Below are 56,353 nucleotides of genomic sequence, written 5' to 3' on the forward strand. Positions count from 1 at the left end.
GCGCGCATCCATTCGAAGTCGAGCCGGCTCTGGAAGCCGCGGCGGTTGGCAAGCCCCGACAGCATGTCGATCGAGGCCATTACCGTCAGCCGGTCGTTGGTCGCGATCAGCTCGCGCTCGCGCTGGCTGAGCTGGGCCGCCATGGCGTTGAAGGCGCGCGCCAGCGGCACGAATTCGGCCGGCAGCCGGTTGCGCGCCGCGCGGGCCGACAGATCGCCCTCGCCGAGACGCTTGGCCATGTCGGCGAGCATTTCGATTGGCTTGATCACGAGCTTCTCGGCGGCGATCAGCGCGCCGAGCAGCACGAACATGACGACAAAGGCGAGCTGGAGATAGGCGGTGCGGATGTCGCGGTTCACCGCCGCGGAAACCTTGTCTTCGTCGATGCTGGTGATCAGGCGGGAATTGGTGCCCGCGATGCGGATGAAGCTGACGGCGCGACGTGATCCGTCAGCGGCGAGAAAGGACAGGGAGCCTTCGTCCTGGTTCGAGCGCAGGGCCATGTCGGCGATCGCCGACATCAGCGGCATATTGTCGAGGGGACGACCGACCGCGCTGTGCTGGTCGGCGGGCGCGGCCAGCACGGTGCCGGCGCTGTCGACCAGCACCGCCGTAATACCGGCGCGGTCGCCCAGATTGTTCATCACCTTCGACATCCAGTCGAGGTTGACTGTTGCCAGCACCACGGCGTCAGTGACGCCGCTGAACGCTGAGACCGGATAGACCGCCATGACGGTCGGCGATTGCACCGGTCGCGACAGGATGAAGTCGGACAGCACGAATCGCCCGGTCTCCTGCGCCTGCTGGAAATAAGGCCGATCGGAAAGGTCGAGGCCGACATACATGTTGTTGGTGGCGCACTGGATGCGGCCATCCTGACCGGCGATCAGGAGCGTGCGGATCCAGGGAAGGTTCGTCGGCAGGCTCGCGCGCAGCACATCGCAGCTCTTGCTGACGCCACCGGCCGAGGCGCGAATGAAGGCTTCCGATTTCAGGATGGTCTCGACCGACGATATCAACTCGCGCTGCGCATCGGCGCTGTGTCTTGCGACGGTGGTGAATTCGGCGGTGGCCTGTGCGATCTGCTTGGTGCGGGTGTCTTCGAGCGAGCGGATGCGCTCGAGCATCAGCGGGGTGACCAGAATCACCGCGAGCAACGCAAGCCGGGCCCTGATACCGAGGACCTGCTTGAGTTTTGCTCGTTTGCGGTTGAAACTGACGTTTGCCATTTTCGTTACCCACCCCGCGGGCAAGGTAAAGCGAAGGGTTCAAAAACTCTTTCTTGAACTTGGTAAAATTGGAACTACCTCCGGTACTCGCATAGCCCGACCCACATCATGACAGACAACAATGCCGCGCCGGTAACCGGCGATTCACCAAGCGCGCTTGCCGCGGTCGAAGCGGAGATTGCACGTGCCTGCAAGGATGCGCGGCGCGATCGCGCCTCCGTGACGTTGATCGCGGTGTCCAAGACGTTCGCTGCGGATGCAATTATCCCGGTTATCGGCGCCGGGCAGCGCGTATTCGGCGAGAATCGGGTGCAGGAGGCCAAAAGCAAGTGGCCGGCGTTAACAGCCGATTACCCTGACATCGCGCTACATCTGATCGGGCCGCTGCAATCCAACAAGGCGAAAGAGGCGGTCGCGCTGTTCGATGCCATCCATTCGGTAGACCGCCCGAGCATTTGCCAGGCGTTAGCCAAAGAAATCAAATCCCAGAACAAGCATCCGCAGCTCTTCGTCCAGATCAACACCGGCGAGGAGCCGCAGAAGGCCGGCGTCGCGCCCGGTGAGGCCGATGCCTTCCTCGCGAGCTGCCGCGACACCTATGGCCTGACGATATCGGGCCTGATGTGCATTCCGCCGGTGGACGAGCCGCCCGCCGCGCATTTCGCGCTGACCGCCAAGATCGCCGCGCGAAACGGATTGCAGAATCTCTCGATGGGCATGAGCGCGGATTATGCGACCGCCATCATGTTGGGCGCCACCCATGTGCGCGTGGGAAGCGCGATCTTCGGACACAGGTGAGAGCCGTCGGCGAAGGCCGAGATCCAGAAAGGGCCTGCGAATTCGTCATTGTGAGCGCAGCGAAGCTATCCAGAGTCCCTCCGCGGAAAGATTCTGGATTGCTTCGCAATGACGGCGGACGCGCCTACGCGAACCTCACCGACACCTTCCCCAACACGCCAAAGTCCGCCGCGAAATGATCGCCGGCCTGGATCGGCAGCGGCGGATGACAGGTGCCCGTCGTCACCACCTCCCCTGCCAGCAAGGTGATGCCCAACCCGCGCAGCTCATTGGCAAGCCAGGTCAGTGCCATCAGGGGATCGCCGAGCACGTTCTTGCCGTGACCGACATAGCGCTCGCCGCGCAGCGTGATCTGCGGGCGTTCCTCGATGAGATCCATCGTGCGCCAGTTGGCTGATGTTGCCGCTCCAAGCACGAACAGATGGGCGCAGGCGTTGTCGGCGATCAGCTGAGCCTCGCCCGCGCCGGCGAAATCGGCGAAGCGCGAATCCGGGATCTCGATGGCGGGATGCAAGGTGTCGACGGCCGCAAGTACCTCGTCGACGCCATAAGGCGTCGGTCGCGGCGCAAGGTCGCGCCCCATGCGGAAGCAGAATTCGGGTTCGGCGACGCGCATTGCATTGCCCTTCATCGACGCGATGCCGCCGCCGGCGATCACTGTGTCGCTCATGATGCGACCGGCCAGCGGTCCCGAGACATTGATGTGTTTCTGGCCGGCCTCGCTCGTCGCCGCGATCTTCCAGCCAAACAGCTTTCCAAACGACTGCTCTTCGAGCATGGCCTGCACGGCGTAACCATCGGCGCGGCTCTGCGGCCGCAGCCGCGCCTCCAGCGCATCGAGCTTGCGGCCGTCGCGCCAATGTTGAACGAGGACCTGCGAAGCAGCTTTGGTCTGATCCTTGTCGAGCATCTGTCTTCATCCGATGATGATTCTTGTTCTTGGTCCTATCCGCCGCAGCAATTGCAGCATCGCCGCCTTGGTCATGGAGACGCAGCCCGCGGTCGGACCGAAATTGTCGCGCGCCAGATGCAGGAAGACGGCGCTACCGCGGCCGGCGATGCGCGGCCTGGTGTTGTGGTCGATCTCGATGATGAAGTCATAGAGATGGTCGGCGCGCTTGAGCCGGTCGCCGCCCTCGCCCTGCCCGCGCCGAATCCACGTGTTGTAGTGACGATCGCCGGGGTCCTCGCACCATGCGTCCGTCTCGCCTATGGTCCGCGCCGGAAGAAAGGTCTGGGGCCGGCTATGCCGGTCGCCCCGCCACCACAATTGCCTGGGACGAAAGCAGCCTCTCGGGGTACCGCCGTCGCCCTCGCGCTTGTTGGCCAGAATGCCGCCGCGCCCGAGCGCGACGGGAATCGTCAGGTGGCCTGCCGTCAGCCAGCCCCGGCGCGGATTGCCGGCCGCAGCCTTAACGTGGATCGCGGACAGCGGTCCCGGACCTCGATTCCCGCCATAAGTAACTGACACAGCTTTATTTTTCATGTGAATGCGCGATGTCGAATTCATTACAGGACATTCATCAATGCGCCCTGCTATTCTGGGTTAGAGTAATTCCGGCTTGTGAATCGGTAACAGCCCACTACTTCAACACGAACAACAATAAAAACAGCGACCCCTAAACTTCCCATCACGGCTGGGTGCGGCATGCCTGCGCGCCCGTCGACCCCAAAAGGATGATCCCCCATGGCCAATGCCCGCAAGATCCTGATCGTGGATGACGATACCGATCTGCGCGATACGTTGGTGGAGCAATTATCGCTGCACGAAGAATTTGAAGCCTCCGCTGTCGATACTGGCGCCAAGGGTGCGAGCGCCGCAAAGGCCAATGCCCCCGATCTGGTGCTGATGGATGTCGGCCTTCCCGACACCGATGGCCGCGAGGTGGTCCGCTCCTTGCGCAAAGGCGGCTTCAAGGCGCCGATCATCATGCTGACGGGCCACGACACCGACTCCGACACGATTCTGGGCCTGGAATCCGGGGCCAACGACTATGTCGCAAAGCCGTTCCGCTTTGCCGTGCTGCTGGCCCGCATCCGCGCCCAGCTCCGCCAGCACGAGGCCAGCGAGGACGCGGTGTTCTCGGTCGGCCCCTACTCCTTCCGTCCGGGCTCCAAGATGCTGACCGCGGCCAATGCCCGCAAGGTGCGCCTCACCGAGAAGGAAACGGCGATCCTGCGTTTCCTCTACCGGGCCGGCCAGATGCCGGTGTCGCGCGAGACCCTGCTCCAGGAGGTCTGGGGTTATAATTCCGGCGTCACCACCCACACGCTGGAAACCCACATCTACCGCCTTCGCCAGAAGATCGAGAAGGATGCCGCCAACCCGGAAATCCTGGTGACGGAAGCCGGTGGCTACAAGCTGGTGCCGTGATACGTTCCAGGAACGCGCGATTCGTCGTAAATTGGCGCGTTCCTCGAGCCTCGGACCGGAATGTCAATCGACGATGACGTAGCGCTGCTTGAGCGTGTCCCGACACTGCGCCTGTTGGGAGACGCCTCGTTGCGCATGCTCGCGATCGGCTCCGAGCAGCGGGACTTCGTTCGCGGCGATATCCTGTTCAATCTCGGTGACGATGCCGACGCCGGCTTCGTGGTCCAGCGCGGCGCCTTTCGCGTCGATGACGGCGCCGGCGCCGAGATGATCGCGGGTCCCGGCACGCTGATTGGCGAGCTCGCGCTGGTCGTGCCGATGAAGCGGCCGTCGAGCGCGGTCGCGCTGGAGCATTCCTCCGTCATCCGCGTCGCGCGCAGCCTGTTTCAGCGCGTGCTCGAAAGCGATCCTGCCGCCGCGGTCCGCCTGCGCGACGAATTCGCAGTCCGCTCCAGCCAGATCGCCAGCGATATCCTGATGGCCGGCGCGAAGCTGAATACCTGAATTGCAGTCGCCCTGGCGAAAGCCGGACCCATTACCCCGAATGTTCGTGGCTTGGCGCGGACACCGACACATCGCGTGTAACGACAAAAGCTGGTGGTCATGGGCGCTGGCCTTCGCCAGGGCGACGTCAGATGTCCAGCGTCACCGTGACGGGCACGTGATCCGAGGGCCGCTCCCAACTGCGGGCATCGCGCAGGATCCTGAAATCCTGCACGGCATCCTTCAGCGCGCGCGAGACCCAGATGTGGTCGAGCCTGCGGCCGCGGTCGCCGACGGTCCAGTCGGCGGAGCGGTAGCTCCACCAGGTGTAGACCTTTTCCGACATCGGAATGCGGTCGCGCGCGACGTCGACCCATTCGCCGGCTTCGAGCGCCGCCTTCAGCTTCTCGGTTTCCACAGGCGTGTGCGAGACGACTTTCAGCAGCTGCTTGTGCGACCACACATCGTTCTCGTGCGGCGCGACGTTGAGATCGCCGACCAGAATGTGACGGTCCTCACCGCGCGGATGCAGCGGCTCGCAGGCCTTCATCTCATCGAGGAAGCGCAGCTTGTGGTCGAACTTTTCGTTCAGTGCGGGATCGGGAATGTCGCCGCCGGCAGGCACGTAGAAATTATGCAGCACCAGCGGCCTTGCGATGTTCGCCTTCGCGCCGAACGACACCGAGATGTGGCGCGAATCCACCTTGTCGCAGAAGGTGCGGATGTCGGTGGACTCGAACGGAATCTTCGAAACGACGGCGACGCCGTGATAGCCCTTCTGCCCGTTCAGCGCGACGTGCTCGTAGCCGAGCCGCCTGAAGCGCTTCAGCGGAAAGGCATCATCGATGCACTTGGTTTCCTGGAGGCACAGCACGTCCGGCCGCGCGTTCTTGAGAAACTTCGCGACCAGGTCGATGCGCAGCCGCACCGAATTGATGTTCCAGGTTGTGAGGGAAAGACGCATGGGAACGATCTAACAAACTCCCTCCGTCATGGCCGGGCTTGACCCGGCCATCCACGTCTTTTTGTGCGGGCCAAAAACGTGGATGCCCGGGACAAGCCCGGGCATGACGATCATCGGCGCGGACATCAACGCTATCCCGGCGCCGGGCCGTAATTGGTGAAATCGATCTTGAACATGCTGGGATCGAGCTTCTTGCCCGCATCGAGATTGTAGACCGCGACCGTGGTGTCGTAGCCCTGCGGGTCCGTGACGGTCCATTGCTTCAGCTGGCCGTCCTTGGCGCCGATCATCAGCAGGAGGCGGCTGGTGCCGACCAGTGCCTGCTTCTCCTCGATGGTGACGCTGATGAAGAGATCGTCGGAGGTGACGTTGACGACGTTGGTGTCCTTCATCAGGTCGATGCGGTCCGACAGCAGGAAGCGCAGCGGCGTCTGCGACAGCGGGTAGACGTCCTGCGTCGCGAGCTTGCGGTCGCGCACCACAACCGACGATCCGTCGGCGATGATGTCAATCGGGCTCGGCGGATCATATTCGAAGCGGAGCTTGCCCGGCTTCTGGATGTAGAAATCTCCCTGCGTCTTGCTGCCGTCGGGGCCGACCTGGACGAAATTTCCGACCAGCGTCGACAGCGACGACAGATAGGCGCTGACCTTGGCCGCTTGCGCCTTCTGCTTGTCGTCGAAAGTCTGGAAGATGCTGCTCGGCACGTTGCGGCGCGGATCGGGAATCACCGGATTCGGCGGCGCCTGTGTTGCACCGGTGACCGCCGGCCCGCCCGAAGGCTGAGCACTGTCGCGGCCTTTCGGTGCCGGCTTCGGCACGGGTACGTTCTGCGCAAAAGACCCTGCGGTGGTCACCATCGCCGCGGTGACGAGAAGCATGCCAGCCACGCGCGCGCCGCGCGCCGCGAATGAGGCTGCGAATCGAATGTCCGGATGTCTGGTCAACGCGTCGTCCTGTGTGGCTGGGCGTCGTTTTAGCGTGATTTCGGGCAAAAGCAGAGATCGATTTTGCGTGAAAATGTCATTTGAGGCGCGGTGCCTCACATATGGCTGTCTTCTTCCTCGACCAGAATCTCGCGTTTGCCGGCGTGATTGGCGGGTCCGACGATGCCTTCCAGTTCCATGCGCTCCATCAGTGATGCGGCGCGGTTATAGCCGATTTGCAGGCGGCGCTGGATGTAGCTGGTCGAGGCCTTGCGGTCGCGCTTGACGATCGCAACAGCCTGCTGGAAGAGGTCGCCGCCGCCATCCGCGCCCATTCCACTGGCGTCGAACACGGCGCCGCCGTCTTCGTCCTCGTTCGGCTCTTCGGCGGTGACCGCTTCCAGATATTCCGGCTGACCCTGCGTCTTGAGATGGCGTACCACCTTCTCGACTTCTTCGTCGGAAGCAAAAGGTCCGTGCACGCGGCTGATGCGGCCGCCGCCCGCCATGTACAGCATGTCGCCCTGGCCAAGCAGCTGCTCGGCGCCCATCTCGCCGAGGATGGTGCGGCTATCGATCTTCGATGTGACCTGGAAGGCGATGCGGGTCGGGAAGTTCGCCTTGATGGTGCCGGTGATGACGTCCACCGACGGACGCTGTGTCGCCAGGATCACATGCAGGCCGGCGGCGCGCGCCATCTGCGCGAGGCGCTGCACCGCGCCTTCGATGTCCTTGCCGGCGACCATCATCAGGTCGGCCATTTCGTCGACGATAATGACGATGTAGGGCAGCGGATCGAGCGAGAGTTTTTCCTCCTCGTAGATCGCCTTGCCGGTTTCCTTGTCGAAGCCGGTGTGCACCGTGCGCGTCGGCTCCTCACCCTTGGCTTTCAGCTCGAGCAGGCGCGTGTTGTAGCCGTCGATGTTGCGCACACCGAGCTTGGCCATGTTCTTGTAGCGCTCTTCCATCTCGCGCACCGCCCATTTCAGCGCGACCACCGCCTTCTTGGGGTCGGTCACGACCGGCGTGAGCAGATGGGGAATGCCGTCATAAACGGAGAGTTCGAGCATCTTCGGATCGACCATGATCAGACGGCACTGATCGGGCCGCAGCCGGTAGACCAGGCTGAGGATCATGGTGTTGATCGCAACCGACTTACCGGAGCCGGTGGTACCGGCAATCAGCATGTGCGGCGTACGTGCGAGGTCGATGATGACAGGGTCGCCGCCGATGGTCTTGCCGAGGCAGAGCGGCAGTTTCGCAACCGTGTCGGTGGCTTCCTTCGCTACCAGCAATTCGCGTAAATAGACTTTCTCGCGATGCGCGTTCGGCAGCTCGATGCCGATGGCGTTGCGGCCGGGCACGACGGCGACGCGCGCCGACAACGCGCTCATCGAGCGCGCGATATCGTCGGCCAGACCAATCACGCGGGACGATTTGATGCCGGGCGCCGGCTCCAGCTCGTACAGCGTGACGACGGGGCCCGGATTGGCCTTCACGATCTCGCCGCGGACGCCGAAATCCTGCAGCACGCCTTCGAGCGAGCGCGAATTGGTTTCAAGCTCAGCCTTGCTGAGCGGCTGGCGGTCGCCGGCCTTCGGCGCGGCCAGCATGGAGACGGAGGGAAGATCGAATTTGTCGGAGCCCTTCTTGGCCGCCGCCTTCGGTGCAGCCTTCTTGCGCGATGCGCGCGCGGGCGCCTCTTGCTCTTCTTCCTCCTCTTCCTCTTCTTCCTCTTCGTGCTCGTCCTCGTAGTCTTCGTCCCTGGACTGCGGTGAGATCGAGGGTGCGGCGCGTCCGCCGCCGAGATTGGGCTCCTGTCGGCTGAACGAAACGGCCTTGGCCTTCGGTCCGCTCGAGACCAGCGACCGATAGGCCGCGCCAAACAGCCAGATCAGCCGGGCCTTCGTGCTCATCAGCGCGTGGAACAGCCAGCCCAGCGACACCGAGCCGCGGTCGCTCTCCTCGTCGTCATCGAGCGACTTGTCATCGTCCTCGATCTCGCTGAGCGCGTCCTCATGCTCTCGTGCGCCCAGACCGCAGGCGATCAGGAACGTCGCGGCCAGCGCGACGAACAGGATGGCGCCGAGCACCAGGCGATAGATCACGCCGGGCGGCCCGAAGATCACCGCAGGCGCGCGCACCAGCGCATCGCCGACCACGCCGCCGAGCCCGGTCGGCAGCGGCCAGGCGCCGCCATGCGGCCAGCAGCTGACAAAGCCCGCCGCGATCACGGTGCAGAGAATCCAGCAACCGAGCCGCAGCGCCTCGCGGTCGAACGGGCGGTGGGTCATCATGCGCCAGCCCCACACCGCGACGGTGAGGATCAGCATGATCGCGCCGAGCCCGAGGATCTGCATGGCGAGGTCGGCGCCAATCGCACCGGCATAGCCGAGAACGTTGCGGATCGGCCGCGAGGTGGCATGGCTGAGGCTCGGGTCCTGCACCGACCAGGTCATCAGCGCGGCGGAGGCGAGGCCCGCCAGCGTGATCAGGCCGAGGCCGGTGAGCTCGCGCATACGCCGCGCCAGACCCTCGCGGATCGAGGGCGGCAGATGGCCGACCAGGGGAAAGACACGTTCGATTGCCGACATGCTCATGGGCCCCGCCTAACCCAGAGTTTCAACCAGCCGGTGCAGCGCTTGCGCCGTGGTCTCGCTATCCTGCACCAGCGCCAGCCTGATATAGCCGGCACCGGGATTGAATCCGTCGGGCTGTTGCCGCGCCAAGAAGCTGCCGGGCACCACGCGCACGCCCGCTTCCTTGAAGAGTTTCAGCGTCACCGACACGTCGTCGCCGATCTCGGACGCGTTGAGCCAGACGCAGAAGCCGGCATCGGGCCGGCGATAGCCGTAACGATTGCCGATGATCTGGTCGGCGAGATCGAACTTGATCCGGTAGAGCCGGCGATTCTCCTCGACATGCGCCTCGTCGCCGTAGGCAACGGTCGCGACATGCTGGAGCGGCACCGGCACCTGGGGCGCTGCGATGTTGCGCAGCTCCAGGAACATGCCGATGAATCTCTTGTCGCCGGCAGCGAAGCCGACGCGCAGGCCCGGCAGGTTGGAACGCTTCGACAGCGACTGAAACGCAGCCACGCGGGTGAAATCGGGACCGGCGCATTCGAGCGCGCTGCCTGGCGCCTGGCGGGTGTAGATCTCGGAGTAGCACTCGTCGCTGAGGATCATGAAGCCGTGGCGATCGGCCAGCTGCTTCAACCGCGTGAAGTAATCGCGCGAAGCGACCGAGCCCTGCGGATTGGCGGGCGAGGCCAGATAGAACGCGACAGTGCGCGCCAGCGTCGTCTCGTCGATCGCATCGAGATCAGGCAGGAAGCCGTTTTCGAGCGTGGTCGGCAGGTGGACCGGTTCGCAGGCTGCTGCGAGGGCGCCGGCACCATAGACTGGATAGAACGGGTTCGGCATCAGAATGGCGGGCTTGCCGGGACGCGGGCCGACATAGCGCGCTGCCGCCATTGCGGCGAGGAACAGCCCTTCGCGGCTGCCATTGAGGACAAGGATCTCGGTCTTGGGATCGAGCGCGCGCGGTAGCTTGAAGCGCGACGACAACCAGGCGCCCGCTGCGTTCCGGAACGGCTCGGTGCCCTGATTCATCGGGTACCGGCCGAAATCGGCGATGTGCTTGGCCAGCACCGGGCCGACGAAATCAGGCACCGGATGCTGCGGTTCGCCGACCGCGAGCGAAATCAAGGGCTTGCCGGGCTGATGCGGCGCCAACAGCTCGTTCAGCCGGACGAAGGGCGAGCGTTCGTTGTTGGAGCTTCCACTGGCCTGCGGCGCACGGGATGAAGCGGTCATGACCATTCTGGGCGCCAGTACTCTCGGAACGGCCGGTCGCGCGCGGGGCGCCGGCGGGAAAGCGGTTCAGTTCACCATAGATAGGGCGAGGTTAAGACGCGATTAACCATCGGCCGGCCCGCCCGTCCAGAGCGGGAATAATGAGCCCGGATAACAACGGGATGGTGTGCCCCGGGTGCCCGTCATGGCCGGGCTTGTCCCGGCCATCCACGGCCTTTCCTGCCGTCCGAAAGAACGTGGATGCCCGGGCCTTCGCCCCGCCGAAGCGGCTTCGGCCGCGCAGGCGGGACAAGCCGGGCATGACGAACCCGGCCATGGGGCCTTCATCGCCCCGGCAGCTTCTCGAATGTCTTCAGACCTGCGGGGATCGTGTGGAATTCCTGCATGTCGCAGGTGTAGATCGCCATCTGCGGCTGGAACTGTTCCGGCTCGTCCAGCGTGCCGACCTTCACCACAGTGGCCGGCAACCCCGGAACCTTGGTCACCAGATGCGTGCCGCACTCCGCGCAGAATTCGCGCGTGACGGGGCGTTCGAGGTCCTTGCGGGTGAACTGCTTGGGCTGTCCGGTGATGTAGGTGAAGCCGGTCGCCGGCATCGCGATGAAGGTGTTGGGCGCACCGCCCGAGATGTACTGGCACTCGCGGCAGTGACATTGCGCCTGCATCATCGGATCGCCCTCGGCGACGTAGCGCACTTCGCCGCAATAGCATCCGCCTTCCAAACGCATGACGACCTCCCATGTTGTTGTTCGTTGTGGCCGCTATTTCTGCGCCGGCAATCCGGAATGGCAATCCCCTATCTGCGGAGCGCGGGCCAAAAAGAAAGGGGCTCCAACTTGCGCTGGAGCCCCTTAACGGTCGGGGCATTGCCGGGTATGTGCCCCAAACCGTAGGAGTGGACGCGATCCCCGAAAGAAGATCGCGCCCGGGAGGAGAGGTTACATGTTGTAGGCGCGTTCCGTGTGGTCGGTGATGTCCAGACCTTCACGCTCGCTCTCGACATTGGCGCGGAGGCCAACGATCACGTCGACGACCTTGTAGAGGATCGCCGAACCGACGCCCGACCACACCAGCGTGGTGCAGACGGCTTCGATCTGCGAGAGCATCTGCGCCGCGAAGTCGTAATCGGCAACCTTGGGCGGGATCGCGGTGTAGTCGATGATGCCAGCACCACCGAGAGCCGGATTGACCAGGATGCCGGTGCCGAGGGCGCCGACGATGCCGCCGATGCAGTGCACGCCGAACACGTCGAGCGAGTCGTCGTAGCCGAGCGCGTTCTTCACGACGGTGCAGAAGAACAGGCAGACCACGCCAACCACGAGACCGAGGACGATCGCGCCCATCACGCCGGAGAAGCCTGCAGCAGGCGTGACGGCCACGAGGCCCGCGACAGCGCCGGAGATGACGCCGAGCACCGACGGATGACCCTTCACGATCCACTCCGCGAACATCCACGACAGCGCAGCGGCCGCGGTGGCGACGAAGGAGTTGGTCATGGCGAGCGCAGCGCCGCCGTTGGCTTCGAGGTTGGAGCCGGCGTTGAAGCCGAACCAGCCGACCCAGAGCAGCGAGGCGCCGATCATCGACATGGTCAGCGAGTGCGGAGCCATCAGCTCCTTGCCGTAGCCGACGCGCTTGCCGATCAGCAGGGCGCCGACGAGACCGGCAATGCCGGCGTTGATGTGCACCACGGTGCCGCCGGCGAAGTCGATCGCGCCCTTCTTGAAGATCCAGCCGGCGTCGGCGTTGATCTCGTCGAGCTTGGCCTGGGCCGCGGTCTTCGCCGCCGCATCAGTCGCGGCAGCCAGAGCCTTGGCCGCATCCTGGATCGCGTCCGGGCCCGGCCAGTACCAGACCATGTGCGCGATCGGGAAGTAGATCAGCGTGACCCAGAGCGGGATGAACAGGGCGATCGCCGAGAACTTCATGCGCTCGGCGAAGGCGCCGACGATGAGGGCGGGCGTGATCGCCGCGAAGGTCATCTGGAAGCACACATAGACGAGCTCCGAGATGTTGGCATCGACCGAGAAGGTCGCGGCCTTCGAGTCGGTGGTTACGCCCATCATGAAGGCCTTGGAGAAGCCGCCGATGAAGTCAGAGCCGCCGGTGAAGGCGAGGCTGTAGCCGTACACGGCCCAGATCACGGTGACGACGCAGACGGTGTAGAACACCTGCATCAGGACCGAGAGCATGTTCTTGGACCGAACGAGGCCGCCGTAGAACAGCGCAAGACCCGGGATCGTCATCAACAGCACGAGCACCGTCGATGTCAGCATCCAGGCGTTATCCCCCTTGTTGACCGTTGGCTCGGCATAGGCTGCGGTCGCAGCGAACAGGCCGACTGCGAGAGCTGCCAATCCCGCGCCATAGGGACGCTTAAACGTCATTTCATTTACTCCTGATTGAATTTTGGTTGAGCGCGAAATCAAAGGGCCGCGGCGTCGGCCTCACCGGTGCGGATGCGGACCGCATGGTCGAGATTGATGACGAAGATCTTGCCGTCGCCGATCTGCCCGGTTTTCGCGGCAGAGGTGATGGCGTCGATGGTCTTGTCGACCTGCTCGGAGGCGATAGCGACTTCGATCTTGATCTTGGGCAGGAAGCTCACGGCATACTCGGCGCCGCGGTAGATTTCCGTATGGCCTTTCTGACGGCCATATCCCTTGACTTCCGTCACCGTGAGACCGTGAACGCCAATGGCGGTCAGGGCGTCACGGACTTCTTCCAGCTTGAATGGCTTGATGATCGCCATAACAATTTTCATGGGTCCTATCCCCGCTTGGGCCCGGTCCGGACGTGGCCGGGCGTTTCTCGACTGGTTCGCCACGAGGGAGAAAGTTTCACTACGCGGGCACAGCCGGGCCCCTAGAATCAAATGCCGTGCCAGATCGGGAGGCTTGCCTAACGGACTATGAAAACGGGGGTTTTCGCGTTTGGCTTGTATTGCGCTGCAGTGCGCTATTACGTCGCGCTCAATACGTGGTCAGCCCTGATTAAAATCAGGGCAGCAACAGGCTGCCGACACAATGTTGCTCACGCACCGGGCAGCTCGATGGTATGTTATTACAGTCGTAGCCCTGAGATATCTCGAACCCTCGCGCCCCTGCTCACAGGATACGCGCAAGGCGGCGGGGCGGGCTCGCGCGGACGGGCCCTGCCAAAAGATATCCGGCCAGGGGCCGTTACCTCTCCGTCAGGCGGCGTCGCGCTCTGCGAAGACCCGATCGACCAGGCCCCACTCGACCCCCTCCTGCGCGGTCATGAAGTGGTCGCGGTCCAGCGTCCGTTCGACCTCCTCTTCGGTCCGTCCGCAATGCTGCGCATAGAGTCGGATGATGCGCCGCTTGGTTTCCTGCATCTCGTTGGCATGGATCAGGATATCGGAGGCCTGGCCCTGAAAGCCGCCGAGCGGCTGATGCACGTGAAGGCTCGCATTGGGCAGCGCGGCGCGGTGACCGGGCTCGCCCGCCATCAGCAGGAACGAGCCCATCGAGCGCGCGGTGCCCATGCACAGCGTATGCACCGGCGCCTTGATGAACTGCATGGTGTCGTACATCGCGAGGCCGGAGGTGATCACGCCGCCATAGGAATTGATGTAGAGATTGATCGGCCTGTTGGGGTTCTCTGCTTCCAGGAACAGGAGCTGCGCGCAGACGAGGCCCGACATCGCATCATTGACCTCGCCATTGAGGAAGATGATGCGCTCGCGCAGCAGCCGCGAGTAGATGTCGAAGGATCGTTCCCCGCGCGCGGATTGTTCGACGACCATAGGGACGAGCTGAAGCATGTCGCGCATCGGCGACCTCCATGTCTTTAAGGTGATGAAGTTTGGTGGTGTCAGGCCGCTGCGCGCATCAGGCAGCAATTGCTGTTGGCCGGCTGCGGCAGCTTGGTTCTGATATCGCAGGCCTGCTGGATGATGCGAAACCGCGTGCCGCCTGACACGTTCGGCTCGAGCCTGAAGATGACGTGGCTTTCGCGAAAGGGCGGTTCGGACTCGCGCATCCGGTAGCGCACCTCTTCGCCGGGGATTGATGATTCCGGCTCAGTGCCCGCAAGGTCGCAATCCGGCAGCCAGCGCTCGCGCAATTCAGGAATGGTCACGGCACGCCAGACTTTTGCCGGCGGTGCATCGAAATCGAATTCGAGCACCAGCTTTGCGTCGGGGCGGTCAAGCTTTGCGGTGTCGCTCATTGATCCATGTCCTTATTGGTCCATGTCTTTGAGGAGATCGGCGAGTGCTTCCATGCGCTTCGGCCAATAGGCGCGGTAGCGCGCGAGCCATGTCCCGATGGCGGCAATTCCGTCCGGATCGACTTCGTAATTCACAAAGCGGCCTTGTCGCTGTTCGCGCACGAGGCCTGCCGCGCGCAGCACCGAAAGATGCTGCGACATCGCCGGCTGGCTGATCTCCAATCCGTCGCGCAAGGCGCTGGCATTTTGGCTTCCGTCCGCGAGCCTCTCAAAGACCTTGCGGCGCGTCGGGTCTGCCAGCGCTTTGAAGATATCGGCTTCGATCATGGTAACACATAAGCACGTACTTATGTGTCGCGCAAGCCCTTACTGCAGCGCCTCGCCGTGCTGCGAGATATCGAGCCCCTCGAGCTCGTGCTCGCGCGAGACGCGCAAGGGCACGAACAGGCCGACCAGCTTGAGCAGGATGAAGCTCACGCCCGCCGACCAGACGAAGGTGACGGCGACGCCGTAGAGCTGGATCAGCAATTGCTGCGGATGGTCTTCGAGCAGGCCGGCCGTGCCGCCGATCGCACTGGTCGCGAACACGCCGGCGAGCAGCGTGCCGGTCAGCCCGCCGATGCCGTGGACGCCGAACACGTCGAGCGAGTCGTCGTAGTTGAAACGGTGCTTCAGCCAGGTGCAGGCCCAGTAGCAAATGACGCCTGCGGCGATGCCGATGGCGATGCCGTGCCAAGGCGCGACGAAGCCCGAGGCCGGCGTGATGGTGCCGAGCCCGGCCACCGCGCCCGAGATCATGCCGAGCACGGAAGGCTTGCGCCGCGTCGACCATTCGATCGCGCCCCAGGTCAGCGCGCCCGAGCACGCAGCGAGATGCGTCGCGATGATCGCCATCACCGCGCGCGAATTGGCAGCACCGGCCGAACCGCCGTTGAAGCCGAACCAGCCGACCCACAACAGGCCGGTGCCCATCACCGCAAGCGAGAGATCGAACGGCGAGAGATTATCGGTGCCGTAGCCGTGACGCCGCCCCATCACCTTCGCGGCGACAAGGCCGCCGGTGCCGGCCGACAGATGCACGACGAGACCGCCGGCGAAATCCAGCACGCCCATGCTGTTGAGGAAGCCGCCGCCCCACACCCAATGCGCCAGCGGAATGTAGACGAAGATGAACCAGGCGACCGAGAACAAGAGATAGGCCGAGAACCGCATCCGGTCGGCGACCGAGCCTGCGACCAGCGCCACCGTGATGATCGCGAACGTCATCTGATAGAGCATGAACAGCGCTTCCGGGATCGTCTTCGCCGCCGGGTTGATGCTGTCCATGGTCATGCCGGCCAGGAACCAGCGGTCGAGCGTGCCGAGCCACGGGCCGTCGCCGACAAAGCACAGCGAATAGCCGAACGCGACCCAGAGGATCGAGATCAGCGTCACCGCGGCCAGGCTCTGCGCCATGGTTGCAAGCACGTTCTTCTTGCGCACCATGCCGGAATAGAACAGCGCCAGTCCGGGGATCGTCATCATCAGCACCAGCGCGGTGGCGACGATCATCCAGGCGGTGTCGGCCGTGCTGATCTCCGAGGCCGCCGCGCGCGCCGGCGAAGCCAGGATCGAAAAAAAGATCGACAAAACTCCGACCGGCGCAGCCATCGCAGCTACGCGGCGCAACAATTCCGCCATGTCATTTCCCCCGGCACAGTGATGGCATCGCACACGATGGCATCGCTGCCCGGTGCGATCGAAGAAGAACTGGAATTTCAGAGCGCGTCGCTGTCGGTTTCGCCGGTGCGAATGCGCAGCGCATGGTCGATCGGCGTCACGAAGATCTTGCCGTCGCCGATCTGTCCGGTGCGGGCGGTCGCGGTGATCACGCTCACGGCCTTGTCGGCGACGTCGGAGGCGACAGCGATCTCGATCCGCAACTTGGGCAGGAAGTTCACGACATATTCCGCCCCGCGGTAGATCTCGGTGTGTCCCTTCTGGCGGCCATAGCCCTTCACCTCGGTCACGGTCATGCCGTGGACGCCGATCGCCGTCAGGGCCTGACGGACCTCATCGAGCTTGAAAGGTTTGATGATCGCGACGACGAGTTTCATGGTCAGGCCTATTCCCCGGGATGCGCCGCGCCGCATGTCCCCGGCGCTGCGTCAATCTGGCATCTTTCCGGGCAGATGGCACAAAAAACTTGCACATTGAAGCGGAAAAACGTTTGGCCAGGGGCAGTCATGTGAACGGCCGCCTCTGTACAGGGCATCAGTTCATCCATCACAATGCAATTTTGGCATGAATGCGGTGAACCCGCGCCGACCGAGCGGTACATAAGTATTTTGGGGGACGCGTCATGGCGAGCTGGTTCTACGCATCCGAGGGCAAGCAGCAGGGGCCTTACCCGGAGGGGCAATTCCGTGGCCTGATCGCACAAGGGATCGTGCGCCCCGAGACGCTGGTGTGGACCGAGGGCATGGCCGGCTGGCAGAAGGCCGCCGAAATTCCGGGCCTGATCGCGGGTGGCGGTGCGCCGCCGATCATTCCGGCTGGTGGCCGGCCGATGGGCGGTGGCGGCTATGCAGGGAGCGGGAGCGCTGCCGGCGGATCGCTGTCCATTGACTTCGGAATCTGGGACTTCACCTGGCGAACGCTGGTGATGATTATCGGCTCCTGTTTCGTCATTCCGGTGCCCTGGCTGTTCGTCTGGTACACGAAATGGCTCGTGCCCTGCGTGAAGGTTCCGGGTCGGCCGAACCTCTCCTTCACGGGAAATGCGATGGCCATCGTGCCCTGGTTCTTCGGCTTCATCGTGCTGGCGATCGCCGTTGGCTTCATCGGCAGCCGCTTGCTGAGCAATCTCCTCTTCGTCATCCAGCTCGTCCTCTACTGGCTCCTGATCAAATGGATGGTCGCGAACCTCGCCTCCAACGGGCAGCCGCTCGGCTTGAGCTTCAGCGGATCGATCTGGGCCTATATCGGCTGGAATCTGCTGTTCGCGATCTCGATCATCACCATCATCGGCTGGGCCTGGGTGGCCGCAGCTCAGACACGCTGGTTCTGCCGCAGCATCGAAGGCACGCGCCGCGAAATCCTGTTCAAGGGCAGTGGTCTCGACATTCTTTGGCGCGGAATCGTCGCCGCAATCCTGTGCAGCCTCATCATCCCGATCCCGTGGGTCTATCGCTGGATCATGAACTGGTTCGCTTCGCAGACTGAGCTCGCGCCGCGCGGTTCGCTGTAACCACGATCAGAACGTCTCAAGCGCGAGGGACTCGCGCTTGAGATCATCAGCTCCGCCGCTCGCGCATGAAGCCTTCCTGCGCGGCGGAGGCGGCCAACATGCCGTCGAGCTTGAAGATCGAGCCGCGTCCCCCGCGCAGCGCAGCGCCGAAAACGTCGCATTTTATCGATGGAAGCCGCACCCATTGCGCTTGTACAGCCCGGGCCTGTTGCCCTAGGTTGGTGCCATTGCAAGATACAACTCTTTTTTGGGGGATCGCAGTGGGCGATATTTCAAATCCACCTCCGGGTGGCGGGGGACGTTCTGTGGTTCAGCCGCCGCGTAGCGCGCCAAGCTCCGACGTACCGCCACATCCGCTCGATGGCGAATGGCACATTCACATCAACGGGCAGACTTACGGGCCGTATAACGGCCACCGCATTGACGAATTCATCAAGGAGGGACGCGTCGACGGCGCAACCCAGGTGTTGCCGGTTGGGAGCGAGAACTGGATACCCGCCTCGCAGGACCGCTACCTCTCGTCCCTGTTCAGGCCGAGCAAGCAAGCGGCTCCTCCGCCGATCAATGCCGCGGCGGGCGCAACCGTCGTGCACGTAGTGAATCAGATGAATCCCGCGGTTCTTCTCGATGATTCCGGAGCGTTCGGGGCGAAGTCGCCCGGCGTCGCGCTTCTGCTTTCGTTTCTGATCTGCGGCGCCGGGCAGATGTATTGCGGCCGCGTCGGCAAAGGCGTGTTGATGCTGATCGGGTGCATCGCCCTTTGGATCGTCTTCCTGGGCTGGACAATCTGGATCTGGTCGATGATCGACGCCTACGCAACGGCGAAAGACATGAACCTCCGCTATCTCCGCCGACTTCAGGCCGGTCAGCCGGTATGACCAACGCGCTGCATCGGTCGCCGGTTCGAACGTGTCCTTCGTGCGGATCAGCGGTCAACAGCGGGGCGCTGACCTGCAATGCATGCGGCGGCGTGATTGCAGTCGAAAACGTCCTCAGCCGCTTGAAGCAGGAATTCCGATATCAAGCGGAGAGGATCGGCTGGTCGATCTGCGATCCCGAGATTCTGATCTGGGTTCTGGCGATCTTTCCGATTCTGATTCTGCCGCCGCTGCTGGCACTCTTCATGAGCATGAGGTCGTCGAGACCGTCGCCGTCAGACGATCCGGCTTCGAAATCCAATCAGAGCCTGTTCGTCGCGATCGTCGCGGTCTGCAACATCGTTCTCAGCATCATGTTCTGGCGCTGGCTCAGCGAGCTCTCGCTGTCGGGACTTTCGATCGGAATGCTGCTGAGATCGCTCGGATTCAACGTGCACTCGCCCGGAAGTTCTGCGGGCCAGATCTGATATCAGCTCCGCCGCTCGCGCACCGAGCCCTCCTGCGCCACTGAGGCGACCAGCGTGCCGTCGGGCTTGAAGATCGAGCCGCGGGTCAAGCCGCGGCCGCCTTGCGCGCTCGGTGAATCCTGCGCGTAGAGCAGCCATTCGTCGGCGCGGAACGGGCGGTGAAACCACATCGCGTGGTCGAGGCTCGCCGGCATCATGCGCTTGTCGAATAGCGTGCGGCCATAGCGCGCCATGATGGCGTCGAGCAGCGAGAAATCGGACGCATAGGCCAGCGCGCACATGTGCAGCGCCGGATCATCAGGCAGCGTCGCCGCGGTCTTGATCCAGACGTGGATGCGGCCGTCCTCGATCTTCTGGCCGAAATAGCGGCCGAGCTCGACCGGGCGCAGCTCGATCGGCCGATCGGATTCGTAGTAGCGGCGGATGAACACAGGCATCTCGCGGAAGTTCTGCTGCTTCGCTACCTCCTCGGCCGTGAGCTTTTCCGGCGGCGGCACGTCGGGCATCTTGTCCTGGTGGTCGAACGCGCCCTCCTCCCCGGCATGGAACGACACCATGATCGAGAAGATCGCGTTGCCGTGCTGGATCGCGGTGACGCGGCGTGTCGAATAGCTCTTGCCGTCGCGCAGGCGCTCGACCTGGTAGATGATCGGGATCTGCGGATCGCCCGGCAGGATGAAATAGCAATGCAGCGAATGCGGCAGCCGTCCCTCGACGGTGCGGCAAGCCGCCACCATCGCCTGCCCGATCACCTGGCCGCCGAACACCCGCTGCCAGCTCGTCTTCGGGCTGTTGCCGCGGAACAAATTCACCTCGAGCTGCTCGAGATCGAGGATCGAAATCAGGTCGATCAGGCTTTTGGACATATGGTGCTTTCGAATTCCTCGTCATTCCGGGGCGCACGAAGTCCGAACCCGGAAATCTCGAGCTGATAACCTCTGGATTCCGGGCTCGCGCTCGCGCGCGCCCCGGAATGACGGAATGAGACTGTTCCGCCCTTGTTTCACCGCACTGTTTCGCCCACCTCAAGTCTGCTAGCAAGACGAGAATTGGCCGGGAATTTTGGCAGGAAAGTCGGGGTATGTCGGTACAGGGTCACATTGTCATTGGCGGCGGCGCCTTTGCGGGCCTCGCGCTCGCGCTTGCCTTGCGCCAGGGCCTCGGCCCCGAGATTCCCGTCATCGTCGCCGATCCCGCGCTCGCCACACGACCGAGCCGCGATCCCCGTGCGACTGCCATCGTCGCGGCCTGCCGCCGCCTGTTCGAGGCGCTCGGCGCCTGGGATGATGTCAAGAGCGAGGCGCAGCCGATCCTTGACATGGTCGTCACCGATTCCAGGCTGGAGGACGCAACGCGTCCGGTGTTCCTGAACTTCGCCGGCGATGTCGCGCCCGGCGAGCCCTTCGCGCATATGGTCGAGAACCGCCGCCTGATCGATGCGCTGCTTGTTCGCGCCGAGGCCGAAGGCATTGATCTTCGCGCGACGACAGTTGCGTCTTACGACGCGCGCGCCGAGGGGATCGACGTGACGCTCGGCGATGGCAGCGTGATCGCGGCGAGCCTGCTGGTCGCTGCCGATGGCGCCAAGTCGAAGCTGCGCGAGCGTGCCGGCATCGCCACCCATGGCTGGGAGTACGATCAATCCGGTATCGTCGTCACCGTCGGCCATGAGCGCGATCATGAAGGTCGTGCCGAAGAGCATTTTCTGCCCGCAGGGCCGTTCGCGATCCTGCCGCTCACCGGAAAGCGCTCCTCGCTGGTGTGGACCGAGCGACGTGCCGAGGCTGCGCGCATCGTCGCGCTCAGCAAGGAGGAATTCCACGGCGAACTCGAGCAACGTTTTGGTTTGCATCTCGGCGAGGTCAAGGCGCTGGACAAGCCGCGCGCCTTTCCGTTGTCCTACTTCGTGGCGCGCTCCTTCGTCGCCGAGCGCCTCGCGCTGGTCGGCGATTCCGCGCACGTCATTCACCCGATCGCGGGGCAAGGCCTGAACATGGGGCTGAAGGATGTCGCCGCCCTGGCCGAAGTCGTCGTCGATGCGGCGCGGCTCGGCATGGATCTCGGCGGCGCCGACGTGCTCGAGCGCTACCAGCGCTGGCGCCGCTTCGACACGATGGCGATGGGCGTTGCCACCAACTCGCTGAACTTCCTGTTCTCCAACCAGTCGACGCTGCTGCGCACCGTGCGCGACATCGGCCTCGGCCTCGTCGACCGCACTCCGCCGCTGAAGAATCTCTTCATCCGCCAGGCCGCCGGCCTGACGGGCGAGATCCCGCGGCTGCTCAAGGGCGAGACATTGTAAGGGCGCTTTAAGCGTCGTTCGCGCTACACGCTCTGCCTTCGGGACGACATCGAGGATGTGGCGCGGCCGCCGCGCCAATTCCTCAATCGATCTTCCGCGCCTCTTCTGGCAGCATGATCGGAATGCCGTCACGGATGGGATAAGCGAGTTTTGCAGACCGCGAGATCAGCTCCTGCTTGGCGGAGTCGAATTCCAGCGGGCCCTTGGTCAGCGGGCAGACCAGGATCTCCAGCAGTTTTGGATCGACACTGTTTTCGGGACGTTCAGTAGGCGCGTTCATGAAAGATCTCCGGCGATCCGGTTGCCTCTAGCACAGAATAGGTCGTCAGCCCACCGCGGCTCATGCGGAGACCATCTTCTGGATCTCGTCGAGCAGGCCCCGGAGTCGCGCGGCCGGCACCGGCGTCCCCGACAGGGCAAAGCCGAGAAACGTCCAGTACAGGATTTGCGCGCGCGCCTGGGCGGTGGTCGCGGAGAAGCCGCGTCGTTGCAGCAGCGCCTCGATATAATCGAGCCTGCGGCGATCGATGGCGCGGACGGCTGCCTGCGCCGCCGCATCGAACGCCGCCCAGTTGCGCACTGCACGCTCCAGATCGAGCCGGGCACCAAAGCTCCTGCGCAACAGCGCCTTCAGCGGCTCGTCGCTGTCAGCCTCCACACCTGCGATGATCTCTTCGGCCGCGATTTCGCGCCAGCGCTTCAGCACGGCGGCTTGGAACGCGCCGAGATCGGCAAAATGCCAGTAAAAGCTGCCGCGGGAGACGCCCATCGCCTTTGCCAATGGATCGGCCTTCAACGCGGTGAAGCCGTATCTGGTGAGCGCCTTGAGGCCCTGTTTGATCCAGTCGTCGGCTGAGAGCTGCTCGGTCATGTCGGGTTCCGAAATCCGACCATACACTAGTGTATTGACAGGACGCTGGCCAGCGCCTATCCAACCATACACATATGTATGGAGGCATCGATGCGTGATCTCTTGCTCCAATGCGCCGGCGTCGGGGCCATCGTCGTGGCGCTCATCCACGGCGTCCTCGGCGAGGCCAAGGTCTTTGCCCGCGCCCGCATCGAGCCGGAGCGGCTCCGCACCCTGATCCGCCTGGTCTGGCAGGCCTCGACCGTGGCCTGGATCGGCTGCGGCGTGCTGCTGATCGCTGTGCCCTGGATGGACTCAGGCGCGGCGCGCCACTGGGTCGTCATCACGATGGTCGGCGTGTTCGGCTTGTCGGCCTGCGCCAACGCATGGGCGACGCGCGGCCGGCATTTTGGCTGGATGGCGCTCAGCGCCGTCGTCGCCATGGCGGTGGCCGGCTATTGAGTGCGCCGGAACTCTCGCGCTATCGAACCCGTGAGGCTTAAGGCCGCAGCCAGCTGCGAAACATGCGTTGCGCACGGAGCGCGCTGATGTTTTCGCAACGGCTAGAATATCTCTAACGCTACGCCGGTTCGAACCACGATTGACTTCACTCTCTTCCTGGCTTCCTTCGAGCGCGCTTTGCGCCCAAGACAGAAGAGGAGATATCAGTGAAAATCATTCGTGTTCTCGCCATCCCACTGACGGTCGGAATCGGCATGGGGTCGACGGCGATGGCCGACGGTTTCAAGGATTGCACCAAGCTCGACAAGGCATCGTGGAAACCGGCGAGCGAGGCCGAAGCCAAGGCCAGGGCGCTGGGCTATGAAGTGCGGCGTTCCAAGATCGAAGGCTCGTGTTACGAGGTCTATGGCGTCAAGGAAGGCAAGCTCTACGAGCTGTTCTACAGCCCGGAAGATCTCAGCCTGAAGCACACGATCGCCAAGTGATCTTTGCGAGGGATCTTTGCAAGCACCGCACGTCATCCTTGAAGGCGGCACGGCTTGATCGAGAAAGCGGTGCCAGTCGTGCGCGGGGTGTCTGATCGGACCCCCGCAGATCGAACCGTTGAGGTCTGGGATCTTCCGCTGCGGCTCTGGCACTGGGCGCTTGCATTGTGCGTCGTGACCGCGTGGTTCACGCCCACCGTCTACGACAGTCTTCACCGCATCGCCGGCTACACGGTCATCGGCCTTCTCGTCTTCCGCCTGCTCTGGGGCTTCTGGGGCAGCCGCTATTCGCGCTTTGGCATGCTCGGCGTCAGGCTTCGCGCCGCGCCGTCCTATCTCTGGAATCTGCGCCGCGGCATCACCGGCCGCTATCTCGGGCTCAACCCCGCCGGCACGCTGATGCTGGTGGCGCTGCTGTTGTCACTTGCCGTTTCGACCATCACGGGCGCACTGTCGGTAACGGTCCCTTTCTTCGGCGTGTGGTGGATCGAGGACCCCCACGTTTATGCATCGGACGCCGTCATCATCCTCGCCGTGCTGCATATCGTGGGCGTGGTGCTGATGGGCGTGCTCCGGCGCGAGAACCTGATCCGCGCCATGATCACCGGCCGCAAACGCGTCCGCCATCATCCCTGAGCGCGCCCGCTTAATTTCGCAGAAATTCCTGTCGGATCATTTGCTTGCGCCGGACGCAAGCGTCGTCCCTTTCATTATTCTAATTCTAATGTGGAGCTATTCTAGCTTCGCTTCCCCTCGTTCTGCTTTTCAGGGCGGAAATTTGCAGGCTTTTCCTGCGGTCGAATGCCGCAAGCCTTTTGGGGGAATGCATGCCATTTCACGTTCTCACGGATTCAGTTGCGCCAGCTGTTCGAGCTCGCCGATATCGGCGCCGATCAGCGCTGCTCGCCGCGACCGCCATTTCGGTTCTGAGCTCTGGCGCGGCTTACGCCGGGGAAGGCCGAGCCAATGATGTCCTGCTCAAGAAGCTGGAGAAGATGGAGCAGCGCATCCAGCAGCTCGAAGCCGAACTGAAGCAGAAGCAGGATCGGCCGGCGGCCGACGCAGATGCAAAGCGGACGACCAAGACGGCAGCGCTGAGGAGCGCCAATGCGGCGGCGCCATCTGCCGACACCAAGGAGGAGGCAGCCAAGCCCGCCGATCAGAAGCCCGAAGCCCAATCGTCGGAGAAACCAGCCAAGCCGAAGTCGAAAGACTTCATGGCGCTGCCGCCGCTGCCGGCGGCGGACAAGCCGATCCTCGGAGTTGCGGATTCTCCTGTCCCCGGTCTCAGCATCGGGGCCTATGGCGAGATCAAGTTCGGCACCATGCAGAATCCCGCCGCGGCCGGACAGTGGCAGAAGGGCTTTGATGCGGCCAGGTTCGTTCTGTTGCCGACTTATGCGATCACCCCGAACATCATCTTCAACGCCGAAATCGAGTTCGAGCACGCCGGCGCCGGATTCGACAATGATGACAAGCTGCACGGCACCGCCGAGATCGAGCAGGTCTGGGTCGATTTCAAGATCATCGACCTGTTCAACTGGCGTTCGCCGGGCGTCGACCTCGTGCCATTTGGCTACATCAATCAGCATCACGAGCCGACGCAGTTCTACAGCGTGAACCGGCCCGAGCTCTACAACGGCATCATTCCCTCGACCTGGAAGGTCCCGTCCACCAGCGTCTACGGGACGATCACGGAGGACCTCAAATACCAGGTCATGGTCAGCGCCAGTAACGAGGATTTCGGCGACTCCTTCGACAATCGCACCGATGCCAACACCGTCCCGCTTCCCGGCACGGCCTATATTGCGGGCATTGACGGCGTCAACGCACTCGGTTTCTCGAGGCCCCCGCTCGGCGATTTCCAGCAGCTCAACAACGCCACGGCAGTGTCGGGCCGGCTCGACTTCACGCCGACATTCTGGGCCGGCTTCGCCGGAAGCGTCAGCGCCTATTACTCGCCGAACACGACGCCGCGCGGCGCGCATGATGATTTCGGCAACTTCCTCGGCAGGTCGAGCCTTGCGATGTTTGACGCCGAATTCCGCTACAGGGTGCCCGACACGGGTCTCGAGGTCCGCGGCGAATATGTCCGCGCCGAATTCGGGCACCCGGAAAACCTGCGCGCCAACAACGACACGGACCCGACCAACAATGTCGGCAAGTCGATGTACGGCTATTCCGGCGAGATCGCCTATCATGTGCCGCTCGGCACCGTCCTCAACAGCGAGTGGGAGGCCGTGCCGTTCTACCGTTACACCTATATGAACCTGCAGACGGGCGGCTTCGCCGGCACCGATGCCAATCTGCCGACAGGCCAGGGTCAGCGGCAGTACCACACGGCCGGTTTTGCCGTGTTTCCGTCGCCCAAGGTCGTCTTGAAGGCGACCTATCAGCACGTGATCGACAAGAGCGCGACCGGCGCGCTGTCGGATTCGTTCCTCGGCGGCGTCGGGTTCTTCTTCTGATGGCGATGAGAACAACGTTGCCGGATCTGATCACAGGACCACGAGCGAGGTGACGATGAGTTGGGTTCGATACACCGTGCCGGCAGCGGCGCTTCTGTCTGCCGCCTCTCCCGCTTATGCCGTTCGGTACTTGTCGATCGAGGAGGCGCAGAAGGAAGCATTTCCGTCCGCGACGCAGTTCTCCGAAGTTCAGGTGGGGCGGGTCTGGAAGGCCGAAGCCGGCGGCAAGGTGGTCGGCTTCTTCGTGTTCGACCGGGTGGTCGGCAAGCACCTCTTCATCGACTACGCGGTGGCGCTGACCCCTGCGGGCGCTGTGCACAAGGTCGAGATCCTGGAATACCGGGAATCCTATGGCGGCGACGTCAGGAGCCCGAGCTGGCTCGCCCAGTTCGTCGGCAAGACCAGCGGCAGTGCGCTCAAGATCAATGGCGACATCAGGAACATCGCGGGTGCGACACTGTCGTCGACCCATATCACCGAAGGCGTGAAACGGATATTGGCGGCCTATGGCAATCGCCTCCGATAGCATCCGTCGCGCACGGCCGTTGCTCGGCACCTTCGTGGAGATCGAGGCTGCCGCTGACCGCAGATCCGGCACGGAACGCGCCATCGAAGCCGCATTCGATGCCGTTGCACAGGTGCATCGGCTGATGAGCTTTCACGAGGGAGATAGCGAGGTCAGCCGGCTCAACCGCGAAGCCGGCATTCGCCCCGTGCGCGTTCATGACTGGACCTACGAGGTGCTCGCCACCGCCGTTGAGTTGCATCGCCGCTCCAGCAGCTTGTTCGATGTCACCATCGCGCCGGCTCTGCAGACGCTCGGGCTGTTGCCGCTCCTCGAGGACAGACTGGCACCGGCGCCGCTTGCGAGCTGCGCCGACGCGATCGAGCTGCTTCCGGATCATCAGGTCCGCTTTCGATCGAGCGACGTGATGATTGATCTCGGCGGCATCGCGAAGGGGTTTGCCGTCGACCGCGCGGTGGCCGTGCTGCGCGATTTCGGCATTTCAGGCGGCATGGTGAACGCGGGTGGCGACCTCCGCGCGTTCGGTGCGGAATCGCACACCGTTCACGTCCGCGATCCCCGCGACCCCGGCCGGCCGGTCTGCAGCATCGAAATCGCCGACGAAGCGCTGGCTTCGACGGCGCGCCGCGTCGAGCTGTTCGACCGCCGTGAGCCCGGTGGTTCGGCAGTGATCGATCCCGCAACCCGGCGGCCGGCGAGCCTGGTCGATGGCGTCACGATTCGCGCGCCGTCCTGCATGATCGCCGATGCCTTGACCAAGGTCGTGATGATCGCCGGGACCGACGCGGGCGAGCTGCTCGAATCCTATTGCGCCGGCGCCTTGCTGATCTCGACCGATGGCGGCGTTCAGATCACGTCCGACTGGCATCACCGGGTGCACCTTGCGGCTTAGAACCTCCTATCGCTATCCGCTCTATGCGGCATTCGCGGCGCTGGTTTTGACCGGCGCGGGTTGGCTCGTGGCCGACTGGCAGAAGGACGTTGCGGGCGACGAGATCTGGCAGCAGGTCGCCGCCAACATGCTGATGGTCCATGGCGGCATGGCGATGCTGGCGCTGTTGCTGCTGGGGGCTCTCATTCCGCTGCACGTGCAGCGATCCTGGCGCAGCGGCGAGAATCTCGTGTCCGGATCCGTCATGGCTGCGATCAACGCCGTGCTGATCGTGACCGCATTCGGGCTCTATTATCTGGGATCGGAAGCGGTGCGGCCCTTGATGAGCTGGATCCATCTGGGCACCGGAGTCTCGCTGGCGCTAATTCTCCCGCTACATATCTGGCTGGGTCGACGGGCGCGGCGATAGCATCGGGCTCGAGCCCTCCGGGACGCAAACGCGTCCGCGCTCATCCGTGAAATTGAGTTGGCCGTGACGGAGCCACGGGCGCGCTTACCCGCGTAGTTTCGTGGGACCCCTACCTTCTTACCCGCGCGACATCGGCCGATTCGCGTCTTTTGACGAGTGACGTTTACCTCGCGATAGGCATGCAACCAAGCATTGCAAAGAAATTAACGTGGAACAAGTCCGGCCGAATCAATCTTCGGTCGTATTGACGAGGGAGCGATATTGCATGTTCCGCGTTTTTTCCTGCCTGACGACCGAGCACGATTGGCGGCTCGTTCTGCTCGCTGGCCTGGTTTGCTTCGCAGCAAGCATTGTAGCCGTCAGCATCTTCCATCGCGCCATTGCGGCGCGCGCCAGAACGCGGTTGATGTGGATCGGGATCGCCGGCGCCGCCATCGGCTACGGAATCTGGGCGACGCATTTTGTCGCCATGCTCGCCTACAAGCCCGGCGTCTCGACCGGGTACAGCCTCGTTCTGACAGCGTTGTCACTTGCCGCTGCGATGATCCTGACCTCGGGCGGCTTCGGAGTTGCCGTCAACAATTCCGGGCGCTGGCGCGCAGCTGCCGGTGGCGGCATCATCGGCGCCGGCATCGCAAGCATGCATTATATCGGCATGTGGGCCCTCGAAGTGCCGGGTCATGTGGCATGGTCGCCTGGGCTGGTGCTCGTCTCGATCGGCCTTGGCATGGTCCTTGGCTATGCGGCGCTCGCGGTCGCCATGGGCCGCAAGGACAAGCGAGGGACCTTCGCCGCGGCGCTGCTGCTGACGCTCGCCATCGTGTCACATCATTTCACGGCCATGGGAGCGGTGCAGATCGTCCCCGACCCGACGCTGCAAAACGATACATTGTCGCTTTCGCCGGACTTCCTCGCCATTGCAATTGCGGGTGTGGCTCTGTCGGTGCTCGGGATGAGCTTCGTCGGCGTCCTGGCGGATCGTCGCCTTGCGAGCAGAACCAGCAGATTCGAGGAAATCATCTTCGAACTTTCGCGCGCCAGACAGCAGGTGGAAGATTCGCAACGGCAAATCCAGGATCAGAAATTCAGGCTGGATACGGCCATCAACAACATGGTCGAGGCGTTGTGCATGTTTGATGCGGAGAGGCGACTTGTCGTCAGCAACGAGCGTTATGCCCGGCTCTATCAATTGCCGCCGGAACTGCTGATAGCGGGGACCCCGCATGCCGACATCATCAGGCATCGCGTCATGACCGGCATCCTCAAGAGCGACACCAGCGAGGGCGCCGCCGAGCAATTCCTCGCGAGATTGGCCGCGTTGCCGTTCGATACAGTCTCGAGCAGGATCGACGAGTTCGCTGATGGTCGATTGATCTGCGTGACCCGACAGCCTATGGCCGGCGGCGGGTGGGTAGCCACTCATCTCGACGTGACCGAGCAACGCCGGTCCGAAGCCAAGATCGCTCATATGGCGCAACACGATGCGTTGACCGATTTGCCCAATCGCGTGCTTGTCAGGGACCGGATGGAGCATGCGCTTGCCGTGACCCGCAATGGTGGCCTCAATCTGGCGGTGCTCATACTCGACCTCGACCGGTTCAAGGAGGTCAACGACACACTGGGGCATCCCGCGGGCGATTCCCTGTTGTGCGCCGTCGCCGCGCGTTTGCGCGAGTGCACCACGGAAACCGCGCTGATTGCGCGACTGGGCGGCGATGAGTTCGCCGTGATCGACTATGTGACCAACCCGGCCGTTGAGGCAGCCGCGCTCGCCGAGAGCATCCGAAAGGCGCTTTGCGAGCCCTTCGATCTCGACGATCACCGGGTCACGGTGGGCACCAGCATCGGCATTGCCATTGCACCGCGCGATGGCGACGATTCCGATGTGCTCATGAAGAGCGCGGATCTCGCACTCTACTCGGCCAAGAGCGGTGGACGTGGCGCATTCCGTTTCTTCGAGCCGGAACTCGACCAGCTCATGCAGGAGCGACGCAACCTCGAGCGCGACATGCGGGATGCGCTTGCTGGCCACGAATTCGAGCTGCACTACCAGCCGTTCGTCGATACCGTGACGGGCGAGATCCTCGGCTTCGAAGCCCTGCTACGCTGGCATCACCCGCGGCGAGGTCTGGTCTTGCCCGGCGAATTCATTCCTCTCGCGGAGGAGGCCGGCTTGATCGTGCCGCTGGGAGAATGGATCTTGAGGACGGCATGTAGCGAAGCCGCCAAATGGCCCGCCCATCTCAGGATCGCGATCAACCTGTCTCCGGCCCAATTCAGGAGCAACGAGCTCGTCCCGGTCATTGTCGGCGCACTGGCGAACTCGGGCGTTGCGCCACACCGACTCGAGCTTGAGGTGACGGAGACGGTCATCATGCACGACAGCGAAGCTGTGTTCGCAACACTTGGTCAACTGCGCGAGCTTGGCGTGCGAATAGCCCTGGACGACTTCGGCACCGGCTATTCATCGCTGAGCTTTCTACAGAGATTCCCGTTCGACAAGATCAAGGTCGACCGCAGCTTCGTCAACGAACTGTCCAGCGCTGACCCAGACGCGCATCATCTCGCGCGAGCGGTCGTTCGATTTGCAGTCAGCCTCGGCAAGACGACGACCGCGGAAGGTGCCGAAACCAAGCAGCAGCTTGATATCCTCCGTGAGGAAGGCTGTGCCGAAACGCAAGGCTATTATTTCGGTCAACCGATTCCTGCATCCGGCGTCGCGAAAATGCTGAGGCGAGGCGCCAAGCGAGGCGACAAGGCGGCTGTCCGAGCGGCGTGAACCCACGCACCTTCACTGCAGCGGCGGATCACCGCTGGTGCGCTTCTTGGCGAGGTCCATCTCGGTCACCGCGATCAGGATCTCGGCGCGAGTCTTCAAATCAGGGGCTTCCAGCATCGCCTGCTTCTCGGCCGGGCCATAGGGCGACATCATCGCCAGAGCGTTGACCAGCGCCTCGTTGGGCGCGCTTTCGACGCCCTCCCAGTCGACCTTGAGATTGTTGGCCTTCAGGAAATCCGCCAGCGCCACCAGCAGCGCCTCGCGATTGACCGCCTCCTCGCCCATGCGCGCGGTGAAGTCGTCGGCGAAGGCAAAGAAATCGACCTTGCACTGTCGGTACGGGGTCAGCACCTCGAGCTCCTCGATCACCTTGAAGCGCGCGACCCCGGTGAGCTCGAGGATGTAGCGGCCATCGCCGGATTCGGCGAGCTGGGTGATGCGGCCGACGCAGCCGACCCGGAACAGCACCGGCTTGTCGGAATCCTTCGGCGAATGTGTCACGTCAGGCTGGATCATGCCGATCAGGCGATGGCCGTCCCGGAAGGAATCGTCGACCATCGCCAGATAGCGCGGCTCGAAGATGTTGAGCGGCATCTGGCCGCGCGGCAGCAGCAGCGCGCCGGGCAGCGGGAACACCGGAATGATCTCCGGAAGGTCGGCGGGGCCGCGATATTCGATATTGATCGGCATCTCAGTCCCCGCGGCGATTTCCAACCTGCGCTTTAAGAAAACAGGATCGTCGACAAGCGCTTTCGTCCCTCGACGGTTGCATCGTCCGTGCCACCCCAGGCCTCGAAGAACTGCACCAGCTGCTTGCGGGCGCCGTCGTCGTTCCATTTGCGGTCTCGCTTGACGATCGCGAGCAGCTGCTCGGTGGCAGCCGCGCGGTCGCCCTTCGCGTTCAGCGCGGTGGCAAGGTCGAAGCGCGCCTGATGATCGAGCGGGTTTGCGGCGACTTTCTGTTCAAGCTCGGCGATCGGCCCGAGCTGTTCGGCCTGTTCGGCGAGGTCAATCGCGGTCTGCACCGCCTTCACGGCGGGGTCGTTGCGCTTGGATTCCGGCACCATGGCCAGCGTCTGCTTCGCCTGCTCCATCGCGCCTGACGTGGCGTAGCATTTTGCGAGACCAGCCAGCGCGGCGATGTTGGTCGCATCGTATTGGAGCACCTCTGCATAGATCTGCGCGGCCGCAGCGGTATCGCCCTCGGCGAGCACGCCCTCGGCTTCCTGCAGGATCTCGGCGATATTGGGCTCGCCGGGGGCCGTCACGCCCTTGGTCAGCTTCTCGATGAAGGCGTTGAGCTGGCCCTCCGGCACCGCGCCCATGAAGCCATCGGCCGGCTGGCCGTTCACGAAGGCGATGACCGCCGGGATCGACTGGATGCCCATCTGGCCGGGGATCGCGGGGTGCTGGTCGATGTTCATCTTGACCAGCTTGACCTTGCCCTTGGCAGCCCTGACCGCCTTTTCGAGGATGGGGGTGAGCTGCTTGCAGGGGCCGCACCACTCCGCCCAGAAGTCGATCAGCACCGGCTGGCGCTTCGATTCCTCTATGACGTCCTTCACGAAGGTCTGGGTGGTGGTGTCCTTGATCAGATCGGCCGCAGCCGGGCCCGGCGCTCCGTTACCCTGGTCGATGATCGTCACGGGATCCCCTCGTCTGATGTCTGGAATGGCGGGTCTTTAGCACGTTGCCGCTTCCGATGCTTCGTTTCAGGCCCTAAAATTGGGCCGGGACGGCCGAATTTCAATCCATGGCGGCCGATTCGGCAGGTCGGGACCATTTTTGGTCCATTTGGCCGGGATCGGGCTCATATTGGGGCTCCGAAAGCGAGATGATGCTGCCGGTAGCTGTTGCATTCGCCTCCCGCTTTTGGCATACGACAGCCGTTGCCGGCGCGTCACGCGACCGACACAGGATGCGGGTGTAGCTCAGTGGTAGAGCACGACCTTGCCAAGGTCGGGGTCGAGGGTTCGAGCCCCTTCGCCCGCTCCAATTTTTCCCAGAGCATCCAGCCAAACCAGACTGAGACGTGGTTTTCCACGCCGCTGGCGGCTGGTTCGGGTCTGAAATGACAATTCTGGTCACCGGCAGCGCCGGCCACCTCGGAGAGGCCATTCTGCGGACGCTCCGGCGCCGCGGGTCACCTGCACGTGGAGTCGATCTGAAGGCCTCTCCTTTCACCGATGCGGTGGGCTCGATCGTCGATCCCAGCTTCGTCCGGACGCAGATGGACGGCGTTACGGCCGTGATCCACACCGCGACGCTGCACAAGCCGCATGTGGCGACCCATATCAAGCAGGCCTTCGTCGACACCAATGTCACCGGTACGCTCAACCTGCTCGAGGCGGCTGATGCCGCCGGTGTGAGGCGCTTCGTCTTCACCAGCACCACCAGCGCGTTCGGCTCGCAGCTCCGCCCCGAGGCGGGGCAGGCTGCTGTGTGGGTCACCGAAGAGCTCCCGTCGGTGCCGAAGAACATCTACGGCGCCACAAAACTGATGGCGGAAAATCTGTGCGAGCTGTTCTTTCGCGAGAGGGGCTTGCCGGTCCTGATCTTGCGAACCTCGCGCTTCTTCCCCGAGGACGACGACGATCCCGCGATGCGGTCGGCCTATGCGCTCGACAACGCGCAGGCCAACGAGCTGCTTTATCGCCGGCTCGATATCGCGGACGCGGTCAGCGCGCATCTGCTCGCCATGGCGCGCGCGGGCGAGATCGGCTTCGGCTGCTATATCGTCTCGGCGACCAGTCCGTTCAGGCAACACCACCTTGCGGCGCTCGCACGCGATGCTGATGGTGTCGTGCGCGAGCTCTATCCGGATTGTGCGCAGCTCTACGCAGCGCGTGGCTGGCGGCTGTTTCCAGCGATCGATCGCGTCTATGTCAACGACCGCGCGCGGCGCGAGCTCGGCTGGCGTCCCGAATTCGACTTCGCCCATGTGCTGCGCAGCCTTCGTGAGGGCTGCGATTTTCGTAGCCGCCTGGCGCACGAGGTGGGGTCGAAGGGCTATCACGACACGCTGTTTGACGAGGGGCCCTACCCGGTCGCCACGTAGTCGCCGCTTTTGTCAATTCGCGCGATGAATCAGGCGTGTGGCCGATGTCGCCGCTCGCCATCCGGTCCGTGCCGTTCTACTGTGCATGGGGTTGTTTTCGCGTTTTTGGAGTGGTCGTGCTCTTCCACTGCCCGCAAATGAGGCGCGCGCCATCTTCGGATGACAATGAGAGCGGAGTTAGCCCGCCCGCTGCTTCTCATACGCCTTCAGATGCGTGTAGGCGATGCGGAGCTTCGGCACCGGCACCTTGGCGGCGTCGGCGCGCGCGATGAGGTCGCCGATCACGTGATCGGCTTCGACGGGCAGCCCCGCCCTGATGTCGCGGAACATCGAGGCCGTCATCGGCGAGCCCTCGGTGGTGAGGTTGCCCTTGACGCGTTCGAAGAACGGGCCGCCCGGCGGATAGCCCGACGCAGTGGCGATCTCACTGGTCTCGTCCAGCATGCCGAGCAGGAAGTCCCGGCCGCCGGGCGCGGCAAGGATGTTGCCGACCGAGCTGCGCATCAGGCAGGTGGAAGCTGCGAGCGAAGACAGGAACACCCACTTTTCCCACATGTCCTGCATGATGTTCTGGCTGGCGGTGGCGCCGATAATGCCGCTCTTGAACGCCTCGTCGATCGCCTTGACGCGGTTCGACGTCTTGCCGTCGCGCTCGCCGTAATTGATCGACTGCATCGGCTGGAGCTGCACCACCTCGCGCTTCTCGTTCAAGGTCGCGGCGATGGCGCAGAGGCCGCCGAGCACGCGCTCGTTGCCGAACCTGGCATCGAGGATATCGAGATGCTTCATGCCGTTGAGCATGGGAATGATCGTCGTATTCGGTCCCACCGCCGCGGCGAACGAGGTGATGGCATCGTCGAGGTCGAACGCCTTGCAGCTCAAGAGCACGACGTCGAACTTGTCCTTGAGCGCATCGGCCTGCACCGTCGGCGGATTCTTCAAGGCCACGTCGCCATTCGGGCTCTTGATGACGAGCCCGTCGCTGGCGAGCTCGCCGGCGCGCTTGGGGCGGACCAGGAAGGTGACGTCGCGCCCGGCCTGCAAAAGCCGGCCACCAAAATAGCCGCCGATGGCGCCGGCGCCGACCACGAGGATACGCATGGGATGGTCCTTATTGTTGCTGTTGGCAGCCCATTTATAGTCTTCATTGCACGCGAAGCGAAGCAATCCGGACCGGGGCCGCGATCACATTCCGTGGCTGGAGAGCGGGGACTAAGTCCCCAGTACCATCTCCTCGACCTCGCGCAGCTGCTCCTTGCCGAAGAACATCTCGTCGCCGACAAAGAAGGTCGGCGAGCCGAACGCGCCGCGGGCGACCGCCTCCTCGGTGTTCCTGATCAGCTTGCCCTTCACTTCGCCCTCCTGGGCGCGGGCGAACAGCTTTTGGGCGTCGAGGCCGGAGGAGGCCAGCGCCTTCGCTGCGATTTCGGGATCGTCCATCTTCTTCGGCTCGCGCCACATGTGGTGGAAGGCAGCCTCGACATATGTTTCGAACACGCCTTCGAGCTGTGCGGCAATGGCCGCGCGCATCAGGTTGAGCGTGTTGACGGGAAAATGCGGATTCCAGACATAGGGCTGGACCTTGAAGCGCTTGATGAAGCGCTCGGTTTCGACTTGTTGGAATTCGCGCTTGTTCTTGACGCCGGCGAGCGTCTCGGCCGGCGATCTGTTGTTGGTCGACTTGAAGATGCCGCCAAGCAGGATCGGGACATATTCGAACTTGACGCCGATGCGCTGTTCAATCGCCGGGATCGCGAGATGACTGAGATAGGCGTTCGGGCTGCCGAAATCGAACAGGAACTGCGGAGCTGTATGGGGCAAATTCGTTCTCCCAAAGATCGCTTTTGCCCATTGTGGCGCAGGGCGGGTCACAGGTCCACCTTTTAATGATGACCATAATATCTTGATGGTCAGGCCAGGCGCCGGATTGCCCGCTTGCGCCACACCAGAAGGTAATAGCCCATCTGCAAAACAAACATGCTGCAGAACACGATCGGATAGGCGGTCCAGACGCCCTCAAGGCCGATGGTACGGCTGAGGATCAGCGCGGATGGCAGCTCGATCGCGACAATCGCGAAGATCGACAGCAGCATCGGCGTCAGCGCCACGCCGGCGGCACGCATCGCACCGGAGAACGTGGTCGCAAAGCCGAACGGCACCGAGCTCCAGAGGGCGACGAAGAGCAGGTCCTTCGCCAGATCGAGTACGACGCCATTGGTGATGAACATACCGAGCACGAGGCGTGGGGCGAGATAGATCAACGCCACCAGCCCGCCGGTCAGCACGAGGTTGAATGCAAGCCCGGTGCGGACGATGCCGTCGAGCCGTGCCCGGTCGCCGCCGCCGATCGCTTGCGCCCCGAGAATCGAGACCGCGATCGAAATCGACATCGCCGTGAACTGCGTATACCCCATCACCTGATTCACGGCGCCATAGGCGGCGGTGGCGTCCGATCCAAAGCCGTTGACGAGGCCGAGCAGAACCAGTTCGGCAATCGCCATCACGACCATGCCGACCGCGCTCGGCAATCCAATGCCGAGGACTTGGCCGATCACAGCGCGGTCGAGCTGCACATGGCGCAGCAGCGCGACATCAGGCGCGAGCGCGTGCTTCTTCCGCAGCAGATAAAGGCCCAGCACGAGCAGCGTCACTGCATTCGAGATTGCGGCGGCCCAGGCCGGGCTGGTGATGCCGACCGCGCCGCGGATCAGGATCGGCGTCAGAATCAGGCCGATCGTTGTCGACAACGCCAGCGCCAGCAGCGGCGTCATGGCATCGCCGACGCCGCGGATCATCGCCGTCATCAGCAGGAAGACAAAGCCGAGCGGCATCGTCAGCAGCATGATTCGCGCATAGCCACTGGCCGCGTCGAGAATGTCCGCCGGCGTCGCGAGCGCCATCATCAACTGTCGGCTGAAAAGACCGCCAAGCAGGCCAACTGAGATCGAGAGCAGCAGGCCGGCTGCGAGCGTCGCGCCGACAACGATCTTGATGCGCCCATGCTCGCCCGCGCCAAAGGCCTGGCCGATCAGCACGGTGGCGCCGGTGCTCAGGCCTATGACGAAGGCGAACAGGAAGAACATGACCGGAAAGAACACCGAGACGGCCGCGAGCGCGTCCACGCCGATCATGTGGCCGAGATACACATTGCTGACGGTGCCGAACAGCGATTGCAGCGCGTTGCTCAGCATCAACGGCGCAAGGAAACGCAGGAAGCTTTTCCAGAGCGGTGTTGAAGCGGACATGGATGTGCCTTTCATCGGGCCGTGCAGGACCGTTGCCGCGCAATGCGCGGCTCGGCCGTTGCTGGGTTGAGAGAGTGCCGCGGGTTTACGTGCGGTCGCTATAAGCGAGCTTGACGATGTGGTCGCGAATGTCAGTGGGCCAGTTGGCGATCAGCCCGGTGAAGCGCCGCCGGTCATCGGCAAACAGCGCGCGCGAAGCTTCCTCGAATTGCGGCAGGTTGCCTGCCATGGCAGACATGAAGTGATAGGCCGCATCGCGCGCCTGCCGCTCGCGATCCTTGTCACCGCTGACGCGCCTTGCCTCGTCGACGAGTTTCCGCAGCGCGACCGAGGCGCCGCCGGGCTGAGCGCCGAGCCATTCCCAATGGCGCGGCAGCAGCGTCACCTCGCGCGCGACGACCCCGAGCTTGGGCCGGCCGCGCCCGCGCGGCTCGCCCGGTGGTGCGGTCTCCTCGAGTGGCGGTGGGATAAGCTTCGCCAGGCGTGCCAGCACCTCGCGATCCCCGCCGCGCAGATCGAAGTCGATTGATCGGCCCGTGGCATCCTCGAAGATGATGATGGGCTCATCCGGCCGCGGCGCCACCCGTTTGACGACCAGCGCAACCTCTCCAGCCGGCCCGGACACCAGGCGACGCTGCCCCTGGAAGGCGGTGAAAATCCTCTGCATTGAAATCATTGCCATATTGACGTTGCTGATCAACTTAATACCCGGGTAAATTGCTGCAGTCAATATACCCGGATGAAAATATCCGCGCCGACGCTCGACATTGCGTTCCGGGGCTGGCAGGTACGCGGCCGACCGACCACCACGTCCCTGGGGATCTCGCGATGCTGACCGTCCATCACCTCAACAATTCGCGCTCGCAGCGCGTGCTGTGGCTGCTCGAGGAGCTGGGCGTTCCCCACGAGATCGTGCGCTATCAGCGCCAGCCCGACATGCGCGCGCCGAAAGAGCTCCGCGCCATTCATCCGCTCGGCAAGTCGCCCGTCATCACCGACAACGGCAACACCATCGCCGAGTCAGGCGCGATCATCGAATATCTCATCGCGACCTATGGCAATGGCCGCCTCATCCCGCCGCCGGATACGCCGGAGCGACTGCGCTACACCTATTGGCTGCACTATGCGGAGGGCTCCGCGATGTCGCCGCTGCTGTTGAAGCTGCTCTTCACGCTGATGCCCAAGCGCGCGCCGGCGCTGCTTCGTCCGCTGGTGCGCAAGGTCTCGAACCAGGCGCTCACGGCGCTGGTCAATCCGCAGCTCAAGCAACACATGGATTATTGGGAAGGCGAGCTGGGAAAAAGCGAATGGTTCGCCGGCAGCGAGTTCACTGCCGCCGACATCCAGATGAGCTTTCCGCTTGAAGCCGCGCAAGCACGCGGTGGGCTCGAGCAGGGCCATCCGAAGGCGATGGCCTTCCTGGAGCGCATCCACGCGCGGCCGGCCTATGCGCGCGCCCTCGAGAAGGGCGGGCCGTATCAGGTGGGGCGGTAGGTTTCGCTCCGGGGCGCCCGAAGCGCGAACCCGGAATCCAGAGATTGTGACGCGAGATCCCGGGTTCGATGCTTTCGCTTCGCCCCGGGGATGACGTCTTCGGCTAGTCCGCGTGCAGCACGCGCCCGCGTGTCTCTGGCAGTGCGAAGGCGGCGATGAAGAACACCGCGTAGGCGACGACCGCGAAGATCGCGATCGCATTGGCAAGGGAGGTCGACGCAGACAGCGCGCCGACGAGGAACGGAAACAGTGCGCCGATGCCGCGGCCGAAATTATAGCAGAAGCCCTGGCCCGAGCCGCGCAGCCGCGTCGGAAAGAGTTCTGTCAGGAATGCGCCGACGCCTGAGAAATAGCCCGAGGCGAAGAAGCCGAGCGGGAAACCGGGCACCCAGAGGATCTCGTTGGTAAGCGGCAGCTGTGTATAGAGCAGCACTACGGCCATCGCTCCGATGGAAAAGATCAGGAACAGGTTGCGTCGCCCGATCCGGTCGGCAAGCTAGGCGCCTGCAAGCCAGGCGCCTGTAAGATAGCCGATGAAGGAGCCGATGATCAGTGTCGAGAGATAGCCGGTCGAGCCGACGATCGACAGATGCCGCTCTTTCGTCAGGAATTGCGGCACCCAGAAGGTGACGGCGTAGTAGCCGCCCTGGCAGCCCGTAGCCATCAGCGATGCAAGAGAAGGCTCGTGTCCTCGATCTCGGCGCGCTCGATGCGCCCAGTCGGATCGGCCGTTGTCATGTGCGTTTTCCCGGCAGATCTTGTGCCCATCGGTGGTAGCACGCGCGAATGGCGAAGCAAGCCGCCGGGCCATGCAAGGACAGGTTACTGTCCCGCTGCTTCCGCACCGCGCGTGCGCGGATCGGGTGCGCCGAGAGGCCCGTTGGGCGTCACGAGTATCGAATTGGCAGACGTTTGCCCCATCGGCTCGACGACAAGGTGGCCCATCGCCTTCAGTTCCAACAGCACGTCCTCGGGAAAGCCACGCTCGACACGCACCTCGTCCGGCAGCCATTGATGATGCAGCCGCGGCGCGGCCACCGCGGCCGCGACGTCCATCTTGTAGTCGAGCACGTTGACGATCACCTGGAGCACTGTCGAGATGATCCGGCTGCCGCCGGGCGAGCCCGTCACCAGCACAGGCTTTCCGCCCCGGAGCACGATGGTTGGCGACATCGAGGACAGTGGCCGCTTGCCAGGTCCGGGTAGGTTGGCCTCATAGCCGACCAGACCATAGGCATTGGAGGCCCCCACCGCCGCCGTGAAATCGTCGAGCTCGTTATTGAGCAGCACGCCGGTTCCGTCGGCGACGAGACCGACGCCATAACTGAAGTTCAGCGTATAGGTGTTGCTGACGGCGTTGCCTAGGGCATCGACGACGGAAAAATGCGTGGTGTTGCTGCCCTCATGCGGCGAAGCAGCGGTGGCAACGAGGTCCTTGGATGACGTGGCGCGACTGGTCGAAATGCCCGCGCGCAGCTTGGCCGCGTAGTCCTTCGCCGTGAGCCTATCGATGGGCGCGTTGACGAAGGCGGGATCGCCGAGATAGCGCGCACGGTCCGCATAGGCGCGCTTCATGGCTTCGATCAGCAGATGTAGCGACGCAGGCGAACCCTGCTTGAGGTCGGCCAGCTGAAAGCCTTCGAGGGTGTTGAGGCTTTCCAGCAGCACCACGCCGCCTGACGACGGCAGTGGCATCGACACGATGTCATAGCCGCGATACGTGCCACGAACCGGCGCACGGATCACGGCTTGATAGGTCTTCAGGTCAGCGGGCGTCATGATGCCGCCGGCATCGGACACGGCCTTGGCGATCTTTTCCGCCACCGGTCCCTCGTAGAATCCGCGCGGCCCTTCCGCAGCGACGCGCGCCAGCGTGTCGGCGAGATCGTTCTGCACCAGCCTGTCGCCTTCGCCAAGCGGCCTGCCGTCGGGCTTTGCGAAGATCCTTGCGGAGGATGGCCAGCGCGCGAGCCGTGCGGACCAGCCCGGCAGCGTATCGGCGAGATCGTCGGTGACGATAAATCCATCGCGGGCGAGTGCGATCGCAGGTTCGAGCAATTGCGCCAGCGTGAACTTGCCCGAGCCGTACTTCTCGAGTGCCAGCGCAAGGCCTGCGACCGTGCCGGGGACGCCAATGCCAAGTCCGGAATCGCGCGACTTGGCGGGATCAGGCTTGCCGTCGGGTCCCAGGAAAATTCGCGCCGTGGTGGCCGCCGGCGCGGTCTCGCGATAGTCGATCGCGATGTCCTCGTTGCGCTCGGCGGAATGGATCACCATGAACCCACCGCCGCCGATATTGCCGGCGCGCGGATAGGTCACCGCCATGGCGAAACCGGTCGCGACCGCCGCGTCGACGGCGTTGCCGCCACGCCGCAGGATGTCGGCGCCGACTTGCGCAGATATCTTCTCCTGCGCCACCACCATGCCATGCTCGGCGGGGATAGCATGAACCGTGTCGAGCGCTGGCGGGACATAAGCCCGCCGCGCATCCTGCGCGGTCGCAGATGCAAGGCCGAACGCAAGAGTGGCGATGAGCGCCAGGAAAGTCCGCCGTGTCGAAAATGACGTCATCATCAAGTTTCCGCCGAGCTCTCAGGTCAATTCACACGCGTCACTGCAATGCTATACGGTTTGCGTTAAGAGGGACAAAACTGTTCGTGATGAGGACTGCGCAATGACGACGATCGCTCCGGACGTGCGCGTGACCGGCGCCCCGCGGACCTATCCGCCGCGCGCCGCCGTCGTCAGCTGGATCTTCTTCGATTGGGCCGCACAGCCCTATTTCACGTTGATCACCACTTTCGTGTTCGCGCCCTATTTCGCCACCAGCGTCGCGCCGGATCCCGCCACGGGGCAATCGCTGTGGGGATTTGCGATGGCAGCAGCTGGCATGGCGATCGCGCTGTTGTCGCCCGTGCTCGGCGCCATCGCGGATGCTGCGGGCCGCCGCAAGCCCTGGATCGCCGCGTTCGGTGCGGTCCTCGTGCTGGCCTCCTGCGCACTGTGGATCGGCAAGCCTGGCGATCACGCCATCATTCCGCCGCTCCTGACTGCGGTCGCGCTCGCGAGCGTCGGCGCGGAATTCGCCACCGTCTTCAACAATGCGATGATGCCGACCCTGGTGCCGCCGGAGCGGATCGGCCGTCTCTCCGGCACCGGCTGGGCCACAGGCTATATCGGCGGCATCGTCAGCCTGATCATCGTGCTCGGCTTTCTCGCCGCCAATCCCGAGACCGGCCGTACACTGCTTGGCTTCACGCCGCTGTTCGGGCTCGATCCCGCAACCCACCAGGGCGACCGCGCCGCAGGACCTCTGACCGGCCTGTGGTTCATCGTCTTCGTAACGCCGATGTTCCTGTTCACCCCGGACTATCCGGCGAAGCGTCCGGCGCGCGAGGCGCTGCGCGAGGGCCTCGCCGATCTGATGCGGTCGCTGAAGAGCTTACCGCAGCAGAAATCGCTCGCCGCATTTCTGCTTGCCAACATGATCTACACCGACGGCCTGGTATCGCTGTTCGCGTTTGGCGGCATCTATGCTGCCGGCACGTTCGGCTGGCACACGATCCAGATCGGCACATTTGGAATCATCTTGGCCATCGCGGGTACCTTCGGTGCGTGGCTTGGCGGCAAGCTCGACGACCTCCTCGGTCCCAAGCGCGTCATCGCCGGCAGCATGCTGATCCTGCTGCTCGCGGTCGCTGCGATCCTGCTCGTCGACAAGGATAGCGTGCTGTTTGTCAAGGTCGCGCCGCCCCAGCCGGGCGGGCCGCTGTTCGCCGCCGCCGCTGAGCGTGCCTATATCGTGCTGGGCTGCCTGATCGGCGCGGCGGGTGGCCCGCTCCAGGCGGCGTCGCGCACGCTGCTGATCCGCCTCGCGCCGAAGGATCGCATTGCGCAATATTTTGGTCTGTTCGCGCTGACGGGAAAGGTGACGTCCTTCATCGGCCCGCTGTTGATCGGCCTGATCACCGCGGCGACCGCGAGCCAGAAGGCCGGCATGGCCGTGCTGGTGGTGTTCTTCGTCGCGGGACTGGCCCTGCTGATGCGGGTGCGAAATAGCCGCAGTCCGTAGCCCGGATGGAGCGAAGCGCAATCCGGGACAGTCTTTGCGAGGTCGCAAGAACCCGGATTTCGCTGTGCTCCATCCGGGCCACGCGCTCGTCGTGAAGGCCTAGTGCCTGAAGTGCCGCGTTCCCGTGAACACCATCGCGATGCCGTGCTCGTCGGCAGCCTTGATCACCTCGTCGTCGCGCATCGAGCCGCCGGGCTGCACCACGGCGGTGGCGCCGGCCTCGATGCAGGCGAGCATGCCGTCGGCGAACGGAAAGAACGCATCCGACGCCACCACCGAGCCGTTGGTCAGCGGCTCGGCGAGCTTGAGCTCGTTCGCCGCATCCTGCGCCTTGCGCGCGGCGATCCGCGCCGAATCCACCCGACTCATCTGGCCCGCGCCGATGCCGACGGTGGCGAGATCCTTGGCGTAGATGATGGTGTTGGATTTGACGTGCTTTGCCACCCGGAAGGCGAATTTGAGATCGCGCATCTCTGCATCAGTCGGGGCGCGCTTCGTCACGATCTTGAAGGTCATGTCGTCGACCACGGCGTTGTCGCGGCTCTGCACGAGGAGGCCGCCCGCGACGGTCTTGGCGGTGAGGCCCGGCGCGCGCGGATCGGGCAGGCTGCCGGCGAGCAGCAGGCGCAGATTTTTCTTTCCGCCGATGATGGCAATCGCCTCCGCGCTGGCGTCGGGCGCGATGATCACCTCGGTGAAAATCTTCGTGATCTCGCGCGCGGTGTCGGCGTCGAGCGGCCGGTTCATCGCGATAATGCCGCCGTAGGCCGACGTGGAGTCGCAGGCGAGCGCCTTGCGATAGGCGTCGACGAGGTTCGCGCCTTCGGCGACGCCGCAGGGGTTGGCGTGCTTGACGATGACGCAGGCCGCGGTGCGCTTCGCATCGAACTCGCCGATGCATTCATAGGCCGCATCGGTGTCGTTGATATTGTTGTAGGAAAGCTCCTTGCCCTGCAACTGCCGCGCGGTGGAGACGCCCGGGCGCTTGTCGGGCGTGGCATAGAACGCCGCGGTCTGGTGCGGATTCTCGCCGTAGCGCAGCGACTGGATCAGCTTGCCGCCGAAGGCGCGGAAATCGGGCGCGTCGATTTCGAGCTGGCGATTGAACCAGTTCGAGATCGCGGCGTCATAGGCCGCGGTGCGGGCATAGGCCTTTGCGGCGAGCCGCCGGCGCAGTTTCAGCGTGGTCGCGCCGTCGTTGGCGGCGAGCTCGTCGAGCACGGCCTTGTAGTCGTCCGCCTCGACCACGACGGCGACGTCGTCATGGTTTTTCGCGGCGGCGCGGATCATTGCGGGACCGCCGATGTCGATGTTCTCGATGCAATCCTCGAAGCCCGCGCCTTTGTCGACGGTCGCCTCGAACGGATAGAGATTGACGACAAGAAGATCGATCGGCGCAATGCCGTGCGCCTTCATCGCCTCGGCATGCTCCTTGTTGTCGCGGATCGCGAGCAGGCCGCCATGCACCTTTGGATGCAGCGTCTTGACGCGGCCATCCATCATCTCCGGAAAGCCGGTGAGGTCGGAGACGTCCTTAACCTTCAGGCCCGCGGCGGCAATCGCTTTCGCGGTGCCGCCGGTCGAGACCAGCTCGACATCATGCGCGGCAAGCGCCTTGGCGAACTCGATCAGGCCTGATTTGTCGGAGACGGAGAGAAGGGCGCGGGTGACGCGGCGGGGACGGTCAGTCATGAGCAAGATCCTCTGTTCAGGGAGTGTCTATGCCCAGGCGCGCGGCGGATATGTGTCGCGCTTCCCGATGGTGCTCCATCCAAGGTCGCCAGTCGCGCGAACGAGCGCTCGATAGCAGCTTTTGGCTCCGCTCTCAACGGCTAGATAGGGCCGGATCGCGGCTCTTTACAGCGGAAGTTCCGGCTCGCGCCGCGCGTTGCGGCGGGCATTGGTGACTGCGGGCGAGGCGGTCGAACGCACAAAACTCCAGCGGATCGAGGGCGCCTGGCGGGCATCCTGGCGGATCACGATCTGGGCGGTGCGGCGGGGACCGTCATTGCCGGCCAGGAACACGCTGTCCTCGAGGTCGACCTTGTCGTCGAGGGCTTCGAAGGTCCAGACGTCGCGGTTCGGCAATACCAGCATGACGCCGCGGGCATCCGACAGCCGGCTCGCCTTGACCGCAGGATGCAGATGGAAGCGTAGCGCGAAGTCGGCGTCGGCGCCCTTGAGCCGCGCACCCTGCGGCGGCGACAGCGTGTCCTCGCCGTCGATGCGCGCGCCGTCATTGGCAACCATCAGCACGCGGCGGTGGATCACGCCGAACTTGGCGAGATAGCCGTCATGCGAGGTCGTCAGCAGCGTGCCGCCCTCGACGACCTCGCGATAGCTCTCGACCTCATGAGGGCCGCTGATGATCGGGGCGCCGTGCAGCAGCCGCTTCATCGCCGACATCTCGACGAACTGGCAGGATGAAGTGTCGTGATAGGTCAGAGTCGAATGCGCCGCGGTGCCGCGCGCGAATGGCCGCCAATTGTCGCGGCCTGTGGTCGGCATTCCGCAATTGGTGACGATGCGGCTGGTGCCGGATGACAGCTCGAACGACAGGCAGCCGGCATGCGCATCGTGGCTGACGCCGGGTGGCGGCGGCGAGCCGGTGTCGATGATCACAATGGTCGGGCCGGCATCGAGGCGCTGGAAGCCGGTGTGCGGCATGTTCGCCATCGGCGCGCCATGGGCATCGTCATAGGCGAGCAACGTCGCGAGCAGGTCCGACGGCGTCGCGCTCATGCCGTTGAACAGCGCGAAATTGCCGTCGCCGTGCCGGAAGAAGCGCAGCATTGGCATCATGCGATCGATCGCGTTCAGAAGGGCCGGCGGCGGCGCGATGTTGCGCGCGGCAAAGGTCTGCCGCAGCGGCAACAGGTCGATCAGCAGCTCGATCAGCGCGCCCGGATTGCGGGAGATGTGTCCGCCGTCCGGGAGTATCTGCCGCTGCAATTCGTCGGAGAGTTTTTTCGACGCGCTGCGGATATGGCGGGCCTGGTTGGCGAGGCAGAGCGTCGTGTAGCACAGCGCGATCTGCACCTGGAGCTTCGGCACCCCATCCGGGATGTTGACCATGGTGTAGCGCAAAAAGCGGATCTCGCGTGCGAGTCCGCGCAGGTAGCGGCGGTAGAATTTGTTGTCGGTGTCGTTCAGTACCAATGGTGCCTGCGACAGCAGCGAGATCACGCGGCGCGCCAGCACATCGGCGCGGCGGGCGATGGGCCGGCGCTTGTTGGCGGGGTTGCTGATCCAGTCCTCGACCAATGCGCGCGCATTTGCCCGGGTCAGCGCAGTGTCGGCGGCGCGCAGGTGCCGCAGCCAGCCGAAGCCGAGCAGCGCGACCTCCCAGTCCTCGGAGGGCGGATCGAGATCGAAGATCGAGCGGCCGTGGCAGTTGACGATCTTGCCGGCGAAGACGAAGCGTCCGGCATAGATCTCGGCGGCGCGTGTCGCATCCGCCGTGCGCAGATCATGCGGCGCGATGATCAGCCGATCGGTCCGGCCGGGCCAGACCCGCGACAGCGCAACGGAACCACCGCTCGCGCGCGAGAGCATGTTTCGCGCGAAGCGGTTCATCACCAGCGTCGAGATACGTCTGCGTTGAGCGACCGACACGCCTTGCCTTGAAGGGGGAGAGGATTCCGACGAATCCTTATTAATCCCAAAATCGGCCGTCTGACACCACCTTGAAAGGCCCCGAATCAGGCTGGCGGTAGCAAAATCCGGTGCAAAATCAGGATTTAACGAGCCGGGCCGCAAAGAATCCGTCGAGCCCGCCGAGCTTCGGGTCGGCATGCGGCAGGTGGCTCGGCAAAGTCCGGAGATCGCCGTCAGGGGTGATGATCTCGCTGAGGCCGGAGACCTCGCTAGCCTCGATCGGCACGCGGCGAAGCGCATGCTCTGTGGCCAGCAGCGTGGCGATCGCCTGCTCGCCTTCTTCTGGTTCCAGCGAACAGGTGCAGTAGACCAGCGTCCCGCCTGGTTTGAGCAGCGAGACGGATTTCTTCAGCAGCCGCTGCTGGAGAACGGTCATTGCGGCGACATCGGATTCCTGCCGCAGCCACGCGACGTCGGGGTGCCGACGGATCGTCCCGGTCGAGGTGCAGGGCGCATCGATCAGGATTCCATCGAAGCCCTCCGCCGGCGCCGTCCATTCCACGGCGTCCGCGACGACAGTCTCCGCCTGGAGCGACAGGCGGGCCAGATTTTCGCGCAGGCGCGCCACCCGGGCGGGGGAGCGGTCAATTGCCGTGACCTGCGCACCTGCTAGCGCCAGCTGTGCGGTCTTGCCGCCAGGAGCGGCGCAGAAATCGGCGATGGATTTGCCCTTGATATCGCCAAACAGGCGGACCGGCAGCGCGGCGGCGGCATCCTGCACCCACCATTGTCCTTCGGCGAAACCGGGCAGCATCGTGACCGAGCCGTGCAACAGCGTGCGCACCGATCCCGTCGGCAGCACCTCACCGTGCAGCCGGCTCGCCCATTGCGCGGCGTCGGACTTCACGGTCAGGTCGAGCGAAGGTTCGTGACCGAGCGCGAGCGCCATCTCCCGCGCGGTTGCCTCGCCGTAATGCGCGCTCCAGCGCGCCAGCAGCCAGGGCGGCAGGTCCAGCGATTGCGTTGCGACCTCCTCGACCAGCGCCTGGCCCTCGCGCGCGCAGCGGCGCAGCACGGCATTGACGAGGCCGGCATAGCGCGCGGCGCGCCGGTCGGATTGCACGAGGCGGACCGAGAGATCGACCGCGGCGTGATCGGGCACGTCCATCCACAAGATCTGGGCGGCGCCGATCAAGAGCGCGCTCTGGGCGCGCGGCGCGTCGGATGGGATGCCCTTGTCGAGCAGGCGCGACAGCACATGGCCGAGCGTGCCGAGCCGGCGCAGGATGGTTGCAACCAGGCGCCGCATCAGCGCGCGGTCACGGTCGGCGAGCGTCTTCAGTCCGGGATGGGCGCCGGCGCCGTCGAGTTGGTCGTCGAGCGTGCGGTGCTTGTGCAAGACGCCATCGACGATATCAGCGGCGATCCGCCGCGCCGCGAGACCGGGCACTTCGGAGGGAGGAGCAAAACGTTGAGATGGCATGCGGACGTAAGGTTCTGAGAGCGGCAGTTCCGCCGATATGGGCGCATGCCTTAAGATCAGCATCTGTGACATGCGAATATGCCAAATGTAAGAATGGCCTCTGGCGATTTCAGCCCTTGGCCGCCATTTCAGCAATGCGTTATTGGGCGTCGCGTCGACTTTGATCCTGCGCTAGGACACCCGACTATGAGTGACCAGCCTTCCGTTCCCAACCGCAAGCCCTTGCCGCCGGCCGCCCAGCGCGCGCTGGCCGAAGCCGAGGCTCGCCGGCGAGCCGCCGTGGCCAATGCCAGGGATGATGACAAGGCGGCCCCCAAGGAGTTGCAGGGGCCGAAGGGACCCGAGCCCACCCGCTATGGCGATTGGGAGCGCAAGGGCATCGCCTCGGACTTTTGAGGCCTGCGGTCTGGCCCGGCACCCTCACGATCTATCCGCTATAGATAATGGTGCTCCTGCAAGTACCGGATGATGCGCTCGCACGCCGCCTCGCTCGTCAGCTCCGAAGTGTCGATCGCGATTTCAGGCGCCTGTGGGGCCTCGTAGGGATCGTCGATGCCCGTGAATCCCGGCAGCTCTCCTGCCCGCGCCTTGCGATAGAGTCCCTTGGGGTCGCGCCGCTCGCATTCGGCGAGCGGGGTTGCGACATGGATTTCGATGAACTCGCCCGCCTCGACGCGGTGCCGCGCCATCTCGCGTTCGCTGCGGAAGGGCGAGATCAGCGCGACCAGCGCGATCATGCCGGCATCGACGAACAGCGCCGCGATCTCGGCGACGCGGCGGACGTTCTCCATCCTTTCGGTGCTGGAAAAGCCAAGGTCACGATTGATGCCGTGGCGGAGATTGTCGCCGTCGAGCAACGCCGCATGACGTCCGAACTCGGCCAGCCGACGGTCGACCAGATCGGCGATGGTCGATTTGCCGGCGCCGCTGAGTCCCGTGAACCATAGCACGCAGGGGCGCTGCTGCTTGAGTCGCGCACGCACGGATTTGTCGACGGCGAGCCGTTGCCAGTGAATGTTGGTGGCGCGGCGCAAGGACAGGTCGATCATGCCGGCCGCAGCCGTCCGATGGCTGATCGGGTCGACGAGAATGAAGCTGCCCATCTCGCGGTCGTCGCGATAGGCCTCGAACACCAGGGCGCGATCGAGGCTGAGATGGACGTAGCCGATCTGGTTGGTATCGAGCGTGGTGGCGTTCTCCCGCGCCATCGTGTCGATGACGATGCGGTGCTTGAGAGTCGTGATCACCGCGCCTGATGAGGCGGTGCCGCATTTGAGCATGTAGCGCCGGCCCGGCACCATGGCGTCGTCGTCGAACCAGACGAGATGCGCCGCCAACTGATCCGAGACGAGCGGTGCTGCTCCCGTCGTCAGCACGTCGCCGCGGCTGATGTCGATCTCGTCGGCCAATGTCAGCGTCACGGATTCGCCGGCCGTAGCCCGATCGTGCTCGCCGCCGGGTGTCAGAATGCGTGCGATGCGCGTGCGACGGCCGGATGGCTGTACGGTGACAGCCTCGCCGGTTGCAATCGCTCCACTGGCGATCCGTCCGCAGAAGCCGCGAAACTCCGCATGCGGGCGATTGACCCATTGCACCGGCAGCCGGAACGGCCGCCCCGAGATATCGCCGGCGACGTCCACCGATTCCAGATAGGCCGTGACCGTCGGCCCGGCGTACCAGGGCATGCGCGTGCTTGCGGCGGCGATGTTGTCCCCGTCCGGCGCCACGACCGGGATGCATTGGACCTGGGAGATCCCGAGCTGCCCGGCCAGGGTCAGATATTCCGCGGTGATGGCCGCGAAACGGCCGCCGTTGAAACCGATCAGATCCATCTTGTTCACGGCGAGCACGACGTGGCGAATGCCGAGCAATGACAGGATGTGGCTGTGGCGCCGGGTCTGCGTGACCACGCCCTTGCGCGCGTCGACCAGGACCACGGCGAGATCGGCGTTCGAGGCGCCGGTCGCCATGTTGCGGGTGTACTGCATGTGTCCCGGCGTATCGGCAACGATGAAGCGCCGTAGCTTGGTGGCGAAGAACCGGTAGGCGACGTCGATGGTGATGCCCTGCTCGCGCTCGGCCTGCAAGCCGTCGACCAGCAGACCGAAATCGAGATCGCCGCCGGCGGTGCCTGATGTCTTGCTCTCCGACGCCAGCGCGTCGAGCTGGTCGTCGAGCAGCGTCTTGGAATCATAGAGCAGGCGACCGACCAGCGTGCTCTTGCCGTCGTCAACGCTGCCACAGGTGACGAAACGCAAGGTCGGGCGATCGTCCTGGTCCAGCTGTGGCGCATCGGGAGCGGCGATCGTGGGGGCCTCGTGATAAGACATCAGAAGTAACCTTCCGCTTTCTTGCGCTCCATCGACGCGGGACTGTCGCGGTCGATCATGCGTCCCTGCCGTTCGGAGGTGCGTGATGCCATCATCTCCCGCACGATCTCCGGCAGCGTCGTCGCCGTCGAGATCGTTGCGCCGCTGAGCGGATAGCAGCCCAGCGTGCGAAACCTGACGGAGCGCCAGCGCGGCGCTTCATCCGCAAGCAGCGGCATGCGCTCGTCGTCGACCATGATCAGCGTGCCGTCGCGCTCGACCACCGGGCGCTTTGCCGCCAGATAGAGCGGGACGATCGGGATGTTCTCGAGCAGGATGTAGTCCCAGACGTCGAGCTCGGTCCAGGTCGACAGCGGAAACACCCGCATGCTCTCGCCGGGCGCGAGCATCGTGTTGTACAGCCTCCATAGCTCCGGCCGCTGGTTCTTCGGGTCCCAGCGATGCGCGGCGCTCCGGTGCGAGAACACGCGCTCCTTGGCGCGCGATTTCTCCTCGTCGCGCCGCGCGCCGCCGATCGCGGCGTCGAAGCCGTGGAGGTCCAGCGCCTGCCGCAAGGCTTGTGTCTTCATCACGTCGGTGTAGCGGGCCGAGCCGTGGCTGAAGGGCGTCATGCCCTGGCTCAATCCGTCCTAGTTGGTGTGGACGATCAGGTCGAGGCCAAGCTCACGGGCGCGGCGGTCGCGAAAGGCGATCATCTCGCGGAACTTCCAGGTCGTATCGACATGCAGCAGCGGAAACGGCGGCCTGCCGGGATGAAACGCCTTTATCGCCAGATGCAGCAGGACCGAAGAGTCCTTCCCGATAGAATACAGCATGACCGGCTTGCGGAACTCAGCCCCGGTCTCGCGCAGGATGTGGATGCTTTCCGCTTCGAGGCGACGAAGATGGCTGGTGGCCCTGTGGTGCATGGAGGCCTCGTCGGGCGCCTGGCGAATCGGCGCTGCCACGATCGCGGGAGCGACCCGTCCGCTCATGCCGCAGTACCCAGGCAATCGCCGAACAGGCGCGCGGCGGTGTCGGTATCCAGCGAGAGATCGCGGATGCAGGCTGCAACCGAGGCGCGATACATCTCGTCGATGCCGTAGCGACCGATGACCTGGAGCTGGGCTTCGCTCAGCGAGGCCGTCTTGCGGCTCCGGTAACGATAGGCCGTGTCACGATCCGTGAAGGCCGACGACGGTGTAGACCTTCGGCTCGCTGAGGAAGGTCACGCCCGACCCCTTCGTTTCGATCTGCCCGCGCTCCTTCCAGTCGGTGACGGCACCTTCGGTGAAGCGGTCGCCAAGGCCGAGCCGGTCGAACAGTTTTCGCACCGAGCCGGTCGCGTCCTTGCTGGCTTCATAGACATAGTGCGTTACCGGCACGCCGCGCCGCTTTGCATAGCTCTCGACGCGAAGCGCATTCAGCGAAGAGATCACGTAGTTCCGGATCAGGCGATCCTCGGGAACGCGGTCCGACCATTTCTCGAGCCAGGAGGCAAGGGAGCTGGGGGGATCGCGATCGAGCATGATCATATGAAGCTTCTCGACCGGCCAGCCGGCCTCGATCAGCGGCTGGAGCGGCAGGAACAGACTCTCGGCCAGCACATAGGGTCCGGCCATTTCCTTGCCGAAGACATGCGGCTGCTCCGCCGCCGTCGGCGCAGCCCACGGCTCGCCCGCATTTCCAAGCAGACGATGGCGCAGGACGACCTTCACCGGCTGGAAGTAGGAGGGCATCCCGGCAACGCCGAACAGATTTGTGAGCGCGGTCGAACCCACGCGGCAGCGCCCCCACGCGCAGTAGAGCGTCGGGAAATCTTCGGGAGCCCAGTGCCGGAATGCTTCGCCGAGGCAGTCCCTCACTTCCCACATCAATGCGTCCAGCGCCGCCGGTCTGTTCTGGTACTTGCCGTCAGGCGCGAGGACCATCGTGTCGAGCGAGGGATGGTCGCGGCGCACGAGATCGGCCAAGCGGTCGGTTTCTTCGACTGACGTGAGGATGGTGCTCATCTCGGGACCTTTCGGGTTGAGGATGGAATCGACCACGGCCTGCGCGCGGCGCGTGTTGATGTCGATGGCGGCGGCGTAGAAGTGCGTGCCCTTGGTGGGACCGCCGACCGCGTAGACGTTCGGATAGGGATTGCCATGGCGGTCGTGGACCCGGCTGTCGTCATAACCGCAGCGAATCCCGCCGAGCGGGTCGAATGCAATGAGGCCCTGGCGCTGCATGTCCTGATAGAGCGGGCTGGTGTCCAGCCGGTAGGACGGTCCAGTCGCGTCGATGACGTAATCCACCTCGCGGCAACTGCCATCATTCAGGACCGCGCGAAACCGGCTGCCGATGGCGATCACGTTGCGCAACCGGGCGCAGGTCGAGAGCCTTCCCGACCGCATCAGGTCGCGCATGCGGACGGCATTCTCCAGCGGCATCGCCGAGCGGTTGCGAAGCCAGCCGGAATTGTAGACGTCCATGAAACGCATCTTCTCGGCATCGCTCATTCGGCTCCACGCCTCGCACATCACGTCGATGACGCTGACGAGATAGGAGTGGGCGCTGGGCTCACCGGTCTCGGCGCGCGTGATGTTGCGCTCGAGATCGGTCAGCGCATCGCCCCACGACGTTGCGGCAGGATAGATCGCAGCGGATCCCGGTAGTCTCCAGCAGCGGCTCGGAAAGGCGGGTGGCAAAAGCGTCGGCTTCGATACGCGCGCGGCTGGTCACATAGCGATGGAGAGCGTTGCGGAAGTTGTTCGCGATAGCGGGAGCTGTCACCGGCTGCACCGTCGGAAACAGGCCGCTTCTCGAGAAGCAGATCATCCTGCCGGCCTGGTGGGTCTTGGCCAGCGCCGCCGCAGTGTCCACTGCGCTGAGTCCGCTTCCGAGGATGCCGACCTCGAGGCCGTGTCGATCGGCGAAGCTGAATTGGGCGTACGGATCTCTGATATAGTTCGGGCTTGCGGCCAGGCCGCAGGGGTCATCGGGCAGATTGTGACCGGTGCAGAGGATCAGCACCGAGGAGATATGCGTGATGTTGCGGTCGGTCGTCAGCAGGACATCGCGATCCGGCGAGAGCCGCATGCGGATCACTTCGGCATGTTCGACATGGACCGGCACGCCGACGCTCCGGCATTGCGCGATTGCAGCCAATCGAACCGCGTCGAGATAATCCCGATAGACCATCCGCGGCAGATGCTTGTTGCCGGGGCAGGAGAGGCCGCGGGCCTGGAGCCAGCGCAAAAACTCGTCCGCGTCGCCCGGCCGGATCGACATCGTCGAGGCCTTCATGTTGAACAGATGGCGATCGCTCTGCGTGCGATAGGCGACCCCGCCGTCGAAGCCGCATTTGTCGAAGAGCTGAATTCCAGTGACCGCGCCTCGCCCTGATGCGGCGAGCTCCGCCAGATGACGCAGGATCGTGATGCCGGTTGCACCGCCGCCGACAATGCTGATGATCATCGCTCAATCCCCCAAGTTAACTTGTTTGACCGAGGCGCGAGCGGGGGCTCGGCGTGGGGGCCTCCCAAAAGCCGTTGGTTGTTCGACGCGTCGGAAAGGTGACTTGCGGCCGGCCTCGCGTCGGCCGTTAGGTGCGGGCGTCAGGCGGCCCGCACCGTATCGAGGAATTTCGCAACCTCGCTCTTGAGGCGGCCACTCTCCGTCGAGAGTGAGCGCGCGGATGCCAGTACCTGGGTCGACGCCGAACCGGTCGCGCTGGCGCCGTGACTGACCTGGGCGATCTTGTCGGCGACTTCGACCGTTCCCTTGGCGGCCTCGCTGACGTTGCGTGCGATCTCGGCGGTCGCTGCGCCCTGCTCTTCGACCGTCGCCGCGATCGTCGTCGAGATGTCCGAAATCTTGGAGATGGTCGCGCCGATCGCCTTGATGGCGCCGACCGAGTCTTCGGTGGCCGACTGCATGCCGGCGATCTGCGCGCTGATTTCATCAGTGGCTTTGGCGGTCTGGGCCGCCAGCGCCTTGACCTCGCTGGCCACCACCGCGAAGCCGCGGCCGGACTCGCCGGCGCGTGCCGCTTCGATCGTGGCGTTCAATGCCAGCAGATTGGTCTGCTCCGCGATCGCCGTGATCAATTTGACGACGTCGCCGATCCGGCCTGCGGCCTTGAGCAATTCATTGATCCGGGCGTCGGTGTGCTCCGCCTGCTTCACCGCCTCGCCGGCGATGCGGCTGGAATCATGGACCTGGCGTCCGATCTCGACGACCGATGCGCTCATTTCCTCGGCGGCGGACGCCACCGCCCCTACATTGGTCGAGGCTTCCTCGGACGCCGCGGCCACCATTCCGGAAAGCTGCTCGGTCTCTTCCGCGGTCCCCGACAATGTGCCAGCGGCGGCTTCGAGCTGTTGGGAGGCGGACGAAACCGAGTTGATGATGCCGCCGACCGCATCTTCGAAGGCATCGGCCAGCCGGATCATCTCCTGCTTGCGTCGCGTGGCGGCTGCCGCCTCCTGATCCTTCTGCTCGGCTTCCATCTGCTCGATGCGGATCAGATTGTCCTTGAACGTCCGGGCGGCCCGGGCGTTGTCGCCAACTTCGTCGCCGCGGGCGGTATAAGGAATCTCGACAGCCTTGTTGCCGCCGGCCAGTTGCAGCAGCACGTCGCCGATACGACGGATCGGCCGGGCGATGCTCAGCACCGAAAACAGCGCCGAGCCGGCCAGGACCAGGATCACGAGGATGCCGACGGCCAGACTGACCCAGGTCGCCTGCTCCAGCGCAGTCATCAGCTGGCTTTGCCGCAGGGCCGTGTATTCGTTGTTGGCGGCAACCAGCTTGTCGACGCGCGTCGAGATTTCCCTTGCGGCCGGGCGCAACCGCTCCTCAAGGATGCGTGTTTTGGTTTCTTCCGCCTTCACGGTTTCGCTGGCTGCGGCCTTATAGCGTCCTGCGAGCGCCGCCAGCGCGTCGATTCCGTCCGTGACCTCCTTGTCGCCGGCCGACTGGCGCGCCCGTTTCAGGACTCCGATCATCGCATCGGCAAGACCGGCGATACGATCTTTCTGCTCGACGTCACCGGTTGCGGCAAAATGCCAATCGGCGGCACTGACCGCCTTGAAGGACGCGTCGGCTTCGCGCAACACGACCTCGATGTTGCGGTGATTGGACGATGCGACGAGGATGGGCGAGGTCAGCAATTTGTCGAGGGTCTTGTTCCAGGCATCCTCAATCTGTCTAGCCGCGGCGAATTCCGTGATGGCGATGCCACGGGCTTCGCCGAGGTCATTGCCCGCCTTGAGGGAGGCTTCGAGCTGGACCTTCACTTCGCGGCAGAGCTCTTTGGCTTCGGCGCGCTTGGACCGGACCAATGCGGCGTCTATTTCGGTCGTGGCATTGGCAATGGAGCCGCGCAGCACTTCGAGCTGTTTGGCGAGACTGTCGGCGGTGGGGGCGGATCCGATCTCCGCCACCGCGAGGCGCGCGCGGGTCACTGCAAGCTCGGCACCTTGGGCATTGGCCTTGTTGGCGGTGTTGATGACCACCAATTCGCTCAGTCCCGCGATCTGCCCGTTTCGGATGAGCTGGTTGCCGAGCATGCCGCCGACGAGAAGGACCCCTGCACTTGCCGTCAGTCCGAGCTTTGTACCGATGCGAAACTTGAACGATGCCATGCTTCCCGCTCCCCCACACGCATACCGAGTACTCCGCCCTAATACTAAACAAGGGCTGAAGATCAAACTCCGTACAACTACAGGAGGTATCGAATGGAGAGCGCTTGGAACAGCGTTCCGCGCATAGGTGCGATTGTACGGCCAAGTCACGATCCGGGCGAGCCGCGGCGCTCGCGCCATCGCCGGTACAGGCCAACAGACGAGCCGTGCCTTGCGAGGTTCCCCGACTCAGTCCTAGCGTGATCCGATGCGTTTCCAGGACCGCCCTAATGTCGATCGGCCGCGATTCGGCGGCTCGCCGTTCCGGCATCGCTTCTCCGGATTGTTGCCTTGGATGCTCGTGGTCGGGATCGTTGCGGCGGTCGTGCTCACCTTCCGGCATGGGGCGAATTGGTCGCTTCGGCATCCGGTCGACGAGCGCACGCAGGATGCCGAGATTATCCTTCAGCAGTCAGGCAGTCCCGACGACCGCCGGTCGGTCGATGTCATCCGCACCGTCGACGGCGACACCTTCGTGGCGCGCGTGCACCGGCGCGGTGGGCGCGATCTCGTCGCGCGCGTTCGCCTTCGCGGCATCGATGCGCCCGAGCTGAAGGCGTCCTGTCAGGAAGAACTCGACAAAGCGGAAGCTGCCACCGGGGCGTTGCGCAATCTGCTCGGCCAGGGCGGCGTCACGATCTACAATCTTGGCTCGGAAAAATACGGGCGCGTTCTCGCTGATGTCGCGACCCAACGGACCCCCAACGTTTCGGCGGCGATGCTCGCGGGCGGTTACGCCCGAAGCTACAATGGCGGCCATCGCGAGGGCTGGTGCGGGCGGGGCTGGCGCTTTTGGTAACAAGTCGTCCGTGAAGAACTCCCAAGCCGTTGATTTGGAATCCAGAAGCGGTGTTTTGCCGTGACTGGATTTGCCGGAAAGCGGGCCTTTGGAG

At 64.1% G+C, this 56,353-nt stretch carries 51 protein-coding genes, 1 tRNA gene, 2 pseudogenes and 1 riboswitch (1 of these 55 only partly in view); of the genes and pseudogenes, 21 read left to right on the forward strand and 33 right to left on the reverse strand.

What is annotated here, in order from left to right:
- On the reverse strand, nucleotides 1-1,229 hold the 5' portion of the coding sequence (locus tag XH88_RS01090; protein WP_271613574.1) for a diguanylate cyclase domain-containing protein. It extends 469 nt beyond the left edge of the window; only the first 1,229 of its 1,698 coding nucleotides appear in the window; it begins with the start codon at nucleotides 1,227-1,229; its stop codon lies off the left edge, out of view.
- 108 nt (nucleotides 1,230-1,337) lie between these two features.
- On the opposite strand from XH88_RS01090, the gene XH88_RS01095 reads away from it, so the two are divergent.
- A complete protein-coding gene (locus tag XH88_RS01095) occupies nucleotides 1,338-2,027 on the forward strand; it encodes a YggS family pyridoxal phosphate-dependent enzyme (RefSeq protein WP_271613575.1) in 690 nt (229 codons plus the stop codon).
- 124 nt (nucleotides 2,028-2,151) lie between these two features.
- On the opposite strand, the gene XH88_RS01100 is transcribed toward XH88_RS01095, so the two are convergent.
- A complete protein-coding gene (locus XH88_RS01100; RefSeq protein ID WP_271613576.1) occupies nucleotides 2,152-2,937 on the reverse strand; it encodes a 2-keto-4-pentenoate hydratase in 786 nt (261 codons plus the stop codon).
- 6 nt (nucleotides 2,938-2,943) lie between these two features.
- On the reverse strand, nucleotides 2,944-3,513 hold the full coding sequence (locus XH88_RS01105; RefSeq protein WP_271613577.1) for a L,D-transpeptidase family protein: 570 nt from the start codon (nucleotides 3,511-3,513) through the stop codon (nucleotides 2,944-2,946).
- Nucleotides 3,514-3,714: 201 nt separating this feature from the next.
- On the opposite strand from XH88_RS01105, the gene XH88_RS01110 reads away from it, so the two are divergent.
- Together XH88_RS01110 and XH88_RS01115 are read left to right on the forward strand one after the other, a co-directional pair.
- Nucleotides 3,715-4,401 (forward strand): response regulator transcription factor, encoded by a 687-nt coding sequence (locus tag XH88_RS01110; protein ID WP_007598630.1) that lies wholly within the window; start codon nucleotides 3,715-3,717, stop codon nucleotides 4,399-4,401.
- Nucleotides 4,402-4,461: 60 nt separating this feature from the next.
- The gene (locus XH88_RS01115) at nucleotides 4,462-4,905 is read left to right on the forward strand and encodes a cyclic nucleotide-binding domain-containing protein (RefSeq protein ID WP_271613578.1); all 444 of its coding nucleotides are present in this window, start codon (nucleotides 4,462-4,464) and stop codon (nucleotides 4,903-4,905) included.
- Nucleotides 4,906-5,032: 127 nt separating this feature from the next.
- Here XH88_RS01115 and xth read toward each other — a convergent pair whose 3' ends face one another.
- The 12 genes from xth to XH88_RS01175 all read right to left on the reverse strand — a co-directional run bounded on the left by xth (nucleotide 5,033) and on the right by XH88_RS01175 (nucleotide 16,882).
- On the reverse strand, nucleotides 5,033-5,848 hold the full coding sequence (gene xth, locus XH88_RS01120; protein WP_271613579.1) for an exodeoxyribonuclease III: 816 nt from the start codon (nucleotides 5,846-5,848) through the stop codon (nucleotides 5,033-5,035).
- A 131-nt stretch (nucleotides 5,849-5,979) separates the two neighbouring features.
- On the reverse strand, nucleotides 5,980-6,738 hold the full coding sequence (locus tag XH88_RS01125) for an outer membrane lipoprotein carrier protein LolA (protein ID WP_271613625.1): 759 nt from the start codon (nucleotides 6,736-6,738) through the stop codon (nucleotides 5,980-5,982).
- Between the two features lie 152 nt (nucleotides 6,739-6,890).
- The gene (locus XH88_RS01130) at nucleotides 6,891-9,374 is read right to left on the reverse strand and encodes a DNA translocase FtsK (RefSeq protein WP_271613580.1); all 2,484 of its coding nucleotides are present in this window, start codon (nucleotides 9,372-9,374) and stop codon (nucleotides 6,891-6,893) included.
- Between the two features lie 9 nt (nucleotides 9,375-9,383).
- On the reverse strand, nucleotides 9,384-10,598 hold the full coding sequence (locus XH88_RS01135) for an aminotransferase class I/II-fold pyridoxal phosphate-dependent enzyme (protein ID WP_271613581.1): 1,215 nt from the start codon (nucleotides 10,596-10,598) through the stop codon (nucleotides 9,384-9,386).
- Nucleotides 10,599-10,915: 317 nt separating this feature from the next.
- The gene (locus XH88_RS01140) at nucleotides 10,916-11,320 is read right to left on the reverse strand and encodes a GFA family protein (RefSeq protein ID WP_271613582.1); all 405 of its coding nucleotides are present in this window, start codon (nucleotides 11,318-11,320) and stop codon (nucleotides 10,916-10,918) included.
- A gap of 210 nt (nucleotides 11,321-11,530) precedes the next feature.
- Complete coding sequence (locus XH88_RS01145; RefSeq protein WP_271613583.1) at nucleotides 11,531-12,979, reverse strand: ammonium transporter; 1,449 nt, start codon at nucleotides 12,977-12,979, stop codon at nucleotides 11,531-11,533.
- Between the two features lie 38 nt (nucleotides 12,980-13,017).
- A complete protein-coding gene (locus tag XH88_RS01150) occupies nucleotides 13,018-13,356 on the reverse strand; it encodes a P-II family nitrogen regulator (RefSeq protein WP_164938363.1) in 339 nt (112 codons plus the stop codon).
- 429 nt (nucleotides 13,357-13,785) lie between these two features.
- Nucleotides 13,786-14,388, reverse strand: a complete 603-nt coding sequence (locus tag XH88_RS01155) for an ATP-dependent Clp protease proteolytic subunit (RefSeq protein ID WP_271613584.1) — start codon at nucleotides 14,386-14,388, stop codon at nucleotides 13,786-13,788.
- A 41-nt stretch (nucleotides 14,389-14,429) separates the two neighbouring features.
- A complete protein-coding gene (locus XH88_RS01160; protein WP_271613585.1) occupies nucleotides 14,430-14,786 on the reverse strand; it encodes an SRPBCC family protein in 357 nt (118 codons plus the stop codon).
- A 12-nt stretch (nucleotides 14,787-14,798) separates the two neighbouring features.
- Entirely contained in the window at nucleotides 14,799-15,113 is a 315-nt protein-coding gene (locus tag XH88_RS01165) for an ArsR/SmtB family transcription factor (protein ID WP_271613586.1), read from the reverse strand.
- Between the two features lie 39 nt (nucleotides 15,114-15,152).
- Nucleotides 15,153-16,466, reverse strand: a complete 1,314-nt coding sequence (locus XH88_RS01170) for an ammonium transporter (RefSeq protein WP_271613587.1) — start codon at nucleotides 16,464-16,466, stop codon at nucleotides 15,153-15,155.
- A gap of 77 nt (nucleotides 16,467-16,543) precedes the next feature.
- Nucleotides 16,544-16,882 (reverse strand): P-II family nitrogen regulator, encoded by a 339-nt coding sequence (locus XH88_RS01175; RefSeq protein WP_028176997.1) that lies wholly within the window; start codon nucleotides 16,880-16,882, stop codon nucleotides 16,544-16,546.
- Between the two features lie 245 nt (nucleotides 16,883-17,127).
- Here XH88_RS01175 and XH88_RS01180 point away from each other — a divergent pair, with 245 nt between their 5' ends.
- The 3 genes from XH88_RS01180 to XH88_RS01190 all read left to right on the forward strand — a co-directional run bounded on the left by XH88_RS01180 (nucleotide 17,128) and on the right by XH88_RS01190 (nucleotide 19,360).
- Complete coding sequence (locus XH88_RS01180; protein WP_271613588.1) at nucleotides 17,128-18,015, forward strand: DUF4339 domain-containing protein; 888 nt, start codon at nucleotides 17,128-17,130, stop codon at nucleotides 18,013-18,015.
- Nucleotides 18,016-18,113: 98 nt separating this feature from the next.
- Entirely contained in the window at nucleotides 18,114-18,893 is a 780-nt protein-coding gene (locus XH88_RS01185; RefSeq protein WP_271613589.1) for a DUF4339 domain-containing protein, read from the forward strand.
- Between the two features lie 92 nt (nucleotides 18,894-18,985).
- Nucleotides 18,986-19,360, forward strand: a complete 375-nt coding sequence (locus XH88_RS01190; RefSeq protein WP_271613590.1) for a hypothetical protein — start codon at nucleotides 18,986-18,988, stop codon at nucleotides 19,358-19,360.
- A gap of 2 nt (nucleotides 19,361-19,362) precedes the next feature.
- On the opposite strand, the gene tesB is transcribed toward XH88_RS01190, so the two are convergent.
- On the reverse strand, nucleotides 19,363-20,226 hold the full coding sequence (tesB, locus tag XH88_RS01195) for an acyl-CoA thioesterase II (RefSeq protein WP_271613591.1): 864 nt from the start codon (nucleotides 20,224-20,226) through the stop codon (nucleotides 19,363-19,365).
- A gap of 215 nt (nucleotides 20,227-20,441) precedes the next feature.
- Here tesB and XH88_RS01200 point away from each other — a divergent pair, with 215 nt between their 5' ends.
- Nucleotides 20,442-21,662: a ubiquinone biosynthesis hydroxylase gene (locus XH88_RS01200; RefSeq protein WP_271613592.1), complete on the forward strand. Its 1,221-nt coding sequence runs from the start codon at nucleotides 20,442-20,444 to the stop codon at nucleotides 21,660-21,662.
- Nucleotides 21,663-21,744: 82 nt separating this feature from the next.
- Here the strand turns inward: XH88_RS01200 and XH88_RS01205 are convergent, their stop codons facing one another.
- Entirely contained in the window at nucleotides 21,745-21,942 is a 198-nt protein-coding gene (locus XH88_RS01205) for a Trm112 family protein (protein ID WP_092232493.1), read from the reverse strand.
- A 60-nt stretch (nucleotides 21,943-22,002) separates the two neighbouring features.
- Nucleotides 22,003-22,533: a TetR/AcrR family transcriptional regulator gene (locus XH88_RS01210; RefSeq protein ID WP_271613593.1), complete on the reverse strand. Its 531-nt coding sequence runs from the start codon at nucleotides 22,531-22,533 to the stop codon at nucleotides 22,003-22,005.
- A gap of 90 nt (nucleotides 22,534-22,623) precedes the next feature.
- On the opposite strand from XH88_RS01210, the gene XH88_RS01215 reads away from it, so the two are divergent.
- The 8 genes from XH88_RS01215 (at nucleotide 22,624) to XH88_RS01250 (ending at nucleotide 30,533) form a co-directional block, all read left to right on the forward strand.
- Nucleotides 22,624-22,974 carry a hypothetical protein gene (locus tag XH88_RS01215; protein WP_271613594.1) on the forward strand — a complete coding sequence of 117 codons (351 nt, stop codon included), beginning with the start codon at nucleotides 22,624-22,626 and terminating at the stop codon, nucleotides 22,972-22,974.
- A gap of 206 nt (nucleotides 22,975-23,180) precedes the next feature.
- Nucleotides 23,181-23,459 (forward strand): PepSY domain-containing protein, encoded by a 279-nt coding sequence (locus XH88_RS01220; protein WP_271613595.1) that lies wholly within the window; start codon nucleotides 23,181-23,183, stop codon nucleotides 23,457-23,459.
- 54 nt (nucleotides 23,460-23,513) lie between these two features.
- Nucleotides 23,514-24,095, forward strand: coding sequence for a cytochrome b/b6 domain-containing protein (locus tag XH88_RS01225; protein WP_271613596.1), 582 nt, complete (start codon nucleotides 23,514-23,516; stop codon nucleotides 24,093-24,095).
- Between the two features lie 359 nt (nucleotides 24,096-24,454).
- Nucleotides 24,455-25,927: a hypothetical protein gene (locus XH88_RS01230; RefSeq protein ID WP_271613597.1), complete on the forward strand. Its 1,473-nt coding sequence runs from the start codon at nucleotides 24,455-24,457 to the stop codon at nucleotides 25,925-25,927.
- 55 nt (nucleotides 25,928-25,982) lie between these two features.
- Entirely contained in the window at nucleotides 25,983-26,453 is a 471-nt protein-coding gene (locus tag XH88_RS01235) for an FMN-binding protein (RefSeq protein WP_271613598.1), read from the forward strand.
- Entirely contained in the window at nucleotides 26,434-27,345 is a 912-nt protein-coding gene (locus tag XH88_RS01240) for an FAD:protein FMN transferase (protein WP_271613599.1), read from the forward strand. Before XH88_RS01235 ends, XH88_RS01240 begins: the two co-directional genes overlap by 20 nt.
- Nucleotides 27,335-27,754: a hypothetical protein gene (locus XH88_RS01245; RefSeq protein WP_271613600.1), complete on the forward strand. Its 420-nt coding sequence runs from the start codon at nucleotides 27,335-27,337 to the stop codon at nucleotides 27,752-27,754. Before XH88_RS01240 ends, XH88_RS01245 begins: the two co-directional genes overlap by 11 nt.
- Nucleotides 27,755-28,019: 265 nt before the next feature.
- On the forward strand, nucleotides 28,020-30,533 hold the full coding sequence (locus XH88_RS01250) for an EAL domain-containing protein (RefSeq protein ID WP_271613601.1): 2,514 nt from the start codon (nucleotides 28,020-28,022) through the stop codon (nucleotides 30,531-30,533).
- Nucleotides 30,534-30,545: 12 nt separating this feature from the next.
- Here the strand turns inward: XH88_RS01250 and XH88_RS01255 are convergent, their stop codons facing one another.
- Together XH88_RS01255 and trxA are read right to left on the reverse strand one after the other, a co-directional pair.
- A complete protein-coding gene (locus XH88_RS01255; protein WP_271613602.1) occupies nucleotides 30,546-31,223 on the reverse strand; it encodes an LON peptidase substrate-binding domain-containing protein in 678 nt (225 codons plus the stop codon).
- A 32-nt stretch (nucleotides 31,224-31,255) separates the two neighbouring features.
- Entirely contained in the window at nucleotides 31,256-32,179 is a 924-nt protein-coding gene (gene trxA, locus XH88_RS01260) for a thioredoxin (protein WP_271613603.1), read from the reverse strand.
- 274 nt (nucleotides 32,180-32,453) lie between these two features.
- Between trxA and XH88_RS01265 the strand changes: the two genes are divergently transcribed.
- Nucleotides 32,454-32,528, forward strand: a tRNA-Gly gene (locus XH88_RS01265).
- A gap of 76 nt (nucleotides 32,529-32,604) precedes the next feature.
- Complete coding sequence (locus XH88_RS01270; RefSeq protein WP_271613604.1) at nucleotides 32,605-33,591, forward strand: NAD-dependent epimerase/dehydratase family protein; 987 nt, start codon at nucleotides 32,605-32,607, stop codon at nucleotides 33,589-33,591.
- A gap of 177 nt (nucleotides 33,592-33,768) precedes the next feature.
- Here the strand turns inward: XH88_RS01270 and panE are convergent, their stop codons facing one another.
- From panE to XH88_RS01290, 4 genes are all read right to left on the reverse strand, one after another.
- Nucleotides 33,769-34,692 (reverse strand): 2-dehydropantoate 2-reductase, encoded by a 924-nt coding sequence (gene panE / locus XH88_RS01275; protein WP_271613605.1) that lies wholly within the window; start codon nucleotides 34,690-34,692, stop codon nucleotides 33,769-33,771.
- A 111-nt stretch (nucleotides 34,693-34,803) separates the two neighbouring features.
- Nucleotides 34,804-35,412 carry a 2-hydroxychromene-2-carboxylate isomerase gene (locus XH88_RS01280; RefSeq protein ID WP_271613606.1) on the reverse strand — a complete coding sequence of 203 codons (609 nt, stop codon included), beginning with the start codon at nucleotides 35,410-35,412 and terminating at the stop codon, nucleotides 34,804-34,806.
- Nucleotides 35,413-35,501: 89 nt separating this feature from the next.
- Nucleotides 35,502-36,836 (reverse strand): MATE family efflux transporter, encoded by a 1,335-nt coding sequence (locus tag XH88_RS01285; protein WP_271613607.1) that lies wholly within the window; start codon nucleotides 36,834-36,836, stop codon nucleotides 35,502-35,504.
- A gap of 85 nt (nucleotides 36,837-36,921) precedes the next feature.
- Nucleotides 36,922-37,518, reverse strand: a complete 597-nt coding sequence (locus tag XH88_RS01290) for a DUF2239 family protein (RefSeq protein ID WP_271613608.1) — start codon at nucleotides 37,516-37,518, stop codon at nucleotides 36,922-36,924.
- 146 nt (nucleotides 37,519-37,664) lie between these two features.
- On the opposite strand from XH88_RS01290, the gene XH88_RS01295 reads away from it, so the two are divergent.
- On the forward strand, nucleotides 37,665-38,330 hold the full coding sequence (locus XH88_RS01295) for a glutathione S-transferase family protein (RefSeq protein ID WP_271613609.1): 666 nt from the start codon (nucleotides 37,665-37,667) through the stop codon (nucleotides 38,328-38,330).
- A gap of 103 nt (nucleotides 38,331-38,433) precedes the next feature.
- On the opposite strand, the pseudogene XH88_RS01300 reads toward XH88_RS01295, so the two are convergent.
- Together XH88_RS01300 and ggt are read right to left on the reverse strand one after the other, a co-directional pair.
- Nucleotides 38,434-39,006 (reverse strand): annotated as a pseudogene (locus tag XH88_RS01300) (MFS transporter); the annotation flags it as partial.
- Between the two features lie 146 nt (nucleotides 39,007-39,152).
- Nucleotides 39,153-40,904: a gamma-glutamyltransferase gene (gene ggt / locus XH88_RS01305; RefSeq protein ID WP_271613610.1), complete on the reverse strand. Its 1,752-nt coding sequence runs from the start codon at nucleotides 40,902-40,904 to the stop codon at nucleotides 39,153-39,155.
- A 100-nt stretch (nucleotides 40,905-41,004) separates the two neighbouring features.
- On the opposite strand from ggt, the gene XH88_RS01310 reads away from it, so the two are divergent.
- Nucleotides 41,005-42,402, forward strand: coding sequence for an MFS transporter (locus tag XH88_RS01310; RefSeq protein WP_271613611.1), 1,398 nt, complete (start codon nucleotides 41,005-41,007; stop codon nucleotides 42,400-42,402).
- Between the two features lie 99 nt (nucleotides 42,403-42,501).
- Here XH88_RS01310 and purH read toward each other — a convergent pair whose 3' ends face one another.
- The 3 genes from purH to XH88_RS01325 all read right to left on the reverse strand — a co-directional run bounded on the left by purH (nucleotide 42,502) and on the right by XH88_RS01325 (nucleotide 47,482).
- Entirely contained in the window at nucleotides 42,502-44,094 is a 1,593-nt protein-coding gene (gene purH, locus XH88_RS01315; protein ID WP_271613612.1) for a bifunctional phosphoribosylaminoimidazolecarboxamide formyltransferase/IMP cyclohydrolase, read from the reverse strand.
- A 24-nt stretch (nucleotides 44,095-44,118) separates the two neighbouring features.
- Nucleotides 44,119-44,200: riboswitch (ZMP/ZTP riboswitch) on the reverse strand.
- Nucleotides 44,201-44,259: 59 nt separating this feature from the next.
- Nucleotides 44,260-45,978 (reverse strand): heparinase II/III family protein, encoded by a 1,719-nt coding sequence (locus tag XH88_RS01320; protein ID WP_271613626.1) that lies wholly within the window; start codon nucleotides 45,976-45,978, stop codon nucleotides 44,260-44,262.
- A 157-nt stretch (nucleotides 45,979-46,135) separates the two neighbouring features.
- Nucleotides 46,136-47,482 (reverse strand): RsmB/NOP family class I SAM-dependent RNA methyltransferase, encoded by a 1,347-nt coding sequence (locus tag XH88_RS01325; RefSeq protein WP_271613613.1) that lies wholly within the window; start codon nucleotides 47,480-47,482, stop codon nucleotides 46,136-46,138.
- A gap of 186 nt (nucleotides 47,483-47,668) precedes the next feature.
- Between XH88_RS01325 and XH88_RS01330 the strand changes: the two genes are divergently transcribed.
- Entirely contained in the window at nucleotides 47,669-47,878 is a 210-nt protein-coding gene (locus XH88_RS01330) for a DUF1674 domain-containing protein (protein ID WP_271613614.1), read from the forward strand.
- Between the two features lie 38 nt (nucleotides 47,879-47,916).
- Here the strand turns inward: XH88_RS01330 and cysC are convergent, their stop codons facing one another.
- From cysC to XH88_RS01355, 4 genes and pseudogenes are all read right to left on the reverse strand, one after another.
- Nucleotides 47,917-49,812: an adenylyl-sulfate kinase gene (gene cysC / locus XH88_RS01335; RefSeq protein ID WP_271613615.1), complete on the reverse strand. Its 1,896-nt coding sequence runs from the start codon at nucleotides 49,810-49,812 to the stop codon at nucleotides 47,917-47,919.
- Nucleotides 49,812-50,720: pseudogene (gene cysD, locus XH88_RS01340) on the reverse strand (sulfate adenylyltransferase subunit CysD). The gene cysC and the pseudogene cysD overlap by 1 nt, the downstream one beginning before the upstream one ends.
- A gap of 1,633 nt (nucleotides 50,721-52,353) precedes the next feature.
- Entirely contained in the window at nucleotides 52,354-53,250 is an 897-nt protein-coding gene (locus tag XH88_RS01350) for an FAD/NAD(P)-binding protein (RefSeq protein ID WP_271613616.1), read from the reverse strand.
- 140 nt (nucleotides 53,251-53,390) lie between these two features.
- On the reverse strand, nucleotides 53,391-55,421 hold the full coding sequence (locus XH88_RS01355; RefSeq protein ID WP_271613617.1) for a methyl-accepting chemotaxis protein: 2,031 nt from the start codon (nucleotides 55,419-55,421) through the stop codon (nucleotides 53,391-53,393).
- A gap of 247 nt (nucleotides 55,422-55,668) precedes the next feature.
- Here XH88_RS01355 and XH88_RS01360 point away from each other — a divergent pair, with 247 nt between their 5' ends.
- On the forward strand, nucleotides 55,669-56,259 hold the full coding sequence (locus tag XH88_RS01360) for a thermonuclease family protein (RefSeq protein ID WP_271613618.1): 591 nt from the start codon (nucleotides 55,669-55,671) through the stop codon (nucleotides 56,257-56,259).
- Nucleotides 56,260-56,353: the final 94 nt, after the last annotated feature.

Origin of the sequence: Bradyrhizobium sp. CCBAU 51627 (genome assembly GCF_028128765.1) — a bacterium.
In the GTDB taxonomy this organism is placed as follows: Bacteria; Pseudomonadota; Alphaproteobacteria; order Rhizobiales; family Xanthobacteraceae; genus Bradyrhizobium.

Excerpts from the sequence above, each read along its gene's own strand:
- XH88_RS01095 (WP_271613575.1), top strand. The coding sequence starts at position 1,338 with ATGACAGACAACAATGCCGCGCCGGTAACCGGCGATTCACCAAGCGCG.
- XH88_RS01100 (WP_271613576.1), bottom strand. The coding sequence starts at position 2,937 with ATGCTCGACAAGGATCAGACCAAAGCTGCTTCGCAGGTCCTCGTTCAA.
- XH88_RS01105 (WP_271613577.1), bottom strand. The coding sequence starts at position 3,513 with ATGAAAAATAAAGCTGTGTCAGTTACTTATGGCGGGAATCGAGGTCCG.
- XH88_RS01110 (WP_007598630.1), top strand. The coding sequence starts at position 3,715 with ATGGCCAATGCCCGCAAGATCCTGATCGTGGATGACGATACCGATCTG.
- XH88_RS01115 (WP_271613578.1), top strand. The coding sequence starts at position 4,462 with ATGTCAATCGACGATGACGTAGCGCTGCTTGAGCGTGTCCCGACACTG.
- xth (WP_271613579.1), bottom strand. The coding sequence starts at position 5,848 with ATGCGTCTTTCCCTCACAACCTGGAACATCAATTCGGTGCGGCTGCGC.
- XH88_RS01130 (WP_271613580.1), bottom strand. The coding sequence starts at position 9,374 with ATGAGCATGTCGGCAATCGAACGTGTCTTTCCCCTGGTCGGCCATCTG.
- XH88_RS01135 (WP_271613581.1), bottom strand. The coding sequence starts at position 10,598 with ATGGTCATGACCGCTTCATCCCGTGCGCCGCAGGCCAGTGGAAGCTCC.
- XH88_RS01140 (WP_271613582.1), bottom strand. The coding sequence starts at position 11,320 with ATGCGTTTGGAAGGCGGATGCTATTGCGGCGAAGTGCGCTACGTCGCC.
- XH88_RS01145 (WP_271613583.1), bottom strand. The coding sequence starts at position 12,979 with ATGACGTTTAAGCGTCCCTATGGCGCGGGATTGGCAGCTCTCGCAGTC.
- XH88_RS01150 (WP_164938363.1), bottom strand. The coding sequence starts at position 13,356 with ATGAAAATTGTTATGGCGATCATCAAGCCATTCAAGCTGGAAGAAGTC.
- XH88_RS01155 (WP_271613584.1), bottom strand. The coding sequence starts at position 14,388 with ATGCGCGACATGCTTCAGCTCGTCCCTATGGTCGTCGAACAATCCGCG.
- XH88_RS01160 (WP_271613585.1), bottom strand. The coding sequence starts at position 14,786 with ATGAGCGACACCGCAAAGCTTGACCGCCCCGACGCAAAGCTGGTGCTC.
- XH88_RS01165 (WP_271613586.1), bottom strand. The coding sequence starts at position 15,113 with ATGATCGAAGCCGATATCTTCAAAGCGCTGGCAGACCCGACGCGCCGC.
- XH88_RS01170 (WP_271613587.1), bottom strand. The coding sequence starts at position 16,466 with ATGGCGGAATTGTTGCGCCGCGTAGCTGCGATGGCTGCGCCGGTCGGA.
- XH88_RS01175 (WP_028176997.1), bottom strand. The coding sequence starts at position 16,882 with ATGAAACTCGTCGTCGCGATCATCAAACCTTTCAAGCTCGATGAGGTC.
- XH88_RS01180 (WP_271613588.1), top strand. The coding sequence starts at position 17,128 with ATGGCGAGCTGGTTCTACGCATCCGAGGGCAAGCAGCAGGGGCCTTAC.
- XH88_RS01185 (WP_271613589.1), top strand. The coding sequence starts at position 18,114 with ATGCCGTCGAGCTTGAAGATCGAGCCGCGTCCCCCGCGCAGCGCAGCG.
- tesB (WP_271613591.1), bottom strand. The coding sequence starts at position 20,226 with ATGTCCAAAAGCCTGATCGACCTGATTTCGATCCTCGATCTCGAGCAG.
- XH88_RS01200 (WP_271613592.1), top strand. The coding sequence starts at position 20,442 with ATGTCGGTACAGGGTCACATTGTCATTGGCGGCGGCGCCTTTGCGGGC.
- XH88_RS01205 (WP_092232493.1), bottom strand. The coding sequence starts at position 21,942 with ATGAACGCGCCTACTGAACGTCCCGAAAACAGTGTCGATCCAAAACTG.
- XH88_RS01210 (WP_271613593.1), bottom strand. The coding sequence starts at position 22,533 with ATGACCGAGCAGCTCTCAGCCGACGACTGGATCAAACAGGGCCTCAAG.
- XH88_RS01215 (WP_271613594.1), top strand. The coding sequence starts at position 22,624 with ATGCGTGATCTCTTGCTCCAATGCGCCGGCGTCGGGGCCATCGTCGTG.
- XH88_RS01230 (WP_271613597.1), top strand. The coding sequence starts at position 24,455 with ATGGAGCAGCGCATCCAGCAGCTCGAAGCCGAACTGAAGCAGAAGCAG.
- XH88_RS01235 (WP_271613598.1), top strand. The coding sequence starts at position 25,983 with ATGAGTTGGGTTCGATACACCGTGCCGGCAGCGGCGCTTCTGTCTGCC.
- XH88_RS01240 (WP_271613599.1), top strand. The coding sequence starts at position 26,434 with ATGGCAATCGCCTCCGATAGCATCCGTCGCGCACGGCCGTTGCTCGGC.
- XH88_RS01250 (WP_271613601.1), top strand. The coding sequence starts at position 28,020 with ATGTTCCGCGTTTTTTCCTGCCTGACGACCGAGCACGATTGGCGGCTC.
- XH88_RS01255 (WP_271613602.1), bottom strand. The coding sequence starts at position 31,223 with ATGCCGATCAATATCGAATATCGCGGCCCCGCCGACCTTCCGGAGATC.
- XH88_RS01270 (WP_271613604.1), top strand. The coding sequence starts at position 32,605 with ATGACAATTCTGGTCACCGGCAGCGCCGGCCACCTCGGAGAGGCCATT.
- panE (WP_271613605.1), bottom strand. The coding sequence starts at position 34,692 with ATGCGTATCCTCGTGGTCGGCGCCGGCGCCATCGGCGGCTATTTTGGT.
- XH88_RS01285 (WP_271613607.1), bottom strand. The coding sequence starts at position 36,836 with ATGTCCGCTTCAACACCGCTCTGGAAAAGCTTCCTGCGTTTCCTTGCG.
- XH88_RS01290 (WP_271613608.1), bottom strand. The coding sequence starts at position 37,518 with ATGGCAATGATTTCAATGCAGAGGATTTTCACCGCCTTCCAGGGGCAG.
- XH88_RS01295 (WP_271613609.1), top strand. The coding sequence starts at position 37,665 with ATGCTGACCGTCCATCACCTCAACAATTCGCGCTCGCAGCGCGTGCTG.
- ggt (WP_271613610.1), bottom strand. The coding sequence starts at position 40,904 with ATGATGACGTCATTTTCGACACGGCGGACTTTCCTGGCGCTCATCGCC.
- XH88_RS01310 (WP_271613611.1), top strand. The coding sequence starts at position 41,005 with ATGACGACGATCGCTCCGGACGTGCGCGTGACCGGCGCCCCGCGGACC.
- purH (WP_271613612.1), bottom strand. The coding sequence starts at position 44,094 with ATGACTGACCGTCCCCGCCGCGTCACCCGCGCCCTTCTCTCCGTCTCC.
- XH88_RS01320 (WP_271613626.1), bottom strand. The coding sequence starts at position 45,978 with ATGAACCGCTTCGCGCGAAACATGCTCTCGCGCGCGAGCGGTGGTTCC.
- XH88_RS01325 (WP_271613613.1), bottom strand. The coding sequence starts at position 47,482 with ATGCCATCTCAACGTTTTGCTCCTCCCTCCGAAGTGCCCGGTCTCGCG.
- XH88_RS01330 (WP_271613614.1), top strand. The coding sequence starts at position 47,669 with ATGAGTGACCAGCCTTCCGTTCCCAACCGCAAGCCCTTGCCGCCGGCC.
- cysC (WP_271613615.1), bottom strand. The coding sequence starts at position 49,812 with ATGTCTTATCACGAGGCCCCCACGATCGCCGCTCCCGATGCGCCACAG.
- XH88_RS01350 (WP_271613616.1), bottom strand. The coding sequence starts at position 53,250 with ATGATCATCAGCATTGTCGGCGGCGGTGCAACCGGCATCACGATCCTG.
- XH88_RS01355 (WP_271613617.1), bottom strand. The coding sequence starts at position 55,421 with ATGGCATCGTTCAAGTTTCGCATCGGTACAAAGCTCGGACTGACGGCA.
- XH88_RS01360 (WP_271613618.1), top strand. The coding sequence starts at position 55,669 with ATGCGTTTCCAGGACCGCCCTAATGTCGATCGGCCGCGATTCGGCGGC.